A 57,671-nucleotide genomic window follows, 5' to 3' on the forward strand; every position below is an offset into this window, starting at 1 on the left:
AGACGCTTTCGATCGATCCGGTTATTAGCAAGTACCGCTATAAGATTAAAGGGAATAGCTATCAAGGAATCGAGAACTCCCTCGCGATATACGATAACCTTGCCTTTTTCGGGGACAATGGCGGCAGCTTGCAAGCCTTGAATCTGAAGACGAATACGCCGGAATGGACGCTTCCTCCGCTCGACGATACGGACGCTACGATCGTAATCGAGACGGAAGGCGGAGTGCCGTACCTATACACCGGAACCGAGGTGGATAAGCAGGGGAGATCGGGAAGCTCGTACATCCGGAAGATCAACGGATTGACGGGCAAGGTCGTCTGGCAGAATAAATACGCGAGCTTCTCGTTACTAGGTCCGCATCCTGTAAATGGAGGCTTATTGGCGACGCCGGTTATCGGCAAGAAAGAGATCGGCGAGCTCGTCGTCTTCACGATCGCGCGTTACGGAACATTCAGCGGCGGGTTAATGGTCGCCTTGAATAAGGAAACGGGACGAGAGGCGTGGAGACTGACGATGAAAAATTATGCTTGGTCGTCCCCTGTGGATGTCTACGATAATAACGGGAAAGCGTATCTGATCCAAGCCGATTCCGTTGGGTTGATATCCGTCATCTCGGCCGACAACGGGAAGGTGGTCGGAAGCCTGAACATCGGGACGAACATCGAATCATCGCCGGCAATCTATAACGATTACGCGGTCGTCGCTTCCCGCGGAGGCAAAATTTACGGCATCCGATTGCAATAAATTACTTGACGGCGACGTCTGCGATTCGCCAAGGAGACGAACGGTCGTCTCGCTTAAAGCTGAAGCTATAGGTAGCGTTACGTTCCGGTTTACCTATCTTATTCGACGCGATAGCCAATCGGATATCCGACTTCAAGCTTTCGTCGTATTCGTTATCTTCGAGCACCGAGGATTTCCCGGTTTTACGTAACGGTTTACGGATGCGGATGGATTCCAACGTTTCTAATTGACCAGCAAAATAAGACCACTTGTCCTCGGGTATCGTATCCCATACTTGTCTGAGCAGTAGCGAATCTCGCTGATACATGGCTTCGACGAAGCTCTCGGCTAGTACGACCGGCGATGCAGCCTCGATAAAAGCGCGCGTATTCCCCGAAGCTTTGTAGATCATTAATTGATGCGCCGTATCCGGGAAATCCGATTTGTGCGACGTGCTGCCGAGAAAATGAATGCAGAAATGCCCCGAGAAGCCGTTCTCCGGAATGCCGTCCCCGCCATGGGGCATGCCATTCATGGAGGCGGCTATTCTGCCTTGCCCGGAATGTACGATGATCGGCCTTCTTTTCCAGCTCCAACGGCCTCCGTAAATTCGTTTCATGATGGCCGTATCCTCTTTGGTTATCGGTTGGACGTCGGCATGGTCGCTGCCCGCTCTTCGCTGGACGCGGAAGGATAAGCCCGTCTCCAAATCCGTTACGGAGACGATACCTTTGCGAGGAACGATTCGTTCCGCGTCCTCCCATCGGATCAATCGGCCATAATGAGTTGCTCGCAAAGCATTGGCGTAACGTATCAGCTTAAACGTGGCTGCCGGTGGAAGAACGAGCTTCTGCATGGATTGCTCCTCCCACAAATAGCCCATTCGATCCATATGAAAGTACTTATCCTCGTGGCCTTCCTGCGTTAAAGCGACAACCATATCGGTTATATTCGGGACTTGGTTCGGTCCGAGACTCTCTTTCTTGGCACGAATAATCTCATGAATTAGAATGGCGTTGCGAAGCTCCAGTTGACTGAAGGAAACGGCATTAAGGCTGGAACGAACGGTTAAGACTAGTCTAGTCGTATCCGGAAGCTTCTTTGCACCCGCAGTTGGTCCGTATGGTAAGAGAAATCCGATCGAAAGGACAAGCGCGAGAATCATGTTAAGCGTTCGTTTTCGCGTCGATATTCGTTTCATTTCCTATTCCCTCCGTTCTTGATCCTTATTCTGGTCGAACGCTTGGGGATTTATGTAGGATAATCTCCCTTAGCCTGACGCACTTTATTTAGAGACGGTTCGCACAGTCATCTTAATGAACATCAGGTAAGGTCACTACGAGAATATCTCGCGCGGGAGGACTTTCGATTGGGTTTCCATTGGATCTTTGGCTTATTGATGGTACTTCAACAACACGAGCTGCCGGATCGGTTAAACATAACCCGGGAAGGAAATCCGATTATGAACGTTTCCCGATCGGAGATTCAATTTCCGATAGCCGGACTACCGATTATCGATGAGAATAAATTGGATAAGCTGTTGGATCGAGTGGCGAAACAGACCTATCAGGCTCCCGTAAACGCATCGTTGGACGGATCGGGAAGGATCGTTCCGGAACGGTTCGGATATCGGCTGGATAGCAAGGCGTTCGCCAAGAAGTTCTACGGCGATTCGGGGGAAAGTCCTTCCTCCGATCTCGAAGCGATAATGAAGCCGATCTATCCCAAAGTGGACAGCGAGCTACTGGCGACGGTAAGGGAGAAAATGATCGGCCAATACACGACCTACTTTAATTCGAACAATAAGAACCGTTCGCATAATATCTTGCTTGCTGCCAGAGCGATCAACAATCAATTCGTCTTTCCGGGAGAGACGTTCTCCTTTAACCAAACAGTCGGTATCCGATCGGCAGACCGAGGGTATTTGCGCGCGAAAATTATCGTAAGGGGAGAGGTGGCGGAAGGAATCGGAGGCGGGATATGCCAGATCTCTTCCACTTTGTTCAATGCGGTCGATCGCGCCGGACTTAAAATCGTTCAACGGTATTCCCACAGCCGGAGCGTGCCGTATGTGCCGCCTGGCCGTGACGCTACGGTAAGCTGGTACGGGCCGGACTTCGCTTTTCAGAATTCGTACAACCAACCCGTACTCATCCGCGCTAACGTATCCGGCGGTCAAACGACCATTTACATCTACTCCTCGGAATCGGTTAACGTCAAGGGCCGAGAGGTACCTGGCGCTTCTAAGCAATTGCCGAGGGAAATCGACGCGGAACGGAATGTCAACGGTGGCGGGATGTGATAAGATACGGGGATAGCGAATGTCGGACTTTAGAAACCTTTATAATCATTCGCGGAAATCCGGAAGCGAGGGATACGGATGGCCCGGGATATTCAAACGAACGAGTTGTTAGCGCTCAAGGAAATTGCGGAAATGCTGAATAAGACGAACGAGTTGAATCCTATGTTGAACGATGTGTTGAAGAAGTTGCTTGAGGTCACCGGCTTCACGACCGGGTGGATATTCCTGATAGACGATCGTCAAGGCAGCTCCTGCGCGGCATCTCAGAATTTGCCTCAGGCGTTGACAACCGGCAATTATGCGTTGATGAAAGGCGAAGAATGCGCATGCATCGAAAGCTATCGGCAGAATAAATTGGATCGAGCCGTCAACATTATCGAGTGCAAGAGAATCCAATACGCAATTATGAACGATTTCGGAGATACGGAAGGCATAACCCATCACGCTACGGTTCCGCTTCAATCCGGACAGGAACGATTCGGACTTCTGAACGTTGCGACGGCGGGGAAGGAGCGCTTCTCCGCCGATGAATTGGACTTGCTGCAAGCCGTTGCTCTTCAGATCGGCACGGCGATCAATAGAATTCGCCTCTATCAAGCCAAAGAACAGAGCGCGATCCTATATGCCAAGCTTGGCGACGTTATCCAACAATTCAATTCCATCATGGACGCGGAACAATTTCCGGTAAAAGCGGTGGAGATCATCGGGGATACGTTCGACTGGCCGCAAGTATCCTTGTTCATCAGCAAGAATTCCAAGTTGACCCTGCGATCCCAGTACAAGGATAAGCAAGTGGACAACCGGTGGCGGTCTCATGCGATTGAACACGAGGGACTGATTAGCGAGGCATTTCACGATGATCGCTTGGTTATCGACTCCTATCAAGGCATCGTCTCTAGCGATTTATTGGCTGAAGTAGGAATTCCGCCGTTCAGTTCGGCTGCTGCGATCCCGCTTCGCGCAAGGAATCATCCGATTGGCGTACTCCTCGTAAGCAGTCCCAAGCCAAGGCAATTCGAATGCTACAACGCGGATTTCATGCATTCTATCGCCGATCATTTTTCTCTTAGCTTGGAGAACATGCGGATTTACGAGCAGCGAAGCGACCTTGCTTTAATGGAAGAACGCAATCGAATGGCTCGCGATCTGCACGATTCCGTCATTCAGAAGGTTTTCTCTTTATCGTTCCTGGCGAAGGGCGCGGAAACCGTGCTTGCCGGGAAGGAACCGATCGTGCAACAGTCTCTGCAGGAAATTAGCCAGGTCTCGCAAGAAGTGTTGAAGGAAATGCGTGCGCTCATCTGGCAATTAAGGCCGGCGGGTCTTGAGAACGGATTGCTGCCGGCGCTACGGCAATACGGGCAGTCCATGGATTTAATCATCTTCGAGCAAGCCGAAGGCGTGAAGGAATTACCGAGAGCGATCGAGGAATCCTTCTGGCGCATCGGGCAGGAAGCCTTGAATAACGTGAGGAAGCATTCGGGTACGAACGTTGCTTACTTGCGATTAGCGATAGCATCAAATGGGGCAAGTCTGGAAATCAGCGATCGGGGCAAAGGATTCTCGGTGGAAAACGGCCATAACAAGCTGACTTTAGGGATGATGTCCATGCGAGAAAGAGCCGAAGCACTCGGAGGAGAGCTAACCGTTACGAGCGGCATCGGACTTGCGACCACGATTAAAGTATTCATTCCGGTGCAGGTCATCGAGGAAAAATGCGATGGGGAGAAAGAGAAGGAATGAAGATTAGAATATTGCTGGTGGACGATCACCAAATCGTATTAAAGGGCATTTCGTTCTTCCTAAGCATGCAGACGGATTTTGAATTGGTCGGAGAAGCCCATAACGGACAGGAAGCCGTGGAACTGGTCGGAGAACTGCAACCGGACATCGTATTAATGGATCTCAATATGCCGATTATGGACGGGATCGAGGCGAGCAAGCTAATCGGAGAACGTTATCCCGGCGTTAAAGTTCTCGTGCTGACGAGTTTCTCCGATCGCAGTCATATCGTTCCGGCTCTTCAAACGGGAGCCATCGGCTACATGCTGAAGGAAGTCGAGCCCGATCAATTAGTCGAGGCGATTCGCAGCGCTTATAAGGGAAACATACAATTACATCCCGACATCTCGAATACGATCGTCATGCAGCTAACGCCAAATGCCGCCGAAACGAAGGTTTTACCGAGTAGACAGGAGTTGGATGCGCTGACTCCGAGAGAGCTTGAAGTTTTGGAACAGCTCACTAAAGGTCATAGCAATAAAGAAATCGCCCAATCGTTAGTCATCGCCGAGAAAACGGTAAAGACGCACGTAAGCAGTATTCTGAGCAAATTAAGTCTATCCGATCGAACGCAAGCGGCTCTATTCGCGGTACATTTATTCCAGCCGAGCGAATAAGGGGAAAGTCGTCGCTCGTTCGTTGCCTTAGACTAAAGTCTTAAGACTAGTCCTCCGCCCTAGGGGGATTTTTTTATGCCCGGAAATCAGCCGAATTGCCGATGTTCGCAGCAAGAAAACTCTATATAGTATGGGTAGTTACTTTAAGTTACTAACTAATAAAAACTATATGGAGGTTTACCTTATGAGCACAGTACTTTTCGTAAAAGCAAACGATCGAGACATCGAGCAAGCCGTTAGCGTTAAACTATACCAAGCATTCTTGGATAGCTACAAAACGAGCCATCCTCAAGATACAGTTATCGAGCTGGACCTATTCAAAGAAACTCTTCCGTACATGAATGCGGATATGATCAACGGAAACTTCAAAGCCGCTCGCGGATTTGATCTTACGCCTGCCGAGCAAGCTGCGGTATCCGTGTCGAGCAAATATCTGGATCAATTCCTTGCGGCCGATAAAGTCGTATTCGGATTCCCGCTTTGGAACTTCACGATCCCGGCTCCGCTTCACACTTATTTGGACTACATCACTCAAGCAGGCAAGACTTTCACTTATACGGCCGAAGGTCCGGTCGGTCTCGTTCCGAACAAAAAAGTCGCTTTGCTTAACGCAAGAGGCGGCGTTTATTCCGAAGGCCCTGCCGCTGCCGCTGAAATGGCTCACAACTATATTCGCAACGTAATGAGTTTCTTCGGAGTAACTCAATTGGAGAACGTCATCGTTGAAGGTCATGCTCAAATGCAGGATCAAGCAGCTGAATTGATCTCCCAAGGAATCACGAAAGCGGAGAAAATCGCAGTAGGTTTCTAATACGAGTAACAAGCTTTATCAAAATGGTGGCGCAGGGACGATATGTCCTTGCGTCACCATTTTTTTTGATTTCCTCAGAAGGAATCAAAAACTCCGCCACCGCCGAATAACCTGTGTTCAAACCGGGTAATTCCTCGCTCAGTGACCCAATTCCGCCGAATAACCCGTTCAAACCGGGTAATTCCTCGCTCAGTGGCCCAATTCCGCCGAATAAACCGTCCAAACCGGGTAATTCCTTGCTCAGTGAACCAATTCCGCCGAATAACCCGTCCAAACCGAGTAATTCAACGAACACGATCTGAGCTCCGTGGAAAAGCCAATTTCGCCTTTGGAGTAACCTTCTTCAACGCATCGAGTGGCTGGAAATGTAACATACTACCATCGACGCAGCACACGAATGTCGGAGGTATATCCATGAACCTTTTCCAAGTTTTTAAGCAATCTTTCCGTTTTTTTATAAGCAAGCCGATGCTTATCGTCACTTTCGTCGGGGTGGCGTTCATTCCGACCCTCTATAGCGGTTTCTTGATCAGAGGAACATGGGATCCTTACGGCAAGCTGAACGAGCTTCCGGTCGCCGTCGTTAATCTGGACGAAGGAGCGGATATCGACGGGAAACCGATGAACGTTGGCCGGGATTTCGTAGCGGAATTAAAAAGTAATACGAGCTTTAATTGGAGCTTCGTCGGCGAGGAAGAAGCGAATCGGGGGATGAAAGGCAATCGCTATTACGCGTCGATCACGATTCCTCCGCAATTCTCGAAGGATGCGGCTTCTTTGGCGGGCGATCAACCTAAGCAAGCGGAGATTGTCTTCGAATCCAACAGCTATTATAACTTCGTAGCCGGACAGATTAGCGAGAACGCAACGCGGGAGCTCAAGGATAAGCTATCGCAAAATCTAACAGAAGCTTATTCGAGGAGCATCTATTCGCAATTCGGGACGTTGACGAGCGGATTAAGCGAAGCCGGCGCGGGAGCTGCCAAGCTGAACGCCGGAGCCTCCCGATTGGCCGAAGGAATCGGCAAAGTCCAAACGAACTTATCGGAATTATCGAGCGGCGCAAGCAAGTTGAATAGCGGCATGCGTCAATTGCAAGTCGGTGCCGATAAGCTGAAATCCGGCGCGTCCGAACTGGAAAGCGGAGCGACGGATTTGTCGGCGGGTGCCAGGAAGCTTAAAGCGGCCGGCTTAAAGCTGCTGGAAGGAGCGACGAAAGCAGAGCAAGGGTCGGTAGCATTGAGCTCCGGTTTGCAGGATGCCAAGGATGCAGCCGATCGGTTAACGGCAGGACTGCAGAATTCCGCTGAGGGGAGCGAACGGCTAAGGGACGGGCTTCAAGCTGCGTCCTCCGCGATCGGCGATTTAACCGCCGGTAGCGAGCAGGTTGCGGACGGACTGCGGCAAGTCATGGACGATAACGCAGACCTGAGAGCCGATCCCCGAATGCAGAAGCTTCTGGCGGCAAGCCAAGCGGTAGCAAATGGAACGAAGGAGCTATTAACCGGGAACAAGCAGCTCGAAGCGGGCAGCGCGACATTAGACGAAGCTCAGAAGCAATTGCTGGAAGGCTCACGCATGCTGAGCGAAGGCCATATGCAATTGCTTGGAGGAGCTAAGGAGCTGCGAACGGGGCAGAAGCAATTGAAGGACGGCTTAGAGCAGTATAATACCAACTTCGGCAAGCTCGTAGACGGTAGCGACAAGCTGGCGCAAGGCGCAAGCCGATTAAGCGCTGGAGCAAACGACCTTGGCGCCGGATTGGACAAGACGGCGGCTGGAACAAGCAAAGTGGCGAACGGAGCCAAGCAATTGGACGACGGAGTAACGGAGTTGAATGATGGCGCCATCGAGCTGGCGGACGGTACTCGCGAGTTAGCGGACAAATTAACGGAGGCGTCCGAGAAGACGTCCTCGATAAAGGCGGACGACGAAATCTTTCGGATGCTTGCCGCCCCGGTTACGATCAAGGCGAATAACGAGCGTAAAGTGACCATTTACGGGAATGGGATCGCACCGTATTTTATCTCGATGGCATTGTTCGCCGGCGCACTCGTCTTCACGACGATTATCTCCGCGCGAAATACGGTCGTGGACGGGGCGAAGGGCATTCCCGCTTTCGTCAGCAAAACCTTAACCTTCGGACTGATCAGCTTAGCCCAGTCGCTTATCGCGGTTACGATTCTCGTCTTTGTTTTAGGACTGGAAGTCCAGAGCGTTCCCTTGTTCTACGCCTATACCATTATCGTTGGGCTAACCTTCATGTTCATCGTGCAAGCGATCGTGACTTGGCTGGATTTGCCCGGCCGGTTCGTGGTGCTGATCCTCATGATATTCCAGTTGGCGTCGAGCGCGGGAACGTTCCCGCTGGAGTTGCTGCCCGATTGGGCTCAAGCGATGAATCCCTGGTTGCCGATGACCTATAGCATTCGTGGGTTCAGGGATGTCATTTCCAGCGGCGATTACGATCACATGTGGGTACAAGCCGGGCGTATGGCAATCTATCTCGTCTTGTTCTTGATCCTGACCTTTTTATATTTCCTGAAGAGGGAGAAGGGGCATGCGGAGGAGCAGACGATGCCGGTTAAGGTTTAAACGGCTTAACAGGCAGGTCGGTCTAGTCGTTCCAAATCGGTCCAGCCCATGAAATCACGCCTTCCGCGCGAGGTTTTTGGGTCTTTTGGCGTTACGTGGTATATTTTAGATAAAGGGAATGGAACGCGGACGCCTATATCTTATAATACCGCAGCCGGGAGGGTTCGATTTGAAGATAAGTGCGATCGTTACGGGAGCTACGGGAATGGTTGGCGAAGGGGTTCTGATAGAATGTCTCAAGCATCCCGACGTGGAACAGGTGTTGGTCATCGGACGAAAGTCTTGCGGAGTCGCGCATCCTAAGCTTAAGGAAATCGTACATACCGATTTATACGATTGGATGCCGATCGAAAGTCAATTGACGGGATACAATGCCTGCTACTTCTGCTTGGGAGTCTCGTCCGTCGGGAAGACCGAGGAAGCGTACGGAAGGGTGACCTACGATCTGACTATGCATGCCGCGACGCTGCTTTCCCGCTTGAATGCCGACATGGTGTTCTGTTACGTGACGGGAAGCGGTACGGATAGCTCGGAAAAGGGTAAAAGCATGTGGGCGCGCGTGAAAGGGAAAACCGAGAACGACCTGTTGAAGCTGCCGTTCCGCAGAGCGTTCATGTTCCGTCCGGGTTATATGCATCCGACGCCCGGAGCGCGCAATACGCAGAAATACTATCGCGCTTTATCTTGGTTATATCCCGTTTTTAAGCGTATCATGCCTAATTTCGTAATCAAGCTGAGCGAACTGGGGCTGGCGATGATTCATTCCGTTTCCATCGATTACCCGAAGTCGGTCCTGGAAGTCAAAGACATCGTACAATTGGCTAAAGCGCAGTAAAACATACATAGAAGTTCCGAAGGAGCGGATGGGAATGGACGGAAAGTTGTTTACTTTGGAGGAAGCGTCGGCGTTGCTGCCCAAGCTTCAAGAAGATTTAAGGCAGCTGCAGCAGCTCATCGAGCAGATGGAGCTTCTTAATCTCGAGCTGCAGAAAATCAAGGTCAGCCAGGAACGAATGAAAACCAATAGGACGGCCGGCAACGCCCATCAGGGACAAGATCCGTTCTTCGAAGTCGAGAGCAAGCTGGAGTTCATGCAGATCGAAGCTCAACTGCTGCTGAGTAATTTTACTCGTAACGGAGTGTTGCTCAAGATGATCAAACCCGGACTGATCGATTTTCCGTCCGTGCTCGACGGGGAGGACATACTCATCTGCTGGAAGGAAGGCGAAGAGCGGATCGGCCACTACCATGGCTGGCATGACGGATTCATGGGAAGAAAACCTCTGCCTGAAAATAATGAAGGAAATAGCCATTGACAATCGACAAATATAAATGCAATAATCGTCCTGTTGATTATTAACTAACTACAAACTCATTCGTATAGCCTCACGATTTCAGGGTGAGGGTTTCTACGGGAAGCCTTAACTTCCTAACTACGAATACTGGATCATTCCGTAAAGATGATTCCGTATTCCGGTTAGGAAGTTTTTTGTTTGTCTCTTGCCATGAACGGTTTGCGTTAGGAGAGATAGGGAGGACATCATAGATATGAAATATTTATTATCGGTTCTGCTTGGAGCCGTCTGCTACGGAATACTGTCCACGATCGTAGTTACCGCTTATGGAGAAGGGTATGGACTCGGGGAAGTCGTCGGCAGCCAACTGCTGGTCGGCTTCGTTCTGGCTTGGGGTCTCGTGCTCTTCACGAAAATACGGGAGAAGCGAAGGAGTAAATCGAGCGGAGGGAATCTTGAGAAAGCTCAACAACAGGCGAAGCTGACTTGGAAGCAACGGTTGTTCTTGATGGCTGCCGGAACTCCGACGGCCGTAACCGGACTTCTGTATTACCAATCGCTGAAGTATATCCCGAATTCCTTGGCTATTATTTTACTATTCCAATTCACTTGGATCGGAGTTCTTATTCACTCGGTAAGCAAGCGCAAGCGTCCGAACGGCATCGTATTCCTAACGCTTGCCGTCCTGTTCGGCGGGACGTTGCTGGCAGCGGGTATCATAGAACAGGGACTCGCTAAGTTTAACTGGATCGGCGTTGTACTCGGCCTGCTATCGGCAGTGAGTTATTCGTTGTTCATCTTATTGAGCGGAAAAGCCGTTCCGTCCGTTCATCCGGCTTATCGCAGCGGTTGGATGATCACGGGAGGCATGCTGCTCGTCTTCGCTCTGTTTCCGCCTCATTTTCTGTTCAACGGAATGTTAGGGGGAAACTTGCTCGTATTCGGGTTCTTGCTTGGATTGTTCGGAGCTTTCATTCCCCCGGTTCTCTTCGCGGTCGGCGTACCGCATATCGGAGAGGGAATGACCGGCATACTCGGAGCTTCGGAGCTTCCCGTCGCGGTCATGCTATCCTCCGTAGTTCTGCATGAGCACGTTAGCATGTTGCAGTGGATGGGAGTGGTGCTCGTGATGCTCGGAGTCGCGCTTCCGGAATTGTTCAAGCGCGTTAGGCGAGCCTCATCCAATTATGCGATGAAGAGCGCGTAAGGGTTAACTTATATTTGGATGATGATCGGAAGGATCATGGGCCTTCTTTTGGTCTTGGCGAATAGGAACCTTCCGATCGATTCCTTAATGCTTTGCTTGTAAGTGCTCCACTGGTTTATTTCTTCAAGCAATAGCTTCTGAACTTCGGATGTCGTAATCCGGTTTACTTCCTCGAGCAAACCCTCCGATTCGCGTACATACACGAATCCTCGCGAGATGATATCCGGTCCGGATATAATCTTGCTTTCCGCCTTGCTCAGCGTGACGACCACGATCAATATCCCGTCTTCGGACAAATGTTTTCGATCCCGTAGCACTACGTTTCCGACATCACCGATGCCTAGACCATCAACAAGGGTATTTCCCGTTTGGATTTTCCTAGCCAGACGAGCAGATTGATTCTGAATTTCGACGACGTCGCCGTTTTTCAGGATGAAAATATTGTCTTTCTCGACGCCTACGGCTTCCGCTAACAGCCGGTGCTGGTGTAGCATTCGGTATTCTCCGTGTATGGGAATGAAGTATTTGGGCTTCATCAAGGTGAGCATGAGCTTAAGCTCCTCTTGGCTGGCATGTCCGGACACATGCATTCCCGTTACCGTTCCCGAGCCATAGATGACCTTTGCCCCAAGCTCGTAGAAGTTATCGACGATCCGGGCGACGCTGCGTTCGTTCCCCGGAATGGGAGTAGCCGCGAGGATGACCGTGTCGCCTCGGTGGACTTCGATCTGCCTGTGGCTGGAGGCTGCTAGCCTGGATAACGCGGCCATGGGCTCGCCTTGACTGCCGGTGCATAGAACGACGATTCTATGCGGCTCGTAATCGTTGACCTCGGCCGGATCTATCAGCATCCCTTCCGGAATGTTCAAGTAACCGAGATTGGTCGCAATATTGACGACGTTGACCATACTTCTTCCGAGTAACGAAATTTTGCGGTCTGTTTTGTGGGTCGCATCTATGATTTGTTGCAGGCGATGGACGTTGGAAGCAAAGGTGGAAACGAATATTTTCTGCGTAGCCTTCGCGAAAGCTTCTTCGATATGCTCCCCGACTCGCCGCTCGGAGGGGGTGAAGCCGGGCCTTTCGGCGTTCGTGCTTTCGGATAAGAGCGCCAAAACGCCATTTTTGCCGAGATCGGCCATCTTATGTATGTCCGCATATTGGTTGTTCACCGGCGTCAGATCGAATTTGAAGTCCCCTGTATGCACGATTGTTCCTTCGGGCGTATGAAAGGCGATACCCAAGCAGTCCGGGATGCTGTGATTGGTGCTGAAGAAGCTCAGGGTCATAGAACCTAAAGAAATTCGCGAATCCGAATGAATGAGATGGGTTTTCGTGTCGCGGAGAAGGCCGTGCTCCTTCAATTTTCCTTCGATAAGCCCAAGCGTAAGTCGCGTACCGTATACCGGCATATTCAATTGCTTCAGAATATAGGGGATGCCCCCGATGTGGTCTTCATGTCCGTGCGTAACGACCAAGGCTTTCACCTTGTTTCGATTTTCAAGCAAATAGGTGATATCGGGTACGATCAAGTCGATGCCAAGCAGACTCTCGTCCGGGAACTTGGAGCCGCAATCGATGACGATGATTTCGTCTCCGTATTGCACTACGTACATATTTTTGCCGATTTCGTTCACGCCTCCGAGGGCGACGACGGACAGTTTGTTTGCCGGGATGCTCAAGGATTGAACCCTCCGTTTACTGTAGATAGGTCAAGTATCTCCTTGTTCAGCCTTTTCAAGTCGATGTTTTCGGCAGTCTAGATTCATGGGCATTCTTTCGTTATACTAGCTTAAAGGACATTTGGACAAAGGATGCGTGGGAGAGATGGCGGAACCGAAGCTGGAAGTAAAGTACTATCCTCCTCAAGGGGATTATTACACGTTTAATGACGAAGAGGAATACGCGGACAAGGGCAGAGGCTGGGGCTTGTTCGGCAAAGCGGCCAAGAAGCAATTCTTGTACAAGAATGCCACTTCGCAGCACCCGATTACGATCAAGGGCTACCAAGAATACAATAACGTTAACATACTGGTCGTGGAATTTGAGAACGGGAAGCTAACCTGCATCCACCCTTCGTATTTGAAGGAAATGCAAAGCGGCAGCTTTAGCCGTCTACCTGTCGGTGAAGATGTCGAAGCAGTAGAAGGCGAAGCACCGGTAGTAGGGGACGCGGATCTCGTTGGGACGGAGGAAACCCCGGCGAAGGCGAAAACGAAAGCGAAAGCGGCTTCTGGCGAGAAAACGGCAACGGGTAAACCGAAAGAGAAGAAAGAGAAGCTGGATTTGCCGGTCGATAAGGTGAAATTCACGGCTAAAGTGAAGGAATTCACGACCAAGCCGAATCCGTTCTCGGATAACGACGATGAAGTTATTCTGTTCGAGGAAGTCGTCGTGCTGGGCGAAATTCCGCTTGTGATCGGAGATGCTTGGTGCGGTTATAGTAATACATTGAAGGCGCTGGGACTCGAGGTCGGGAATAGCCTGGAGTTCGATGGGAAAGTCGTCGATAAAAAATTCAACAAAGAAATATTGTACAAACTCAACAATCCGTCTAAAATCGTCAAAAAAGACGCGTAAACAGGCTGAAGAGCAAAAAAAAGGGGCTGTCTCAAAAGTGAAAACTTTTTGAGCAGCCTTCTTCGTTTAAATGGTCGGAATGCGCGATGGTTCCGCCGGACACAATGACGGATTGCTCCGCGAGTACGTCCATTGCGTCTACGACAGAGGCGCGAACAGAGGGAGGGATCGGAAGACAGGACAATTCGGTGCATGCCAGCACCACTAGATCGCATTGGAGGGTATTGATCATGACTTCGATCACTTCGGTTAGCCCCTGCGGATTCAGGTCTCTATCGCGCTTGACCTGGTCGTAGATAATACCCGACACCTTCCGTTGGACCAAATCCGTCGGGAGTACAAGCTTCAACCGATATTTCTCGCATGCTTGGGCGTAGACGCCGCTTTGAACCGTGCCTTCGGTCGCTAACAATCCTACCCGTACGCCGGGTCCGCATCGCTCATACACCCGTCGTATCGTTTCTTGCACCATATGAATGATCGGAATGCGCGTCATGCGCTGCATCTCCTCATAATAATAATGAGAAGTATTGCATGGGATGGCGATATTGGCCACATCAGCCAATTCCAGAAGCTTGAAGTCTTGGCGAACTTCTTCAAGGAAGGCTCCGCCTTGGCCGCTTCGGACGGCGTCGGTCCGATCGGGTAAAGAAGCGTGATTAAGGACGACCATATCGAGGTGGTCTTGATCCCGCTTTGCCTTCGTGCGCTGAATAACTCGCTCCATGAATAAGGCGGTGGCTTGCGGGCCCATCCCGCCCAATATACCTAGACTTAGTGGCTTCATCGGCTTTCCTCTCTTCTGGATATAGTCGTTCTGCTCAGTCAGGCAGAACAGATCCTGGCTCCGAAGACACTTCGAAATATCGGTTGGATTTACGATGCTAAGATATCCGAGGATGTTCCGTAGCTTGTCCAATAAAAACTCATTGCTCAACCTGGCGGTTATCGTAAGTATTGAAAACAGATATATGCTTACCGAATAGCTAAAGAATAATCGAAGATTGTATCTATTCTTCTACAGGATGTATCGATGATGTAAACTTTCGGGGACGAAGGTGAACAAATAGGAGAAGAAGGAGAGCGAATAGGAGAAAAAGGAGAGCGAGAGCGAATAGGAGAACGTGTAGAAGATGAAGTAAATAGACATAAAAAAGGGGTTGTCTCCACCGGTTTTTATCGACCGATGGGACACCCCCTTGCTTAGACGACGCCTTGAGCTACCATAGCATCGGCAACGCGAATGAATCCCGCGATATTAGCTCCGACGACCAGATTGCCGGATTGACCGTATACTTCCGCGGCTCTTACGCTGTTCTGATAAATATTTTTCATAATCGCGTGAAGCTTGGCGTCGACTTCCTCGAACGTCCACGACAGTCTCATGCTGTTCTGGGACATTTCGAGCGCTGATACAGCAACTCCGCCGGCATTCGCGGCTTTTGCCGGTCCGAAGAGAACGTTGTTGTGCAAAAAAGCGTCGATTGCCTCCAAAGTGGAGGGCATATTCGCCCCTTCGCCAACGGCTTTGACTCCATTAGCAATTAACAACTTGGCCGACTCTTCGTCTATTTCGTTTTGCGTGGCGCAAGGTAGGGCGATATCGCACGGAATGGACCAGATGCCTGAGCAGCCTTCCGTATATGCGGCATGAGGGTGCTCGTTCACATACTCGCTGATCCGTTTGCGTTCGACTTCCTTGAGACGTTTGACCGTTTGCAGATTAATTCCGTTCGGGTCATATATGTAACCGTTCGAGTCGCTGCAAGCTACGACTTTTGCTCCCAATTGGTTGACTTTGTCCATCGCATAGATCGATACGTTGCCGGAACCCGAGACGACGACTTTGCTGCCTTGAAAGCTCAAACCCTTGGACTCCAGCATCTCGTTCACGAAGTACACGCAACCATAACCGGTCGCCTCCGTACGAGTGAGGCTTCCTCCGTATATGATGCCTTTTCCGGTAAGCACGCCGGCCTCATGACCGCCTCTTATCCGCTTGTATTGACCGAACATATAGCCGATCTCGCGAGCTCCTACTCCGATGTCGCCGGCGGGAACATCCTCGTCCGGACCGATATACTTGTACAATTCCGTCATGAAGCTTTGAGTGAATCTCATGATTTCATTGTCGGACCTGCCTTTAGGATCGAAGTCGGCTCCGCCTTTGCCGCCGCCGATCGGAAGTCCCGTCAAGGAATTCTTGAAGATCTGCTCGAAGCCGAGAAATTTGATGATGCTGGCGTTAACGGAAGGATGGAAGCGGAGACCGCCTTTGTAAGGGCCGATGGCGCTATTGAATTGAACGCGGAAGCCGCGGTTCACTTGAGGTTTGCCGCTATCGTCGACCCAAGGCACCCGGAACGAGACGACGCGTTCAGGCTCGACTATTCTCTCTAATATGCCATGATTCATATACTTCGGATGCTTGGCGAACACGGGTGTAAGGGAGTCCAAGATTTCTTTGATGGCTTGATGAAATTCGCTCTCGTGAGGATTACGTTTAATGACGGTTTCATACACGGATTGAACGTACTGCTTGGCGATTGAGGTAGTCTCTGCTGTGACTGTTGGCACTTTGTTCTAACACTCCTTAAAATTTATTTGCACTATTTGTAATAAACTATGCATTATTATACTAATTGTTTGTAGAATATGCACTAAAATTTGTGGTTTATAGCGAATGTTAATTTGCGCATTGCGATAAAAATTTGAATTTTAACCGCTTGACATTGACGCAGCGTAAAGGTGTACGATGATTTTGCGAGGGGGAGAACACATGGAATATACGGTCCAGAAGCTAGGTCTCATAGCGGGCATAAGTACCCGAACGCTCCGATACTACGATGTGATTGGCATTCTCAAGCCGGCGAGAATTAATTCATCGGGTTATCGGATTTACGGTCAACAGGAAGTCGATAAGCTGCAACAGATTTTGTTCTATCGGGAGCTGGGCGTGAGCCTGGACGAGATCAAAAATCTGATTAACGCGCCGCACTTCGATGCCGACCGGGCGTTAAGAGAGCATCGCGCCAGCCTCCTTGACAAAAGAAAGCAGCTAGACCTTCTGATCGAGAACGTTGATTTGACATTGGCTCAAAGAGAGGGGAAATCCGACATGACCGATAAGCAGAAATTCGAAGGCTTTAAGCAGAAAATGATCGACGACAACGAGGAAAAATACGGCGAAGAAATCCGGGCGAAGTATGGCTCGGAGCTAGTCGACAAGTCGAATCTCAAAATTAAAAACATGACGGAGAAGCAACACGCCGAAATCGAGCAATTAACCGCCGATGTCCATATTAAGCTTGCCGAGGCATTCGCTACCGGCGATCCTGCGGGAGAACTCGCGCAAGAAGCGGCGGACCTTCATCGACAATGGCTCAGCTTCTATTGGGACAGTTACAGCAAGGATGCCCATGCGGGAGTTGCCCAAATGTACGTGGACGACGAAAGATTCGCGGCCTATTACGACAAGGACCAACCGGGAGTCGCTCAATTTCTTCGCGACGCGGTTCTGATCTATACGGGATAAGGCGAAGAAGCGTAGGCGTACTTCGGAGTTAGCGGCCCGTGGTGCCGTTAAGACGACCGGAATGCCGGTCGAAGAGATTTTCGGCTGTTTCCCATCACGCTAACCTACGCAAACCCTACTTGATCCACCGGATTCCGCTAAGGAATTCAGGATTAAGTAGGGTTTTTCGCGTCTCTGCCCTGCCATAATCGCGATCTTCAGCAAAGCCACAACCTACTATACATCTGTCGATCATTGCAATTGACAACCCAAGTGTACTAATGACATAATACATTCATAGTGTATGAACTAGTTAGTACACACACTTGATGATAGCGAGGTTGCGGAATGAAAAATGGCGAGGTGTGGGAAGAGGTCGCGTTCAATAATCGGGATCCCGTGTACCTGCAAGTGGTGCGGCATTTCAAAGAGCGAATCGTGACGGGAAGGTTAGGACCGGGACAGGTTATCCCATCTAGAAGGGATCTTGGGGCTATGCTCAAAATCAATCCGAACACGGCTCAGCGAGCATATAAAGAGATGGAGGAACTGCGCTTGATCGTAACGGAAGGGAATTCGCCAAGCCGAATTACATCGGACGGGAAGATTCTACGTTCGATCAGATCGGAGTTGTTGGGAGAAGCGGTGGATCGCTTCGTATCGACGGCGAAAATCATTGACGTACCCATGAATGAGTTGTTGGAGCTGGTTAAAGCTAAATATTTGGAAGAGATAGAAAATCGGCCGAACGAGCTACAGGAGGGGAATCAATCATGATTGAAGTCGTTAACCTTCGTAAGAGTTATCGCCGACGCAACGTACTGAACGGCGTATCATTTACGGCGGAGAAGGGTCAGATTACTTGCTTGATCGGCATTAACGGCGCCGGAAAGTCTACCGTTCTAAGAGCGATCATGGGACTGACTCAGGTAAATTCCGGAACGGTACATATAGACGGAAGACCGATGTCCCGAGAGCTTTACGAGAAGGTGAGCTTCATTCCCGACCGCTTGACGATGCCGCTTGGCATGAAGATGGAGGAAGCGATGCAATTCATGGCGGACTTCTATCGAAGCTGGAATCCGGCGAGGGCTAAGGAACTTATTCAATTCTTCCAACTGAATGGGAACGAGAAAATCGGTCATCTCTCCAAAGGAACCGCGGCGAAATTCAACCTTGCGATCGGACTCGCGCAGGATTCGGAATACGTGCTAATGGACGAGCCGTTCTCGGGAATCGATATGTTTAGCCGGGAACAAATCGCGGACGTATTCTCGAGCGACTTACTAGACGGTCGCGGCGTATTATTGACGACACACGAGATCGCGGAGATGGAGCATCTCATCGATAAAGCGGTCATTATGAATAACGGCACGATTAGCCGGGAATTCGATTGCGAACAGATTCGCAGCGATGAAGGAAAGTCGATCGTCGACGTCATGCGGGAGGTGTACTTGGCTTGAGCCATTATTTGAAACTCGTACACATGGAAATCCATAGATTCCGTTATCCGTTGGCTGCCATGATGGGGCTAACGTTGGTCTGGCAAATGGTCACTCTTATCATTCACGTAAACGGGAAATTGGACAGGGCTGCCGACGCGCTCATTCATAATCTACTGGTAAACGGTGCAGCGTTGGAGAGGTTCTCTTTCGCGGATATGATACCGGGCATGCTCTATAGCCTTCCTATCCTTGCGTGTATTGCGGCGTTAAGCGTTTACGTTTTCCTCATCTGGTACAGGGATTGGTACGGGCGAGTCTCCTTTATCTACAGATTGCTCATGTTGCCTGCTTCCAGAAAACACGTGTACCTGGCTAAGCTAACCGCAATCGTTTTACTCGTGCTGGGGATGCTTTCCTTTCAACTATTATTGCTGCCCGTCGAACAATGGGTCTTTAAGCTAATAGTTCCTGCCGAGCATTTTGAAGCTTCTACTTTCGGAGACGTCGTCTCGGCGAATCTGGTTCTGGATGTTTTACTGCCGCGTAACTTCGATCGATTCGCTCTCTCGTATTTGTTGGGGATTGCTGCGGTTATCGTTATTTTTACGGCCATATTGCTAGAAAGAAGCTATCGGTTGGCCGGAATCTTATATGCCGTCGGTTATGCGTCGATATGCACGTTCGTGTTTTTATATACGATGTACCTGATGTGGACGGGTTCTTATTTGTACCCCGAGGAGATCATTGCCATCGAGTTCGCGATCGGGATTCTGATTACCGCCGTTTCCATATGGCTTGGTTTCCGGCTGTTGAAGAAGAAAATAACGGTATAAGGAGGGTAAACCCAGTGAAACGATATTTGTTATCGATCCTATTAGGAACGTTCATCTTGGCGGCGGTGGGGACCTATTACGTCCATGGCGCGTTGGTCGAATTGCCGCAATATAAGCTGGAAACGATCGAAGGGGATCCGAGCGAGATCGCGAATGTCGACTTTAGCGGAAATTATTGGGGAGGCAAAGGCTCGAAAGCCTTAATGGTATCGGAGCAAGGAACCCAGTATGAAATCGATAAATCCTTATTCGAGGAAAACGTCACGGACGCACGCTCTTGGATGTTCCGACAACCCGAATTTCGCAAACTGAAGGAGCAGCATCCTCATTTTATAAGGGGGAAGAACAAGATGGAGAGTTTCTACAAGGACGAGGAATGGCTGATTTACGCGGAGATTCTTCAGAAAAAGGAGGCCTCTCAGCGAATAACCTTTAAGATAGACATGGTCAACGAGAAAACGGGTAAAGTGACCCGGCATCGCACGAACGTGGACGTGGAGGTGGAGGATGCCTATCGCTTTTTCTATGTCGAGGATGTTCAAAGAATCGGAAATGAATTGCATGTGTTCGCTCGTCAGAATTCGGAATTTCATGTTTATGTATTCGACTTGTCCAGCGGGGAGTTGCTGCGGAACGAGACGATATCTCTTAATATCCCTCTAGCAGAAGGGGAGGAACTCAGCTTAGAATTCACCGCGAACGAAATTCGGTCTGGGTCCGGAGAGTATGTCGTGTTGCGGGCTCGCAAACAAAAGGCTTTTCAGGGACAAGATAGTTCCCGGCTTGAAGTGAGGGGAGAGAGTTATTACTCGTATTCCTATGCATCGGGACAACTTGTCGAGTTACCGAAGATGTTAGATGAAGGAACACCTGGAAAAAATGAATTCGGCGATTTCCTTAGGTTAAACGGTCAGGTCTTAACGGTCTTGAAAAATGATACGAACGCGATTACTTGGATGAGATATAATCTAAGGACCGGACAGGTGGAAAAGCAGAAGACCGTGGTTACCGCGGAGGATCTCGGAGTAGAGGTCATCACTTCTATTACGTTGAGCCAAGAGAGGATATTCGCGATGCTGCGCCATGAGGATACAGCGATGGTTGCCGTTCTCGACGCGAAAAGCGGGAATATCTTATATAAGGGCAAGACCGTCTTTGTCGGACCGTCTTCCAAAGCGGAAGAACAGTTGAAGAATTTGAGATTGCTGAACATCGAAGTTGGAGTCTGACGACGAGGGTGGGTTGGGGTTTCTGGGAGCTTCTTTTACCGATTGGACTAGTCAAAGTCGGAAAAAGCGACTATGGCGTGGTGGGTTTGAGGTTCGGTGCGAGTCAAAGTCGGAAAAAGCGACTATGCGGGGTGGGTTGGAGGTTCGGTGCGAGTCAAAGTCGGAAAAAGCGACTATGGCGGGCTGAGCTTGAGGTTTGGTGCGAGTCAAAGTCGGAAAAACCGACTATGGAGGGTGTCTTGGAGGTTTATTGCATTTGCGGGTGTCATAGCCACAACAAAAAACGCTTCTTTCCTTAGCAACCGGGAAAGAAGCGTTTATTATTGCGGGCGAATGCGATATACGCATTTCTTGTCGCCATTGGCTAGACAATCGGTACGGCTGACTTGCGCGTCCAGTAATGATTCGAAGAGGTTCAATTCGCAATTGCAGGCGTGATTGTACTTGTTCGCGACACGCGAAATCGGACAATTATGCTCGGTTAAGACGAATTCATCGCCGCTTTTCTCCCAAGTCGCCATGTAGCCGTTCTCGTTCTGAATGTCGGAGAGAACGGCTACTTTATGCTCCAGATCCTTGTTCGCCATCTTGCTCTCGTACCTCTGCATAAGCGTGGTTTTGCGAAGATCGAAGAGATGGTTGACCATGTTCTCTCCCGCTTCGCCCTCCAGTTCCGCCAGAAGGTCGAGCGCAACGGCATGATACTTCTTCGGGAAATAATCCTCGGCTTGGTCGGTCAGACGATAGACCGCGGCAGGTCTGCCCATCGGGAGGCGAACCGTCGTCGATACGATCAGGTTGTCCCGTTCCAAGATGGAGATATGGCGCCTGACGGCCATTCCCGTAATTCCCAATTGGTCGGTAAGCTCCTTGGTCGTGAGCTCTCCCGACGTTTTGAGCATTTGCATGATTTTGTTCCGGGTGGACAAGTCCATATCGTCTTTCAAAGCAAGACCTCCTTCCGAGGTACTCATATGCTTACAGGGTCGATCCGGAAGCAACGAGATCGTGTTCCTCGCACTCCGCGGAGCAGTATCCTTTTTTCTCCGTTTCGCACGGCTCGCAGCTCAGATGCTGAAGGTGGCAAGTATCGTCCGTGCAGTTCGCATACCGGTCGGTCGGCGTTCCGCAATGATGGCATTCGCCAACGAGGATATGCTCGTCGGTCTGGTTAATGCGGACGGATACGCGCTCGTCGAATACGTAACAATTGCCGTCGAAGCCTCTGCCTTGCACTTCGGGATCTTTGCCGTAAGTGACGATGCCCCCATCCAACTGATAGACGCTCTCGAAACCCTCGTTCTTCAGTACGGCGGTCAACATCTCGCAACGAATACCTCCGGTGCAATAGGTAAGGATTTTCTTGTCCTTGTGCTCGGCAAGATTGTCGCGAATCCATTCCGGGAATTCGCGGAAAGTCTCCAGCTCGGGCTTAACCGCGTTGCGGAAATGTCCGAGATCGTACTCGTAATTGCTTCGACCGTCGAGAATGAGAACATCGTCCCGTTGCAAGTATTCGTGGAATTCCTTGGGGCTCAGCCTCTCGCCGCCATCCGTGTGCGGATTCAGCTTCTTATCGTAACGCAAGGTAACTAGTTCTTTCTTGTATCTGACGAACAGTTTCTTGAAGGCGTGCCCCTCGGATTCGTCGATTTTGAAGAGAAGGTCGGCGAAGAGAGGGTTGGAGCGCATCGTCTCCATATAGCTCTCGGTTTGCTCGATCGTACCGGAGAGCGTACCGTTGATTCCTTCGTCGGCAATGAGAATGCGGCCTTTGACTCCAAGTTCCTTGCAATATTGGAGATGCTCCGCCGCGTAAGCTTCGGCGTCTTGGACGGGCACGTATTTGTAAAATAGCAATATGCGGTAATCTGTCGTCATGATCGAACACCTTTCTTGTCTGTAGTGCGGAATAAAGAATAGCGGAAGAGAAAGGGGAGCCTTATCTCTTCCGCTAAGCTGAGGGTCATATCGTAGCGGGTAAAGCATTTATTCCAATATTGTAGCGGTTCGGAATTACTTAGTCAACATTGATGTTTAGTATGTAGCGATTATTCGACGAATCGACCTGGATTATTTTCTGGATGAAAAACCAATCTAAGGGAAACTCTTACCGTATATCCTTTCCGTATCAGGAAGAGAGCGAGGGACCCAAATGGCGAAAAAACCAACGCAGAAGCCTCAGGACGAATCTCGGAGAAGGTTCCTTAAATATTCGGGTACCGCGATCGGCGGCGTAGTCGTTGGCGGCGTTATCGGAGGAATCATCGGTTCGAGCAATCAGAAGCGGGGAGAGGATGCGGAACCGGGAGAGACGAAGACTCCCGCGGCCGAATCGAACCGCGACTACAATCAAGCGCTAATGTTCTTCAATCAAGATCAGTTTATGATCACGGAAGCGGCTTCCGAGCGAATCTTCCCCGCGGACGAGAACGGGCCGGGAGCTAAGGAGCTTGGCGCGGCGTTCTTCATCGATCACCAGATGGCAAGCGCATACGGCATGAACGCGAGAGATTATATGATGCCTCCGTTCTATAAGGCGGAAGCTTCTCAAGGCTACCAGCTCTCCTTCAAGCGCAGAGAGCTTCTGGCGCTCGGACTCGACGCTCTGAACGAATACAGCTCCGATAAATACAAGAAGACGTTCACGAAGCTGGCGCCGGAGGAACAAGATGCGGTTCTATCCGATTTCGAGAAGGATAAGGTCAATCTGAAGGGAGTGCCTGCGTCCACCTTCTTCTCCTTGCTTCAAAGCCTGACGATCGAAGGTGTCTATGCAGATCCGCTATACGGAGGGAATAAGAACATGGCAGGTTGGAAAATGAGGAACTATCCCGGCAACCAGATGAGCTTCTACGACGACATCGAGAAGGAAGAGTTCATCAAGATGGAGCCGCTAAGCTTGCATGATCATCTCGAGCTAGGTTAAGGAGGATCTAAGAATGGCTACGAAGCTACCGAAAGCATCCGTCGTTATCGTGGGGATGGGGTGGGTAGGCGGAATTCTCGCCGCCGAGTTAACGAAAGCCGGCCATACCGTCGTCGGCCTGGAACGTGGGAAGAGCCGCGCTACGCAAGATTATTACCATGTGCATGACGAATTGAGATACGCGTCCAGATACGAATTAATGCAGGACCTCTCCAAGGAGACGATAACTTTCCGTAATACGGAGAAGATGAAGGCTTTGCCGATGCGCTCCTACGGTTCGTTCTTGCTCGGGGATGGACTTGGCGGAGCCGGCGTTCACTGGAACGGGCAGTATTACCGATTTCTGCCCTATGATTTCGAGATCTATAGCAAGACGGTTGAACGGTACGGTAAAAACAAAATTCCTAAGGATATGACGATACGGGACTGGGGAATCACCTACGATCAGCTTGAGCCGTATTTCGTCAAATACGAGCAGATGGCCGGCATTTCCGGGGATAAAACGCTCCCGCCCAACATCGGCGCGATGTCCGTTCCTTTTTCGACAGGACCGATGAAGAAGACGCCCGGCATGAAAATATTCGAGGAGTCGGCTACGAAGCTCGGTTACCATCCGTATATTATCCCTTCGGCCAACTTGTCCGATAACTACACGAATCCGGACGGAATCGAGCGCGCCTCCTGCCAATATTGCGGGTATTGCGAACGTTTCGGTTGCGAATACGGCGCCAAAGCGGATCCCGTCGTAACCGTGTTCCCGGTAGCGTTGAAGACAGGCAAGCTGGACTTGCGCACGCATGCCAACGTCACGGAAATCATGCATGACGGCAAGAAGGCATCCGGCGTTAGATACGTGAATACGCCGACCGGAGAAGAGTTCATTCAGCCTGCGGACGTGGTCATCTTGGCCGGTTACGTGTTCTCGAACGTACGGTTATTGCTTACGTCGAAGCTCGGGAAGCCCTATGATCCGAAGACGGATACGGGGGCGATCGGCCGCAACTATGCTTACCAGGTTAACGGAGCGAGCACCAGTGCTTTCTACGAGGATCGGGAGTTCAACCTGGCGATGGGTGCCGGAGCTCTCGGTAGCAACATAGACGACTTCAACGGGGATAATTTCGACCATAGCGACTTGAAGTTCCTTCACGGGGCGAATATTCGGTTTACCCAGACGGGATTACGTCCGATTCAATACCAACCGGTACCCTTGGGGACTCCTACGTGGGGCAAGGATTTCAAGCAAGCTTCGATCCATAACGCTAACCGCGTACTCGCCGTATCGGGACAAGGCGCGAGCATGCCTAACCGATATCACTATCTGGATCTGGATCCGGAGTACAAGGACGCTTTCGGGATGCCGCTGATCCGGATGACGTTCGATTTCGAAGAGCAGGACGTGGAGCTCGTGAAGTTCATCGCCCAGAAAACGAAGGAAATCGCGGATGGCATGGGAGCGACGAAAACGGAGATGCACGACACGATCAGGCAGTACAATATCGTGCCATACCAATCCACCCACAATACAGGCGGAACGATTATGGGCGACGATCCCAAGACATCGGTCGTGAATAATTACTTGCAGATGTGGGATGCCGAGAACGTGTTCGTATGCGGTGCATCGAATTTTGCCCATAATAGCGGCTATAACCCGACGGCGACCGTAGGCGCTCTGGCGTATCGGACCGCCGAAGGCATAGAGAAGTATTTACAGAAAGGCGGATCGCTCGTATGAGACGAACCGATGCAACGGCGGAACTGATCGATAAGGATCTCGTCGTCCATCTGTCCGAGCTTCGCAAGCGTCTCATCTATGTGGCTGCATGCTTCATCGCCGCGTTATGCGTAGGATTGTACGCATCCCCGATTATCCTGACCTACATTAAAGGTCACTTGGGTTCTATCGACGTGCAATGGAGCGTGTTCGCTCTATCCGACGGGCTCGTCGTCTACATGAAATGCGCGCTGCTCGTTGGCGTACTGCTAACGCTGCCGGTTCTTCTGTACCATCTATGGGCGTTCGCAAGACCTGGAATGACGGAATCGGAGGCGAAAGGCACACTGATGTACGTTCCGGTTTCGTTTCTATTGTTTGTATTCGGCGTAGGCTTCGGATACACCGTCGCGTTACCCATGATGATTCGATTCATGGTTAAGCTGAATCGGGGAATCGGCGCGACGGAGGTATACGGCATCCAGCATTACGTGTCGTTCCTGACTAGTTTCCTGCTGCCGATGGGAATCGCGTTCGAGATGCCGCTTGTCATGGTCTTCCTGACCCGAATCGGACTATTGACGCCGGGGAAGCTGAAGCAGGTTCGTAAATACGCTTACGTGGGCTTAGCCGTACTCGGTTCTGTGATTTCGCCTCCTGATTTCGTATCTCACCTGTCGGTCACCGTACCGCTGATTGCGCTTTTCGAGATAAGCGCGTTTATCTCCGTTCGTTATCATCGCAGAAGAGCCGTGATGGCTATGCGGTTGTCTTAAATTGCTTTTGCCAAACCAAATAAAAAGGAGGAAATGCCATGTTTAACAATATCGGCGTATCCGGGCTGGTCATCATCCTGGTCATCGCGCTTATCGTGTTCGGACCGGCCAAGCTGCCGCAATTGGGGCGCGCATTCGGAGACACGCTGAGGGAATTCCGTAATTCCACCAAGGGAATCGCGGACGACGAGCCCGAGGATAAGGTGACGATCGTGGAATTGGAGAAGGTGAAATAAGGGGCAACGGAGTGAAGTAGCATCAATCGTTTATTCGTGAAAACCAAGCTCAAGGGGCTTGGTTTTTTCGGTTTGCCGTCGGGTAGCGGGATTAAGCTGTTATTGTAACGCGTGGGATCGTACTCTATAATTTGAAGGGTGGGCGATGTCTGCCAAAGCGAGCGCAAACATATAAAGATCGGGGAGAGTAATGATGATTCTAGGAATAATAGGCGTATTATTAATTGTAGTATCGATCTTCATGTATCAGCTTGCCTTCAAACAAAATAAAGACAATCACAGCAAATTGAAGAAGGAACAGAAAGCCGCGCTCAAGCAGAAGAGCAGAACGACGCGAGCGTTAGCGCATAGCATGCTTGGAGTCGCCGTGATTCTCGTCATCGTTGCCCTGTTTCAGACTTTGGGAAGCAAATACGATATCGGTACGCTGAATTACGATACTCCTATAGAAGTAACGACGGACAAAGATTATGGCGGCGGACATTCGGAAATGCCGGTTGTATACGAGATGAAGCTTCCAACCTCGGGTACCCATAGTCCCCACGATCTTAAATTCGGATTCTACGAGGAGAAGCCTCCTACCGAGAAGTTGGTTCATAATCTGGAGCACGGAGATATTCTTATCTATTACCGTCCGGACGCTAGCCAGGAAATTATCGATTCGATCAAGTACTTGGTTCATTTCAAGAAAGCCGGGGCTGGCGTACTGTCCGCACCGAGCACGGATATTCCGGAAGGCAAAGAAGTCGTCGTGAACGCATGGACCAAAACGATGGAGCTTTCCAAGTACGACGAGAAGAAAATAGGCGCATTTATTTATCAGAATATCAACAAAGGGCCGGAGCAAATTCCGGCGAACATTCGCCGCGGCGGCGGTACAATGTAAGGTAGCTTAAGGACCGTAAGCAATCATACTTGCCAATATGGTTAGCCATTCATTGTAGTCCGGGAGGCATAATCAATTGGACAAAGGCTCGAAAATTAACGGTTACATTCTAATGTTCGTCGTATTCGGCGGTTTTCTTATTTTCGGATTTTCCGAGAACGTCAAGGGTCCCGCAATTCCCCGAATGCAATTCGATTTCCAACTGGACGAATCGCAGCTCGGCGTACTTCTCGCTCTGAATTCCCTCGGCTATCTCGTCGCGTGTTCGTTTACTGGTCTGTTATCCAGAAAGATCGGCATTAAATGGACCGGTATTCTTGCTTTCGGGTCAATGGCTATATCCGGAATTTTGATGTATTTGTCAACGAACTACGCTACCTTGTCGGCTTCCTATTTTCTCATGTACATCGGTAACGGAATGCTGGAGATCGGGCTTGCGATTATGGCTGCGCGGATCTTCACGAGGAATACGGGGACGATGATGAATCTGTCCCATTTCTTCTATGGCTTAAGCTCCATGGTCGCACCGATCATCGCGGCGTCCATGATGGGGTGGAATGTCATGGGCGGAGAGCTCGGTTGGCGCGGGATGTACCTGATCATGCTGTCCCTGTCGATTCTGCCGATTATTCCATCGTTGTTAGGCAGGTTTCCCCAAGAAGAGCATAGTCAGGAGGAACGGATATCGCTTGGAAGTCTCGTTCGCGATCCCGTCGCATGGCTGATCGTGGCGATTCTCTCCTTCGGAGTCGTATCCGAGCTCGCCGTCGGTAGCTGGTTGGTTAACTTCTTGGAGAAAGCCTATGGCTGGGAAGTGGATAAGGCAGCCGGCATGCTGTCCGCGTTCTTCCTGTTCTTCATGCTCGCGAGACTATTCCTTGGGCCGATTACGGATAAGATCGGATACACGTTGTCCATTATGATCTTCTCCGCTTTCTCCGGAATATGCAGCTTGGCAGCCATCTTCATCGGAGAAAAAGGCGCGATCCTCTTCGCGATTGCGGGAGCCGGTATCGCTCCGATCTACCCGACGGTGATGGCGTTAATCGCCAAGCGATATCCGAAGGGGACGGATACGGCTATTACCTTCACCGTAACGCTTATGGGTATCGCCAGCGTCATCGGGAATCTGTTGATCGGATTTATTATCGATGGCGTGCGCCGGTTGTTCTCAAGTGAAGGTGGAGGCGACGCTGCAGTCGGGAACGCTTCAATCATCGGCTTGCAGGCCGGATATGGCTTCATCGCATTGATGGCGCTTCTGTGCTCGGTGTGCTGTGCGATCTTGCTGGCTTTTCTCCGGAAACAACGTAGAGAAATGATCGAACTGCAGAGCAACTAATTCTCTTTTGGGGAGTAGTTGCTTTTTTTTTCTATTGTAATGGAGCGTTTGAACACTGGGTAGCTGATGTAGCTAAATTTCTCGACAGTTTGAATATCTGGTATATACTGGATTTAGCGATCAATATCTATGGAGGTGTAGACATGCATCTGGAAAACGAAAAGAACGTAATCACCGTCGTTAACTCGGATATCACAGGTTCTAGCTTTAAGAATGTGAGAGCGGAGCAAGTCTCTATTGAATGTGCCAATTTAACAGGTATAACGTTAAACGACGTCAACCTAACCAGTATGACTATTTCCGATGCCAATCTTAGCGATCTTGCAATCGATGGTGCGCAATGGGGCGGTGCTCAATTTAAGAATATCGGTTTCGCGGATAAGGATCAGCCAGAGCCGGAACTCCAAGAACGAAATCCATTGCAATTCACTCACTGTTCATTAAGAGAAGGTATATTTACGAATTGCGATTTAAGCAATGTGAAGTTGGAGAATTGCAATATTTCCGGGTTAATGATCAATGGAATGAAAATCGAAGAATTGATTAAGCAACACACATCTTCAAAATAAGGGGTTTGTGGAAGTTAGTTCTCTTTTTAGGGTAGTTATACGATGATCGGGCAAGAAGGGAAATTAGGCTTTATCTATGATGATAGCGAATTACTCCGGTTTTACCCAAATAAAAACCAAAATATATGTGGCACTTTCGTATTAGGAGATGAATGAATGAAAACTCATGATATTTTGAAATCTATTAGGATGATTGGTATCAAGAAAGAGTGTCTTTTCAAAGATTTTCCAACTGCTATACCTGATGCTAAATCTAAACTTTATGCGGCAATTCCCTCAAATGCTAATGATATTGAGTTAATTTCATACAAAATGACAGAAGAGGAGATACACCCAGATAGAGCAGAAATATTTTATTTTGGAATAATGGTTGGTGATTCTTCTGTGTCACACGATGAATTGGAGCTAATAATTATAGAAAACCAATCTTTCGTGATAACAACTCACAAAGGAGTAATAAGTGACATCTGGAAAAGTTATAACGAAATTAATGAGTACATGAAAGAAAATTCTCTTGAAGAAGATAAGACCTCATTTGTTGTTGAACTATATGATAGTAGGTTTAATCCAGGATCTGATGAAAGTGAAATGGAAATTTACATACCAGTAAAGAATAAATTTAGAATGGAAAGATAAGAGCTATCGAGGGGAGATAGATGTCGTGAATACAAGAACGTTATCGAAAATCCCTGAAAAAATAAAAATTGGAACATTCATCCATTAACTTTCGTCTTTATCTTTGAGGTGAGAGATATGAAGAAAAGAACAAACATGTTTCTATTGTTATTAAGTATGCTGCTTTTATTTTTTGTTGGTTGTGCACGAGATGGAAGTAAACTAGAAGAAGCTGGTACTCAGAGTGACACTCCCGAGGAAACTATGTTTGAAGTAGGAATCGATGAACTTCCTGATATCCACGTAAACCAAAAGTTTGAGATTTCGGGCTTCATAAAGAATAATTCGAATATCTCGTGGGAGATTTCACATGGTTCTGGAATGTTTACATACGAAATCTTCGATAAGGAAGGAAAGGCTGTTAAACAAGAACAAAACATACTTTTTAGAAATGATATTGGATATGCACTTAAAATGGAATCGAATGGAATTTATAGGAATAATGGATTAGACCAAAGAAGTAAAGAATTCTATGAATTCGTTATTAAAAAACCTGGGAAATACACAGTAAAATCAAAGGCGGAATTTCGAATCAAAAATGAAAACAAAGGAATACAAGAACTAATCATCACAAGTAAAGATTATGAACTCCTCGTGAAATAGGATTTATGGATGTGATTTTGCATAACCAGTCAGATCTATTCTCTATAAATATTTATTGGAGGATTTTTCCATGGAATACGTTATTTTATGTATAGTCTTGATTTCTGCTAACATCATGTATTGTTAGGAATCATAATGATTAAGATGGCCAGCAAGAGGGAACTTCCTACCTCTAATTACACTCCATTTGATAACATAACAGGGCACTCATCGGTAGAGTTCCACGAAGAGAAAGAAGAACATGAAGATGAGGATGATCAGGGTGACGATAAGGATAAGTTTCGATATAAGTTGAAATAAGTCCGAGAAAAGGAAAACAAAGTAAGCTTGGTTCATACACTTATAAAAAGGCGGTGTATGAAATGCAACTTGATAATTTTAAAGATGAGTTGGATTTGTTTCCGGTCTCTAACGATGCAAAGGAATTATTGCTTGAATTAAGAAGTAGAAAAGTTCGACTGAATAAATTAATTATTTATTTTTTGGTTTCCCTATTCTTAGAAATAATTGTTCTCGTTAAATTCAAATTTAGTTTTTACTTACTTTTTCAGACTATGTTAAGTAACCCTATTTTCAGTTATATATTTATCCTTTCAACAGCAGTTTTAATTTATTGTTTAATTGAAATGTCAAAAGTATCAAAAAATCTAGAATTATTAAGATTAGAAACGATAGATAAAATAGAGAGATTTTGTACGGATTGGACGATTACCGAGAAATCTCAATTACGAGACCAGCTTTCAAATTTTATTAAGACCTCAATCAATGTAAACATAAGGTTCAAGACTTGATGTCTTATTAATTGCTTGAAAAAGGAGTGTAGATCCGATGACATTAACCCAAATATCTAATTATTTATTTCTGGGATCGCTTGCTCTTCTAATCATTACATTATTCGTGAAAGGGATAGGGAGACGAGGAATGACAGGTTATAGTGCCGATCCCTATTCTGGATCAACAACTGACTTGCAATTCGAGAATGATCATAGAAAGGTAATTCAAGGACAAGACAAACTAATAAAGAACATTTTTAAGTCCTATTTTATTTGGATATCCATAATTGGAATTGCTACTTCGATCGTAATAACTTTATGAACCTTCAGCTATTCAATTACCAGCGAGAGGTGTTGTAATGTGCAAATAGAAACCCAAAGATTAATCATTCGCGATTTTAATAATGAAGATTGGATAGATGTACATAAATACGCATCCCGCCATGACGTAGCAGAATTTATGATCTGGGGGCCGAATAGCGAAGACGAAACGAAAGCTTATATTGAGCAGCAGATCATGAAGCAACAATCCGCCGAACGAACGGATTTTGAATTTGGAGTAATCTTAAAAGAGACTAACGCTTTAATAGGAGGTTGCGGCATCTATATTAAGGATCGCAATGCCGAAATAGGATATTGCTTTAATCCTGAATATTGGGGGAGCGGATATGCTACAGAAGCTTCGAAGGCCATGTTAAAGCTCGGATTCAACAATTTCAATGTTCATAGAGTGTTTGCGACATGTCGTCCTGGAAATATCCCCTCCGCGAATGTATTGAAAAGAATCGGCATGAAACAAGAAGGTCATCTAAGGGAACATATGTATCACAAGGGAAGATATCATGATTCCTTATTATTCTCTATTCTTGATCATGACTAGTGACGACTTTCGATTGCGGAGAGGTCGTCTTTTTTTATTTTGTCTGCGCTTACATGGAGGTCGGCATATTGCCAGTGCTAATATTTGTTAATATAATGTTATTGTAATGTGATATTAAGCTACATATACTTCGAGAAACACATTCAGTAATGGGCAAATCTGTCGTGGAATCACTCGTTTTATTGTTTTAAGTAATAAAACAATACATGATACGGGAGGTATTTATTTGAAGAAAAGAATTATGCCGCTGACAGTAAGTATTGCCATGTTCCTCGGGTCCCTTTCCTCTGTCGCTGTTGCCGCTCCAGCTACGACCTTCGAGATAGAAGAGGCGACCGTAGCGGACATGCAAGCCGCAATGAAGTCGGGCGAACTTAGCTCGCTTGAGCTTGTATCGATGTATTTGGAACGCATCGCTGCTTACGATAAAGAAGGACCGAAATTGAACTCCGTTCTTGAAATCAATCCGGATGCATTAGCCATAGCTGAAGCGCTAGACGTTGAACGGAAATTAAAAGGACCTCGCGGACCGCTTCACGGCATCCCCGTGTTGTTGAAAGACAACATCGATACCGGCGATAAGCTTCATACGAGCGCAGGTTCTTTATCTCTGGCCGATTCCTATGCCCTCGACGATTCATTCGTTGCCAAGAAACTGCGAGAAGCAGGAGCGATTATTCTTGGAAAGGCAAATATGACGGAGTTCGCGAATTACAAGACGAGGGGAATGCCCGGCGGATACAGCTCTCGCGGGGGTCAGGTTCTGAATCCTTATAAACCGGGCGTCTTCGGAACCGGAGGATCAAGCTCCGGGTCGGGTGTATCCGTTTCATCGAATTTAACCGCATTGGCCATCGGAACCGAGACTTCGGGTTCCATTCTAAGTCCGGCGTACAACAATTCGGTTGTGGGCATTAAACCGACAGTCGGTCTGATTAGCAGGGATGGAATCGTACCTCTAGCCCACAGCCAGGACACGGCCGGCCCGATTACCCGTACCGTTGCGGATGCGGCCGTGCTATTGGGTGCTCTGACTGGAGTGGACGATAAAGATCCGATTACCGGTACCAGCGTTAAGAAATCCTATACGGACTACACGCCGTTCTTAAAGGTTGACGGCCTTAAAGGCGCGCGAATCGGAATTCCGAGAGATTTCTATTATACAAGCGGGATAACGGACGAAGAAAAAGTTATTTTCGATAAAGTAGTAGAAGACTTAAAAGCACAAGGCGCGATTATCGTCGATAATGCGGATATCCCATCCGCGGTAGAGTTGTCACAGTTCAATTCGTCGGTCTTCAAATATGAGTTCAAGGTGGATATGAATGCTTACTTGAGCGGGTTGAAGGCTGATTTCCCGCTTAAAACTTTGTCGGATATCATAAAGTTCGATAATACGGATTTCGGTGCGAACCTCAAATATGGAAATGTACTTCTGACTGAAGCAGATGCAACAAGCGGAACTTTGACCGATGCCCAATATATCCGCGATCGTCTTAAAGATTTACGCTTGTCCCGTACCGAGGGTATTGATTTTACAATGAAATTCTACAAGTTGGATGCACTGTTGTTTCCTAATACACGGAATGCGGGGATCTCGGCTAAAGCCGGGTATCCATCGATCACGGTTCCGGCAGGCTATACGAAGGAAGGGAAACCGGTTGCGGTCACGTTCGGCGGAATGGCATATAGCGAGCCGACTTTGATCAAAGTGGCCTATTCGTTCGAGCAAGCCACTCATTATCGCGTACCACCCGTATTGAAATAATCTAAGCTAAGAATTTGGCAACGATAAAAGCGACCCGCTTGCGGGTCGCTTTTATCTATTACCCCGTTTGGAGCACGGTCTGCATAGGCTTTCGTTTAGCGGCTGTAGCCGCGAACTGAACGATGACCATCAAGAGCACGATGGCCGTCATTCCAACGACGGCGGAGGCAAAGCTGTCTGTGGCATCGTGAATTTTACCAAACAGGATAGGGCCGGAAGCGCCGATGACGTATCCGACGGATTGAACCATGGCCGACCAAGAAGTAGCTTCTTGCGCGCTCGTCGTTGCGTCGATCGGAAGAAGAAGGTTTAAGGGAAACGATCCGCCCGCGCCGATTCCGATAAACAAAGCGGCAACCGCGGGTTCGACCTTCAGCATCAACAGAAGGAGGCCGATGAGCTGCAGAGTAGAGCAAGCGACCAACCACAACCGGCGAGACGGGAACCTTTGGAGCAGGAGCGGCACCAGCAGGCTTACCGGAATTTGAATGACGACGAATAAAGTCAAAGAAGTCGCCGAGTAGCTTTTCGAAAATCCCATGTCTTGAATGATCTGAGGCAACCAAGCGGTATAGGAGTAGAACAGCATTCCCATTAACCCGAAGGACAGCATCAGGATCCAAGCTTTGCCGTTCCCCCAAGGCAGCTTGGCGCCGGTTGCTCCCGCCGCGGTGGGATTCGGGCTTGCGTCGTTCGGACGAACGATCTGCCACCAGAGAATGGCGGCAACGACGGCGATGATTGCCCAAAAGGCCAGAGAGTATTGCCAAGAATCGAAACTGCGCTGTAAAAGCGCGGACAACCCCGAGCTAAGCGCGGCCCCTAAAGTAAGGGCGACTGTATATAAGGAAATCATAGAAGGAACTTGTTTCGGAAAATTTTTCTTAATAAAACCTGTGAGAAGCGGCCCGATGAGGGCGATTCCGATCCCCGCGATCAAAGCAGTGACGAGTAAGTAGAAAACGGAATTCGAAAACACGCGAATGGCGGTACCGACCGCGATAATCATCAGAGCTACTCCGATTACCTTCTCGATTCCCCACTTTCTTCCGGCTTTAACGGCGATCGGAGAGAAGAGTCCCATGCAGAGAACGGGAATGGAGGTGAGAAGACTGGCGACTGACCCGCTCATTCCAAGATCCGTCCGAATGTTGTCCAATAAGGGGGCGATAGAATTGATTGCCGGTCGTGAATTCAAGGCGGCGATAAATAGAGCTAACGCAATAAGGAACTGCTTTTTCATGAGGGATTGCTCGCCTTCTTATTATAATTAATTCTTGTCCATATATAGCGGTTGTCGGTTGATTAAGCTTACTTGAAGAATATTCATTTATCAATTATATTGAATTTATAATTATCATTTGTAATAAAAATGATTAAAAGTGAATTTTCGGCGGGAGAGGAGCGTGTCAGTTTGGAGCTTAGGCAACTGGAGTATTTCATGGCGGTGTGCAAGGAGCTGCATTTTACGAAGGCGGCGGAAAAAATAGGGATTTCCCAGCCTAATTTGAGCTTGTCGATCAAAGCGTTAGAAGAAGAGATCGGAATGCCGTTGTTCGATCGAATCGGCAAACGCATCGCGCTGACCGATGCGGGTTCTATTCTGAAGAAGCACGCCCGGATGATGCTGCAGAATCTCAGTAACGCTCGTCAAGAAATGGACGATATTTATCGGAAAGGCGGGATCCTGAGCGTTGGTGCTTTGCCGTCAGAACTGGATTATCGCCTCACCCCGATGTTTATTCGTTTCATCCAACGATATCCGGATATCCGACTTAAGGTCGTCTCCGATGTCGACGTGGCCGGGTTGGTGTTGAACTCGGAAGTGGATATCGGGATAGCCGTGAAGCCCCTGTTCGATCCGCGGCTGGTCATTCGTCCCTTAGCTCGAGAGGAGTATGGGATAGTCGTTTCCAAAAAGCATGAGCTGGCGCAGGCCAAATCGATTGCTTTGGCAGACCTGCGGACGCTGCCCATCATCCAGTATCCCAAAGGGTCCTGGGGAAGGGATTTCTTGGATAGTTGGTGCCGGCAGCACGGGTTCAACCTGAACGTAATCGTCGAGAATAGCTCGAATCCGTCGCTGTTTCATTTCGTCAAGGCCAATATCGGCGTGGGAATCGTCGCGAATTCGCTTTTGAAATCCATCGACAATCTTGACCTTCTCTTTCTCCCGATCAGCGACTATCCGCCTGTAAGGGAGATGGGCATCATTTATCGCTCTGACAGATACCTCAATCACGCGGCGCGCACCTTTATCGACTATGCGGATGAGCAACTGAAGGATCATTGACCGCGGGATAACGGTTACAAATAAGACGTTGTACTCGTATGGTTTTGCGCTATTCTAGTGCAAAAAGCCGGCCATGTTGGCCGGCTTTTGTAAATTGGTGCGTTAAATGCAGTGTCTTAAATAGCTTGTAAGGTTGGCCTGATCGTGATTTCGTTCACTCCGACCTCGTCAGGCTCCCGAATGGCGTATGCAATGGCTCTTGCGACGCTGTCAGGGGAAATGGTCATGCCGCTGTTCTTGGTAATCATGTCCTTGTATTCCGAAGGAAGGCCGCCAATCGCCGAATCGGTCGCAGTCATGCCCGGGGATAACGGACCCGGACGAGACGATTGAGTCGTTGAGGTCTGTTTTCGAATATTTTGAAAACCATTATTTATTCTTTTCATCAGAGTATCGATCAAGAAATGATCATTCATTTTATGGCCTCGGCCTTCGTCGGTACGGTGGAATGGTGGGTTCTTAACGAAATGCCGCACTCACCGCAAGCAATGGCCGAGCAACAAGCGGAATTGTTTAAGAGGAATAATATTTTTTAGTCGCCAGATTACTTATTACTTAGATGTTTACTAAATCCCCCAGAGCTCTTAGTCTTTATATTCACCTTCGTATGGAACGCGAGCTTTGGATATATCGTCTCCCATGCCGTCCAATCGTTTTCCTTGTTATGAAGCGCGATTCATGAAGTGCCTACGGTCTCTGCACGCGGAACCGCCCATGAACATACACTACTCCGTAAGGCATGAGCCTATATGGATAGAAGGGCAGGAATAACGTATGGCAGTTTCCTATATGGATTACACAGCTCCCAACGTGCAGTTTACGTACGATCTAAAGAACAACAACTTATTCACGAAGGATTCGCGCAATTTCATCAATGCGCTCGGAATTGCTCAACTCAATACACTCGGCAACGTATCGCTACTGGATATCTACCTTAGCACGGGCAACGTCGTCGAACCCCATACTCATCAAAACGCTTCCGAGCTTGTCTATTGTATCTCCGGCGCAGCCGTCGTCTCGCTAATTAATCCATTCAGTAAAAAGTTAATGAACTTTCCGATTCAGCCAGGCCAAGTGGCAAACGTCCCCCAAGGATGGTGGCATTACGAGATCGCTACGGTTGACAACACGCATCTGCTTGCGATATTCGACGCGCCGGTACCGGAATTTATCGCGGGCTCGGATATGCTCCGTTTGACGCCGGCCAGTGTTTTTGCCCATACTTATTGTTTGGATGAAGCAACATGGAAAGCAGCGGTCGCCCCTATCAAGCAAACGGTCGTCATCGGACCTCCTGTCGGCTGCAAGCCCGGCCAAGCAAATAGAACGGTAAATGCGCCATCCCATTCCCAACATCCTGTTACCCATTATCAGAATCAGCAGCCTTACGGACAATGGGAGCAGCCGGCTAACGGATATCCGCAATTTCCCGCTCCCGTCATCGGAAACGGTTGGGGTTGAGGGATTTCAACGGGAAAGACGGTCCTACAATTGAACGATCAAGAGCGCATCGCCGTGTAACGATGCGCTCTTGATCGTTCAGCTAAAGAGGGGTTGCGTGAGAGAAACGAAGGTAATAGACGGCATAGAACGAATAAATAGTTGATAAAGAACCTTGCATGTCGAGAGGAGAGAGAGACACGTTTGAAGGTAAATGAACCTGCTGGTTTTTGGATCCGATTCGGCGCAATTATACTGGATGCGCTCATCATCGCCGTACCGCTGACCATCATTTCGGTGCTTTTCACCGGTGGATTGGCAATAGATAAATATGTCTCAAATACATTGTCGTTTCTATACTCTTTGCTTACTCCGATCTTATGGAATGGTTATACGATCGGTAAACGGATATGCGGTATTCGTATCGCGAGGGTCGACGACGGAACGCCGCCGGGTCTGGGGACGATGCTGCTGCGTAATGTAGTTGCCGGCATCTTATATGCCGTCACCTTAGGAATTGCCATAATTGCGAGCGCAATTATGATCGGGGTCCGAGAGGACAAAAGGTCGCTTCACGACTTTATTGCGGGTACGGAAGTCATACGGGATTAAAACCGTAAAGTACATATTCAACAAGGCTGCCGCAGGTTTAATCGGCAGCCTTGCTTCTTTAGCGGACAGCTTTATATTAGTCGAGGGACGAGATAAAGTGCGATACATCAGCGAAAATGATGAATGATATACAAATTCTGAGATCAGGTAGGTAAAATAGACTGAATTAATAATTTGTAAAATATAGAACTTTTTCTGTGTTAAAGCGTCTAGTTATGTAGAAACAATTAGGAGTCTTTACATAAATGTGGATACTGCATTCCTAAGAGGTGTACTCAATGAGCAAAATCATGACAGAAAAAGCCCAGAAAAGTGAATTGAGCAATCGTAGACACTTCAGCTTTAGGCTGAATGTCTTTTTCTTTGTTACCTTTTCTCTTTTTTCCCTATTAATCGTTCGTTTGGCTTATTTGCAATTCGTAGAGGGGGAAACCCTGCGAGCGAAGGAACACGAGAACGGTTCAAAAAGGATTCCAATTCCCCCCATCCGGGGTAACATTTACGATTCGGCTGGCAATGCGATCGCCTATTCGATTTCCACGCAATCGCTTTACTATACGCTAGATTTGAAGATGAAAGCGGATGAGGGAATGGCGTTGGCTGCCAGAATAGTAGACATATTCAATAAACTCGGCAATAAGTCAAAGAAGCCACTCACGGTACTAGGAGTGTTCGAAGACATGGATTTAAAAGGCAGGGTCAACTCCGCTTTTCAACCTCGAAGAATCAAGTCAGGACTTACGCAAGAAGAAATCGCGTATTTCTCGGAGCATCGGGACGAGTTTGAAGGAATTGAAGTCGTGGAGGAGAGTATCCGCCAATACAGCAACGACAAACTCGCGGTCCAATTAGTCGGTTACTTGAAGAAGCTAAGCGGCGCAGTGGGCAATATTGATAAATACAAAGGCATTAACAACGAAGAGATTGATGAAACGCTTAAGTACCTGACAACGGAACAAGTCGGCGCCGATGGACTTGAGCTCATGTACCAGGACGAATTAAGAGGCCGCAACGGCTTCAAGGAATATCCGATTAACAAAGACAGCCAAATCATTGGCCCGATGAAGCTGACCAAGCCGATTAAAGGCGATAATCTTTATTTGACTATCAACAACCAAGTTCAGCTAATAGCGCAACAAGCTATCACGGATCAGATTCGAGAGATTCGTACCGCGCCGAATGAATTCCAAAAAGACTCTCATCCGATAACAGGTTATGCCGTTGCCATGGAGGTCAAGACAGGGAAGGTAGTCGCCATGGCCAGCATGCCGGATTACGATCCCTCCTTGTGGCAGGGCGGAATTAGCGAGAAGGATTGGGAGTCTGTTCAATACTTCATGAGTAATGGAACGATCAGGGACGTACAGCCTCCCTATGCGGATGACAAGGAACGCAGTATTCATCCTTCCTCATTCGTAAACTTAGGGTCAACTCAGAAACCGCTAACCGTATTAGTTGGACTAAGCGAGAAACTCATTACGCCGAATTCGACTTTCCTAGATCCAGGATATTTTGCCTTCGGGAGTAAAGGGTATGAGACAGAAGTTAGTAATGCTAGCCGAGCGATGAACGGATTATTGACGCCGACAATGGCCATTGCCAAGTCATCGAATGCCTTCATGGCGAAAATGATCGGTAATGCGCTTTATTTACGGGATGGTCCTAAAGGCGTCGATATCTGGGATGGTTACATGAAGCAGTTTGGTCTTGGCGTCATTACGGGAAGCGGATTGCCTAACGAATCCAAAGGAAAAACGAATTACTATGAGGAGATAAAATCAGGGAGTTCGCAATCCGCCCTGGTTTATGCTTCCTTCGGTCAACAGGCTAAGTATTCTACGCTGCAGCTCGCTCAATACGCGGCTACGCTCGCTAGCCATGGCAAGAGAATGAAGCCGCAGTTCGTTAATGAGATCAAGGATACCGACGGAAACCTTGTTCAACCCTATAAAAGCGAGGTTCTGAATACAATCCGCTTTCCCGATTCCTATTGGAAAACGATTGAAGACGGGATGGCGCTTGTTAATGTACAAGGCTTTGACGATTTCGACTATCATTTCTATCGGAAAACAGGAACGTCTCAACAGGATGTTGGAAGTCGCAAGAAAGTGGAGAATGCGGTATTCATCGCTTATGCACCTGCGGAAGATCCGGTCTTGGCCGTCGCGGTCGTTGTACCGGATGGCGGTTATGGCGGATATGCCGCAGCTCCGATCGCCCGGAAGATCTTCGATGCTTATGATTCCGAGATTGGCCTTATGGGAACACCTCGCAAATAACGAGAAAACCCAATTGGGGAGATGATATTTACTTGTGACACTGTTCTATTATATAGCTTCAAATCGTGAGCTTCCGATAGGTTCTTTCGGACAGAAGAAAACAGTGATGACGCTTAATCATTACGTTACGCATGTGAATCCTGTGGCGAAGGATCATCCCTCTATGCAAATACTGCTGGCGAAGTATCCAGAGGGCGATAAGCGTATGGAGATATACGAGACGGAAGAGGATGCAGCCGGTTTGTATATAATCGGACCAATTCATATTCAAGACTCCTCGAATATATTCCGTAACCCATTGGTGTACCAAGTGAATTCAGAAGGCGGTTCCTTCCAGATTAATAACGAAATGAAACGCTCTCTCCCCACATACTATCAGACCAGTAAGAAATGCTTGTCAGAGCTATTCGCTTACCTGGGTCGTAATGTAGAAATAGGCGAAGAATTAGAGCTCTATTGCTGTTGGGCGCATGGAAAGGAACGATTTTTGGAAGCACCCAATAAAGAGCTTAATCTCGCGCTTGAGCTATCGACATTTCGCTTCGATGATGAGTTCGAGTGGAAAGAACGTCAGTATATAAGCATCAAAAAGTGAGCAGAAGAAGTAGTCGAGCGGAATTGACCAAATGGCATAGCATGTGACTTCAGAGCAAAGAAGTGGTGACAGAGTGGCATTTTTAACTAACAAGCTTCTATTCATTGCCTTTTTTATTCTAATTATTCATTGCATTGAGACCCTTGCGTATGCCGTTCGTCTGTCGGGTGCAAGAGTGAAATTAATTGCTTCTTCTCTTTCGCTGTTTAGCATGATGGTAATCGTCTCAAGGATGGCGAACATGATGCAGCAACCTTTTACGGGAAGTTTGATTGATACTGCAGGACCACTAAATACTTTACAAATAGTTGAAAACCAATACAGATTTTTAATAGGAGCTTCGACAGTAGGAACAGTGTTCGGAATGATATTGTTACCGACGTTTACGGCATTGTTTTCTCGGACAATCATCTTATTGGCAAATGAGCGAGGTTCTGTGCTCTCGGTGATCAAGAGGAGTTTTTCGTTGTCATTCTTGAAACAAGGGAGCAAGCATATCCACCTGCCCAAAATATCCTATTTAAGAGGTATTGGTCTGAAGACAATACCAATGCGGTTATTCGTTATCAATATAATCGTTACAGCTATTTACACCATTGGAGTCTTATCGGCGTTATATGCATCGCTCTTAGCGCCTAATAGAGCTGGGGCTACCATAATGGCATCAGGTTTAATAAACGGCATTGCAACCATACTTCTTGCTCTTTTTATTGATCCAAAGATATCGGTATTAGCAGATGATGTCGTTAATGGTAAGGGAAGTTATCTAAAGCTTAAAAGTATCTCTGTATTCATGATAACGGGCAGACTTATCGGCACGATTGCGGCACAACTGCTATTTATACCTGGAGCCACATACATTGCTTGGCTTACGAAGTTTATTGTGTGAGTCCAGGTCCAGTAGATCGTAGAGATAGAGGTTCGCAAAAGGCCATCCGCTAAGGATGGCCTTTCTCATTCAATCTCTTTTGCGGGATGGAAAAAACGTCAGTTTTTCACAATATTTTTCAATAGACGCGAGCAGGAATACTTAAAAATCATTAATGTTAGAAATGTTGACATAGAAAATGGGGCTAGCTATACTCTAATAATCGCTGTTTTACTTACCTTCCGGTAAGTAAAATTCTGCGACTTGATTTCACAACAAGAAGGAGCTTACGAAACGATGAGTAATCAAAGCAAAGCAGGTATGATGTATCGGAATCTCAATAAAAAAATACCCAGGAATGCTCCATGACCGCAATTCCTGAGAAGATCAAGCAAAACATGATTTATGCAATTTCACAACTGGCCAATTTCAGCCCCCGTATCGTTTTGGGACGAACGCCGCAGGCAATCCGAATCGAATCCGACCTCGCTCATCCTCTGTACAACCGCGTCGTTACCTATCAAGGGGCGCTGTCCGGCAACGCATTGGACGAATTAGGGAAGTTGGCGGATGATTACCGTGCACGCAAGGTCCCATTCACTTGGCTGACCTGGCCTCAGGACGACGATGTCGCCGATTTGGAGCAGGCGCTGGAGGCAATCGGGCTTATAAAGGTCGAAGATATGTCCGGCATGTCGCTTTCCTTGACCGACTGGACGTACGTTGCGCCCGCGATTCCAGGCTTCGTCATCAAACAGATTCGAGCTCCATCGGAAATGAAATGGTTCAAGGATATTCCGTCCGTGTTTGGTTTGGACGGAGAGGCGGGAGATGTCTTCGTGCAGATCTGTGAAGCTGCCGCTTTCGGCGAGAATGCTGTATTCCGGCATTATGTCGGCTTCCTAGACGGCAAGCCCGCCGCAGCAGTGACTGCTATCCAAGACGGGGAGACGATAGGCATCTACAACGTGGCCACTCTGGAAGCCTATAGACGTAGAGGTCTCGGAAGCGCAATGACCGCGCATGCCGTGCGCGAAGGACAGGCTGCCGGCGGACGAATCGCCGTTCTGCAGGCGAGCAAGATGGGAAATGGCGTGTATCAGTCGATCGGATTCAGCGACGATATCGCGATCGGTGTCTACTTGGGGTAACTTAAAATATAATGCTGCAAAATGCTATTGTACGAAACAGGCATCGATGCGCAGACATTTGGAGGATAAGAAGATGAAAATAGGTCTCAAAAAGAAAGCGGCATCGTTAATGGTGGCCGCCGTTGTCACAACCTGTCTGCCGGCGGTCGTATCCGCAAGCGAAGGGGAACTCACGATCTCTATTAATGGAACGAAATTGGTATCGTCCGCCAATCATGTTGCAGACGGCCGGGTCTACATAGATCTGAAGAAATTCTCTGCTTTTACTGGATTTACTTTCTCTTACGACAACAAGAAGCATTCCGCAATCATAAATGGAAAAGAAGTTAAGGCTGTGGAAACGAAGGGCATACCGACGGTGGCCATAAAAGACTTGGCGAACGCAGTAGACGTGAATAGTCTCTCTTGGAATGGAAAAACCAAAACGGCGCAGCTTTCCTTCGCATCCAAACTGGTCGTATACGGAGATATTGTTTCCGAGTTGGCTGGTTGCGTGCTGCAGAACCGCTTCACCGTCGGTGACGGCATCGTGTTCCGCATGAAAGCAACTAACCCGGTTACGGGCAAGCTTGCCGAAGATGCGAAACTGCAGGTTCATCTGGCCACAGGCGAAGTGCTTGACATGCAACTGGGGCAACACCCGCCTGAGTTACCTGGCGGCGAGAAATTCTGGAGCGCGAATTACAAAGTAACGGATAAAACGCCGAAGGGAACTCTCGGCTACTATATTACCGCGCAATCGGCTTCCATGAAAGGGGAATACAAGCCGTTCCAAGTTATGCCTTCTCTCATTACAATCGTTGACACCGAGCCCTCGGAAACTGGGAAATCGACCCAATAACACCACAACTATGAACAACAGACGAAAGAGGTTAAATTCATTGCATCCGATGTTACGAATAGTTAAACCTAACACGATCCTAAGTTTGTTACTTCTGCTTTCTACCGTCTTTTTCGCGTTGCCTGCTTCTGCAGAAAAAAAAGTTGCGTCCGCAACCCCTACCGTTACGATCGAGGAAAACAACAGCACGGTAGGGGCTGTCGTTCATTTCTCTTCTAATGGTCTGGAACCAAACAAGCCGGTCAAGCTGCAGTGGGAAACAGAGCAAGGTAGTTATAACATACAAGGTATTTATAGCTTAATCGGCCCGTCCTACAAGCTAGAAGAGCAAACGATGACGATGGGCACGACCGACAGTATGGGCAAATGGAATGGAAGCTTTGTCGTACCGAAAGGCTTCGGAGGCGACCATACGATTTACGTAAGACAGAACAACGAAAAAGTCGCCCAAACGAATGTCTTCGTTGCTCCGACCTTCCGCTTGTTCCCGGAGTCGGGTCCTATCGGAACGGAAATCACGGTGCAGGCCGAGGGTATCAGCTACGCGACCATGGAGAGTAACTGGCAGTTATCCTACGATAACAAGATGACGGGACTAATCTCCGCCGTGTCCACGAACGGAAGCGCGACCGCGAAAATACGAGCCGCAGGTCCAGTAGGCAAGCATTCGATCACCATCTGGCATGGTTACTTAGGAATGCCTTATATAAACTATACGGAAGCTCCGAACTCCTATCTACCGGTGCCAAGCTTTGCGTTTACGGTTACGGATGAAGCTCCGATCGTCCGTAATGAAGTAGAAGCGCAACCGAATGCCGCCGGGGGAGGCGTGCAGATGCCGAAGTTAACGAACAAAACAGGCGTCAACGCGACATTGAGCCGGTCCGTCGGACAAGTCGGGGATTCGGTGACGTTAAAGGCTAGCGGTTTGCCTGCAGGCAAACAAGCGGATTTGGTCTGGCATACGATGGAGGGCAGCCGGATTACGGGTATGGGTTTCGCGGAGAAAAAGAGTTCGCTCGGAACGGCTCGCACGGACAGCAACGGCAGTCTGAGCTATGAATTTCCTATCCCGGACGATCTAGGAGGCGTGCCGCACCGGATTGAACTGAGGGTTGGAGACATCTCGTATGCGGAGGTATACCTGTCGATATCGCCATCGATCACCAAAATCACGCCATCCTCCGGGCCGGCGGGGACCGAAATTACAATCCAGATCAAAGGCGTCGGTTGGACGGAATACGACAACGCGTATTATTTGGATTACGATAATGCCTATCTGGGATACATGTGCGGATTTAACAGCCAAGGAACCGTAACGTTTACGGTTCCGGCTACCGGCGAGCCCGGTTATCATATCCTCGATCTCTATCCGGGCATTTACCGAGGCAAGCAGGCAAATCCGGACGTTTACGTCGCACCGCAGTTAACCTACGGCGCAGATCATCCGGGTTCGGCGATACCCGCTATTCGAATGGGCTTCACGATTACCGAGAGACCGTGAAAAATGAACCGTGCCCCTTTTAGTGAACATCTGAAAACCTCATGGTTGGATCAATGCCATTGAAAGGGGTACGATAACTACGAAATGAAAATGGAGGTTACATAAATAGTTACAATCAGAATAGCCTCACATGCAGATACCCAACAAATTAGAGAGGTCGCCTTCGAGACTTGGACAGCGGCTTATCGAGAAAGCCTTTCAATTGACTTTATTAATAATTATCTCAATAAGGCATTTTCAATTTCAAAAATACGTCAGTTAATTGACGGCGATATAGTCTTAGGGAAGTCATCGTTTCTTGTAGCTGAAGAATCTAACCAAATAATAGGATATGCGCAATTAATCCAACTAAGTGAAGCTAAATATGACTTATATCGAATTTATATAAAACCGGGATCGCAAAAACAAGGAATCGGCACAAAGTTTTTAAGTGAATTTATTAAAATCATGAAATCCGAGGACGCTTTAACTGTAACTGTAAAAAAAGACAATGTAATAGGAAGAGCATTCTATTCAAAGAATGGCTTTAAGGAAGTTGAAGAGAGTACGTTAACGCTTGAAGGAAAGCAATTGGCCATTATTAAATACGAATTAATTATTAAATAATCCGGCAAAACGAAAGGGGGTGAAAAGCGAAAATGATAAATAAAAAGGAAGCAATCTTGGAGAACATGATCCAAACGTTTGAACGGTTGAGCAGTAACAGTCCTTACGCGAATTTTTCCCGTTACGATAACTGCGCAAGAATCGAATCCGAATTGCCGTTAACGATTTTCAATCGCGTATTTGATTATAAAGCACCTAATGACGATAAGATCGATGCTACCAGGCAAGTGAAATCCATAATCGATTCGTATCAAGATCGTGGCGTAAAATGCGTCTGGCATACCTATTCCCATACACAGGACGAAGATCTTAACGATACACTGATATCTAACGGGTTCAAATCGGGCGGTACCATGTCCGGCATGGCGGTTGATCTTGGAGAGAAAGAGATTAACCGATCTAATGTGCCAGGATTGAGAATCGTGACCGTTCATACGGATGAAGAACTTGAGATGTTCAAACGGGTGTTCGTGGCAGAATACGGTCTTCCGGACGAATTAGCCAATGCGTTTACCGAAGCTTTTGCATATGATCCGGAAGGACAAATGCAGTATTTTCTGGCCTATTTGAATGAAGTGCCGGTAGGAACGGCCATGACGTTCAGCACAGGCGAAGTGACAGGCATTTACACGGTTGCGACATTGAAGGAATTCCGTACAAAAGGTATCGGTGGCGCGCTTGTTGGTCATGCTTTACTCGACATGCAAGCCGCGGGAGCAAAGTTAGCCATTTTACAGTCTAGTTCCATGGGACAGACCATTTACCGCAAACATGGGTTTGAGGAAGAACTGACGATTAATTTATTCGTGTGACGTAACAGGAAGAGATGGACGCATCGCCAATATCGTCGGCAAGGCCGATGTTTTAGTAGCTTTCGTCTGGGCACGATTAAACTGACGCTTGTGACGGCTGTATTGAACTTATCAAGCGCTACAGCAGTCTCCGGAGACTGGAACGTTTCTCTCTTTCTTGTGTCAGAAAAGACGGCTATGGCCATACGGTCACTTTCATTTAGCAATGCTGTCTGGGGAATGCTTGACGTTAGAAGAAGGACTTGCTGTGCTTGAAGCCGATAATGACCAACTCCTTCCGGCGTACATTGCAGCCTCTTTCTCTGTATGCTGCAAATTCGCTTTTCGTAGGCGATTATTTAATCACTGCTGGCCAAGAGGTGTCGGGTCGATCATCAAATTATTGAAGACTTAGGCTTCGAAATTGAGCTGAACGCGTTATAAATGCCGTCAAAAATATGAACTGTGTAAGCAGTAATTCTACTTGAAAAGAGGTAAAATCATGTCAAACATCCAAGAGCAGATCAAGAAAAATATGTATTTCAGCATGGAACAAGTGAGTATTTTAAATCCCCGCATGGTCATGGAACAAACTCCAAGGGTGCTCCGGTACGAATCTGATCTTCTTACCATTCCTTTGGGTAACCAGGTTATAAGTTATCAAGGAGCATTGTCCGCAGATGGAGTTAACGACATTCATAAGCTTATAGATCGTTACCAGTCAAAGAAGTTGCCATTCTCTTGGTTGATCTGGTCTCACGACGTCGGTGCGGAGGATTTAAAACCTGTTTTAGAGGCAAGAGGCATGCAAAAGGTAGACGAATTGGCCGGAATGTCCCTTTCGTTGAACAATTGGAAGTATAACGCACCGTCTATTTCCGGATTTGAAATCAAACCTATTCGTACTAAAGCTGAAATGGATTGGTTTAGGCAAGTCGTGCCGACCTCGTTTGGGTTCAACGAAGAAGACGGAAAAGCCTTTGCTGATATAACCGAATCTGCGGCATTCAGTGAAAATACCGTCTTCCAGCATTACATTGGTTTTATGGATGGCCAGCCCGCCACAGGGGTAACTGCTCTAACTGACGGGGAGAACATCGGAATCTATAACTTTGCTACATTGGAAGCTTACCGGAGAAGAGGCCTTGGAAGTGCCACAATAGCCCATGCTCTGCGCGAAGCCCAAGCTGCTGGGAAAAAACATGCCTTCCTACAAGTGAGCAAGATAGGGGAAAGTATATATAAGGCAATCGGTTTCAGCGATGAGGTCACAATAGAGGTTTATTGTGGTGAATAACGCTGTTTATATGGCTTGACATCTTGTAAGGCCTTGTAAAAGGTCATACAAACCTTTGGAAAATGATTTTGTTGCATATAAGTGGGGCACAACATAGCGTTGTGCCTCTTCCTTATATATCTGGAAGTCCTAGTGCAATACCCGGGACAAGCGTGTTCGCCCCCCGAAATCCCCCCCTTTTAACCACTCGTGTTAATACCTCTGATTGTTGAACAAAAAGGTATGATTTTTAACCTCCCCTTGGCTGGCACGTAGTGTAAGTTGGGATTACCCGGATTTCGCAGTGATTCCGGTGGTCTACGACGAAACGGAAGAAGGAGGAGATTGATGGTAGCAAATCTGTAGAGTATGAATGGCTATCAACGGTACTAGAGCTTGGAGATTCGGTCTGCAAAAGGGTAGAAACGTACCCTTAAGTTAATCCATTACGTTTATAGCAGTCCATCGTGATTCTAAGCAGCAAACTATTAAATGTGTTACATGGAATAGTACTAATCACAAGGCGTTTGAAGCATGGCGAATGATGATAGATATTCCTAGTCTCGTAGAGGTTGCATTGGGCCCTAAAAACTTTTTTGGCGCATTACAGCGAATCAGACCGTTGATATATCAACATTTATAGAGGGAGGAAAATAAATAATGCAAAAGACACTGCACAAACTCGTATCTCTGTCCATGGCGCTGGCCATGTGCTTGTCCCTGTTCGTCTTCAGCGTCCCGGCCGCGGCTGATGAAGCGTCGCCCAGTCTGCGCCCGATGGAGTATCTAACGCGCGGCTTGGTCGCTGCCCAGGTCCCAGGCGGCATTTTCTTGAGCTGGCGCTTCCTGGGAGACGAGCCCGATGGCCTCTCCTGGAACGTCTATCGCAAAGACGGAGACGCGGACTTTGTGAAGATCACTACCATCGCACCCAGGGATGTACAGCCCGAGAGCAATTACGAGACAAACCCTGGCATTGTGAAAGAAAGCGTTACCCCGTCTAATTACACCGACCCGAATGGCCTCGTATCTTCCATCTATGAGGTGGCGCCGGTCATCAACGACGTTGAAGGGGCGAGGCAGGGCATGTCCGTACCCATGCTGTCGGCCTTGGCGGGAAGCTCGGGGCAGGCAAACAGAGGCGCCGTGAACTATATCCCGTTGAAGCCGGCTCCGGCCCCCGTACCGCTCGCCCACTTCACATACCGCGGCTACAGGTTCGGCCCGGGCACCAATCTGTCCGCGGCAAACATGGTTATCCCCGATACGGGCGGCCAGAACTGGTACGTCGTCGACATGGATTTGCTCAAGGCTTTCCGCGAGCCCCATGACAACGAGACCCCGGTCAGCGCTGCCGATCTGAGCGAATGGGTCGACAAGCTCAACGGGTACAACCGTGAAACCTGGCAGCCGACCAACTCCCTCGGGAACGACGGCATGATAAGCGATGCCCTATTTACCGAGCTTGAGGCCAAGTTCATCAAGTATCTCGAGGAGCTGGACAGCGGTACCAAGCTCCCTTACGCGAAGACCGGCACCGGCGAGATCTATACGTCGCCAAGCGCCGCCTACTCCACCCATGACATGACTGTGGGTGATTTTGACGGCGATGGCGAATACGAGATCGTCGTCAAGTGGCGCAGTACCCAGCAAGACCCCATGTATTCCGAACCTATATTCGGCGGCAGTAATACCACAACCGCGCCAGAGTATATAGACGTGTACAAGCAGGACGGGACTTTGCTGTTCCGCGTCGATATGGGCTATAACGTAAGAGCGGGCAATGACCACGAGACCACCCTGTTCGCCGGAGACTTTGACGGTGACGGCAAGTCGGAGCTCATGCTCAAGACCGCCCTCGGCACCCGTATCGGCAATTGGGACGAAGAGTCGCAGTCCGTCGTATATCCGGACACCCTCAACACCGTCGTGGGCGGCGAGGACGGCTTGAACTCCACCTTGGACAAGTTCAAGGAATACTTTGCCGCCGGCAACGAAGAAGCCCTTGGCACCTACTGGTCTCTCCTTAACAGCTTCACCATCTCTTACCGTAGCCCGACAGCAGGAGGCGGCAACGACGGAGTCAATGATCCGACTGTTAAAAGGTGGATTAAGACATACCACGTCGGTCCGATCGGCCCCGCCAAAGACGACCAGGAGTTTTTCTCGGCCTTTAAGTGGAACGCCGAAGCCGGCAAGGGCGTGCTCGTAGACAGTGCCCAATATCCGTTCACTTACGAGGGCAGCGTCGACGGAGAGAACTGGGCCATGACGCCCGCAACCCAGCGAGGCAATTTCTCTTATCTGGCATTCCCCGGCCCCGGCGCCGGCAGTTCGTCCAGTGATTACAAAGCTCAGATAATGGCTGAGAAAGAAGCCTACTGGCTTGAGCATCCTTGGAAGGCCGCTTCATGGGGCGACGCGCAAGGCAACCGCGCCAATCGCTACGTCGGCGTCGTGGCAGTGCTTGACGACGTCAACAACTTCGCCGTCTCCCAGCGCGGCTACTACGCAAGGACGACTCTCGCCGCCTTCAACATCGTGGACGGCAACGTCAATCTTCAGGCCAGCTTCGACTCGGCCGACCCGCAGTATTGGGCCCTGGGCGGCACCGCGTACGACTATCAGAACCGCGGTAATCATTTTACTACGTCAGCCGACCTCGACGGAGACGGCTGGGATGAGATCGTGTTGAAAGCCATGGTTCTCGGCTTGAACGCCGACAAGACCAAGATTCTACCCAAAGTAATCAACGGCGACATCATGCCCACAATCGAGGGGCAGAACAGCATTCCACCGGTGGCCGGCAGCTTTGAGTTCGCCACGGACGAGGTCCGGAACAACCCACTTAACGTGTGGGCGCCGCTTCGCCATGGCGATCGCAGCGCGCTGCTTCCGATCGACAAGGACAACAGCATCAGAACGTGGTCCGGCAACGAGGAGCACCTTCTGGACGACATACGCAACGGCAGACATTACGGCTGGATACCCGGTCCGGAAGCCCACGACCCGATGAAGGGCAAACGGCTGAACGAGCAGGGCGAGATCGTCTATGAAAACTCGCTGATCTACGGCGTATACGCCGGTAGCGATGCCGAAGGAGCGGTGGCCGGCAACTTCTCTAACCGCTGGCCCGGCGCGCAGGGACACTCTCAGAATGGAGCCAGGAGCATGATAACCGGCGAGCTTCTGAACGGCAGCAATAACCTGAATAGCGGCCAAAACGCCATCTGGTTCGGTGGCGGTCTGACGGCCATGGCCGTCAGCAACGCGACCATCAGCACGGTTAACGACTTGACCTTCGCGACTTCTTCATATCTCGCGACCGGCCTTACGTCGACCGGCAATAAGAGCACTCCTACACTCAAGGCCGACATGTACGGAGACTGGCGCGAGGAGCTCATTCTCCGGGCCACCAATAACCGCCTGGCCATCGTAACGACCCTGTCGCCTACGGAGTACGGTATCCGTACGCTGATGCACGACCCGATGTACCGCAATGGCGTGGCGAACAAGAACACCGGCTACGACCAGATGGGATTCGCAAGCTTCTATCTTGGCGACGAGGCTAAACTGCCCTCCAAGAGGACCGACATCGCTGTCCCGACGAAGGCCCCCGATGCCCTGAGTAAGATCAAACTGACGGGACCGGCCAGGGTACACCCCGGCGAAACGTTCGAGCTGATCTACAGCGGGAATGATCTGGAGTCCGGAATAATAGCGCAGGATCTGACTTTCGAGTTCGATCCGACGTTGCTGGATTTGGTATCCGATCCTGTCACTATGGCCGATGGACAATTCGTCGTCGTCGATCACAAACAGGTGGGCGGCAAGCTGCGCGTGCTTGGTGTTCATCTTGGCGAAAAACAGACAGATCCGAACGGGGACCTGTTGAAGTTTAGCCTGAAGGCGAAGCCGGAAACGGAAGGGAATACGTCGATCCTGCTCAGTAATCTGGTTACGGCGGATGCAGACGGCGTTGAGACGACGCTCACAGGAGCAAGCCACAGCCTAAGAATTCAGCAGCAGGCGGTGGTAGATAAGGCGGCTCTGAATGCGTTGATTGCGGACGCTCAAGCGAAGCATGACCAGTCGACAGAGGGAAGCGCAGTCGGTAATTATCCGGCAGGCTCGAAGGCGACGCTGCAGGCGGCGATCGATCAGGCCAAGGCGGTTGCGAATAATCCGGCAGCCGATCAGGCGACTGTGGATCATGCGGCAGCACAGCTGCAGACGGCGTTGCAGACGTTCCTAAATTCGGTAATCAAGCCGATCGTCGGGGACTTCAACAATGACAACAAGATTAGCGTAGGCGACCTAGCGATGACGGTTAAAGCCTACGGCAAGACGTCCGCGGATTCCGACTGGAGCGCGTGGCAGCAGTTCGATCTGAACGGCGACGGCACGGTAGACATTCAGGATCTGGTCATTATTGCTACCCGCATTACGAATTGGCAATAGGTATGAGGAGGGAACGGTCTACCCTGCCGTCCCTCCAAAAGTAGAAAAGTACTTGGGGAGAAAGCCATAAACGGATAATGAAGATTCTGCTTTTAACAGCTGCCATGGGATTCCCCTGGCAGCTTTTGCTATATATAATCAATCATCCTTTTAGATTATCGCAGTGGAACTATGGTCGAGCTGATAGCCTATCTGGTGAAAATGTGAGGATAGAGGAACCATTTCCGTTAATAACTGTTTTAACTATATATAGAGGACGAATGTACGAAGCTACTCTGAACAGAACGAGGTGAACCCCTAATCAAAGCCGCGCGGTTACTTTATCTAATAACTAGCTAGTTGAAGATCCTAAAGTAGAATTTGTATTAATCAAACAAGCGGGTACTTTGCCCAAAGTAATGGGGAGGGGATATAAGTATGTTTAAACTTATAATAGGTGTGGGGGTATATTTTTTTGTTGCGACGCTGCTTTTGGCGTATTACATTGTAGGGGTTAGTTTTATAAAGTCCATACAGATGGCATCACTTATTACAATAATACATATTCTAATTCGTTTTATAGATAGACTCTACAAAAGGTAAACTAATTACTGAATTTGAACCATCCGGGGGCAGTAAAGGGGATCTTTGGTGGCGGAAGAGTAGGACGATTTCGCAATCGGTTCCTTGAATATGTTATCGAACGATTAGAGCTTTGCGTAGATGTAACCAAAGGAGTAAATGCGGGATTGAGCAAGGATCTAATAATAAGTTTTCTTGGAACGGCGATCGTAGGGATCGTTGAGTCTTGGTTTACCAAGGGATTATCAGAACCGGTCGATGTTGTGGCTAAACAAATGGGGCTTTTGTTAGATAGGAATCTATAGTTGACTTAAAAAAGAACCCAATATGCGCATAAAAAAACTCCGTGCTACGCGGAGTTTAATGGATATGTGCTGCTCGCCATCCTTAGATATGATTAAGAAAATCAGAATCGGTAAAGTGGCCTTGAACTTATCGCCATTTAATCAATTAAGTGGCAAAGGATCGGATATACCACAGTGCGGCATCCAGTCCCGTTGCAAGCGGCGTTACTTCTTTCCGCAGCCGTGAGAGTAAAAGACCGCCCTGAAGCGCGGTAAGTAAGGCTAACGCCAAGCCTGCGGGATCGGCTTCCGAACGCAGCACCCCACGCGCGTGCATGTCATGCAGTCCCCTGGAAATTTCTCCTTCCCAATGCGCAAACCAAGATACGAGCTCGGAACGGGCTTCTTCCTCGCTTTCCGCAATTTCACCGACTAAAGAATCGATGGAACAGCCGTTTTTGAATTGCCGCCCCATCTGAATTTCTATGATGAGATCTCTCCACGCCTGTAACGCTTTAAAGCTGTCAAGATTTCCTAAATAGGGCTGTTGAGCTTCAAAAACAGCTTCGGCCTGGTGCGCGATGACGGCTCGTACTAGCTCTTTTTTGTCATGGAAATAATGGTATAGCTGGGAAGCGCCAACCTTCGCCTGACGCTGGACATCCTCCATAGATGTCCGACCGATGCCTTGTTCGGCCATTAAGTCCGCTGCCGCTTCGATAATTCGTGCCCGTGTAGCCTGTCCTTTGAGGGTGAGCCTCAGTTTATAGGAGGTTTGATCGTTATCGTTCGTATTTTTCATGTCGTCATTATATCAAAAATGAAGTTGACAATCCAGAACTCAAACTATAGTATTGAACCATTCGATACAAAAAAATGTAGTAAACAATACAAAATAATGTATTGAATAATTCAAAAGTGAAAAGAGGTAGTGACACATGAATTCGGATCAACAGACAACCGTCGCTCTTATTACGGGAGGGACAAGCGGAATTGGGCGAACGACGGCCAAAGCGCTTGCCGGGCTTGGCATTCACGTCATTGTTGCTGGACGCCAAGTTGAACGGGGAGAACAAACGGCAATCGAAATTCGCGCCAATGGCGGTAAGGCCGATTTTATCGAGGCAGATCTGAAAGACGAAGCGAGCGCGCGTTCGCTTGCGAGAAGAGCGGTCGAGCTAGGCGGAGGCTCGATCGACATTCTGATCAATAATGCGGGGATCGGCTCATTTGGCCCAACCGACGCGTCAACGGAGGCGCAATTCGATCTTGTGTTCGGAGTGAATACCAAAGTTCCTTATTTTCTTGTAGCGGAGCTTGCTCCATTAATGGCTGAACGCGGCAAAGGAGCGATCGTCAACGTCTCGACCATGGTATCCGATCTGGGGACCTCCTTTTTTAGCTTGTACGGAGCGAGCAAGGCAGCCTTGAATCTGCTTACGAAGTCATGGGCGGCCGAGTACGGCCCTCGCGGGGTTCGCGTCAATGCGGTCAGCCCGGGTCCGACGCGTACCGAAGGCGCGTCTCAAATGGGAGAGTTCCTCGATCAATTGGCAGCGCAAGCGCCCGCCGGTCGAGTTGCCTCCCCGGACGAAATCGCGGCAGCCATCGTGTTTCTGGCTACGGATCGTTCCAGCTTTATTCATGGAGCAATTATTCCTGTCGATGGAGGCCGTACAGCCGTTTAAACGGCTTACCAAGAACGTGATAAATCATCTTCGCTTCTTTCCTAAAGAGCAAGCCGGACCCCATCGCGCCTCGGGTGTCCGGCTTGCTCTTTTCAAGAATTCCTATTGTTAGGCTCGCACAAAGCAATTGAAAGAAAATTTGACCCTGTTAACAAAGTAAACTTGGTCCGTTGAACAAAATGAAATACGTTATGCCCGTGATACAATTTCACTAACCTAACGAATGGAGAGTGGATATATGAAGAAGAATAATGAAGGAATGCTGCAAAAGCCGGTAGAATCGGGATTCGACGCGGCGTCGACCGCGAGCGACGTTATAAAAGGCATTGACCTTACCGGTAAAACGGCCATTGTCACCGGGGGCTATGCCGGCATCGGCTTAGAAACGACCAAAACCTTCGCTGTAGCGGGAGCGACCGTCGTCGTACCCGCCAGAGATATGGACAAAGCGCAAAAAAACTTAGCGGGAGTCCCTCGCGTGGAAATCTTGCCCATGGATTTGACGGACCCGGCTTCAATCGATGCATTCGCAGAACGATTTCTGGCTTCAGGCAGAGCGTTGCATTTGCTCATCAACAATGCGGGGATCATGTGGGTTCCTCTTCAGCGCGACGCTCGCGGATACGAATCGCAGCTGTCCGCCAATCATTTGGGACACTTTCATTTGACGGCGCGGCTGTGGCCTGCCCTGAAGAAAGCCGAAGGAGCAAGAGTTGTTAACGTCTCTTCTTGGGGACATCATTTTTCATCTATCATGTTTGAAGACCCGAGCTTCGAGCATCGCGAGTTCGATACGCTTCAAGGCTATGGACAATCCAAAACAGCAAATATTTTGTTTGCTCTTGAATTGGACAACCGCGGCATGAGCCATGGCGTGCGGGCCTTTTCCCTGCATCCCGGCGCCATTATCGATACGGACTTGAAGCGGTTGCTCTCGACCGAAGATCTGATCGCGCAGGGGCTTCTGGACCCGGAAGGTAACGCCGTTTATAATGCCCAGATGGGTCTAAAAACAATCCCGCAAGGCGCGTCAACAACCGTATGGTGCGCAACCAGTCCGTTGCTCGACGATCTCGGCGGCGTGTACTGCGAAGACAACGAAGTAGCCGTGCTGGATCCCCGTACGGAACCGGCGACGCCGGCGGATCTTTTTACAACGATCTTTCCGCCGTTTAACGGTGTTACGGCGTATGCTCTCGATCCGGTAACGGCCGGCAAGCTATGGACATTAAGCGAACGGCTTACGGGCGTCACGTTCGATCTCCAGCCGACCGTCTAATCATCCGTCGATTGAACTTTAACGAAGAATGCCGCGGCCGCATTACATCAAGATCTTGATGCAACGAGGCCGCGGCAAGGCGACAAACGCTGTTAGCCGGGACTGTTATCCGGAGTAAAGGGGAAGAGATGCCATATGTCTGCGCTAGAGCAGAAAATGAAGGCTGAAATCATCTGGGCGTGCATGGACGACAGCTATTATAAAGAAGAAGCCGTGCTGGAGCATCATTGCATTGTACGGCTTTTCTCCGGTGAAATGAAGGTTGTTCAAGCCGAAAACAGCTATATTATCGAAGCGGGAGAAACATTCCTGCTCCCCCGGCGTCAATTGGCTACGCTGATCAAATACCCGAAAGACGGTCATCCCTACCGGGCCATCATGCTGGTTCTGAGCGCCGAACGATTAAAGGATTATTATATCCGCCACCCCTTTAACGTGACCAAGGCTGGTTCGCTTTCGCAGAAGATTAAGAAATATGACGCGAATGAGCCTTTTCTGGACAGTTTTTTTGCCTCCCTGTTACCGTATCTCCAAATGGAAGGTCAACTGCCGGAAACCATGATTTCCTTAAAACTCGAAGAAGCGATCACCATCCTGCGCTCCATTGACCCGGATACCGATCATGTTCTGTCAAACTTCGATGAACCGGGCAAAATCAATCTTGCCGAGTTTATGGAGAAGAACTATATGTTCAACATCACGTTAAATCAATTCAGCTATCTCACCGCCCGCAGCTTGAGCACGTTCAAGCGTGATTTCAAAAAATCGTTCCAGTCGACGCCGCAAAAGTGGCTGACACAAAAACGGCTCGAATTAGCCCATTACCAGCTTGCCGAAAAAAATAAAAAGCCGATCGAGATCTACGACGAAGTCGGATTTGAAGATTTATCGCATTTTTCCTATGCTTTCAAAAAGCATTTCGGATATACCCCTTCCGAGCTGATTCGCCAAAAGGTTCACACCGATTCAAAAGAAGAATAGCGGGAGGACATCGTAATGGAGTATACAAGATTGGGAAATACCGGTTTGGAAGTTTCGCGAATTTGCCTGGGCTGC

General features: G+C 48.8%; 55 protein-coding genes, 3 pseudogenes and 1 riboswitch (2 of these 59 cut by a window edge). Of the genes and pseudogenes, 48 read left to right on the plus strand and 10 right to left on the minus strand.

Annotated features, from left to right (window positions below; genetic code table 11):
* On the plus strand, positions 1-746 hold the 3' portion of the coding sequence (locus DFP95_RS03880; protein ID WP_115991215.1) for an outer membrane protein assembly factor BamB family protein. It extends 745 nt beyond the left edge of the window; 746 of the gene's 1,491 nt are visible here — the last part of the coding sequence; its start codon lies beyond the left edge, outside the window; its stop codon occupies positions 744-746.
* 1 nt (position 747) lies between these two features.
* On the opposite strand, the gene DFP95_RS03885 is transcribed toward DFP95_RS03880, so the two are convergent.
* Complete coding sequence (locus DFP95_RS03885; RefSeq protein WP_115991216.1) at positions 748-1,926, minus strand: hypothetical protein; 1,179 nt, start codon at positions 1,924-1,926, stop codon at positions 748-750.
* A 198-nt stretch (positions 1,927-2,124) separates the two neighbouring features.
* Here DFP95_RS03885 and DFP95_RS03890 point away from each other — a divergent pair, with 198 nt between their 5' ends.
* The 5 genes and pseudogenes from DFP95_RS03890 to DFP95_RS03905 all read left to right on the plus strand — a co-directional run bounded on the left by DFP95_RS03890 (position 2,125) and on the right by DFP95_RS03905 (position 6,237).
* The gene (locus tag DFP95_RS03890) at positions 2,125-3,027 is read left to right on the plus strand and encodes a VanW family protein (protein ID WP_425453234.1); all 903 of its coding nucleotides are present in this window, start codon (positions 2,125-2,127) and stop codon (positions 3,025-3,027) included.
* Positions 3,028-3,105: 78 nt separating this feature from the next.
* On the plus strand, positions 3,106-4,770 hold the full coding sequence (locus DFP95_RS03895; RefSeq protein ID WP_115991218.1) for a GAF domain-containing sensor histidine kinase: 1,665 nt from the start codon (positions 3,106-3,108) through the stop codon (positions 4,768-4,770).
* Positions 4,767-5,160, plus strand: a pseudogene (locus DFP95_RS29755) (response regulator); the annotation flags it as partial. The gene DFP95_RS03895 and the pseudogene DFP95_RS29755, both read left to right, overlap by 4 nt.
* 68 nt (positions 5,161-5,228) lie before the next feature.
* Positions 5,229-5,426 (plus strand): annotated as a pseudogene (locus tag DFP95_RS29760) (LuxR C-terminal-related transcriptional regulator); the annotation flags it as partial.
* Positions 5,427-5,610: 184 nt separating this feature from the next.
* A complete protein-coding gene (locus DFP95_RS03905; protein ID WP_115991220.1) occupies positions 5,611-6,237 on the plus strand; it encodes an FMN-dependent NADH-azoreductase in 627 nt (208 codons plus the stop codon).
* Here DFP95_RS03905 and DFP95_RS28615 read toward each other — a convergent pair.
* Positions 6,203-6,532 carry a hypothetical protein gene (locus tag DFP95_RS28615; RefSeq protein WP_147304126.1) on the minus strand — a complete coding sequence of 110 codons (330 nt, stop codon included), beginning with the start codon at positions 6,530-6,532 and terminating at the stop codon, positions 6,203-6,205. The genes DFP95_RS03905 and DFP95_RS28615 overlap by 35 nt on opposite strands.
* Positions 6,533-6,651: 119 nt before the next feature.
* Here DFP95_RS28615 and DFP95_RS03910 point away from each other — a divergent pair, with 119 nt between their 5' ends.
* The 4 genes from DFP95_RS03910 (at position 6,652) to DFP95_RS03925 (ending at position 11,334) form a co-directional block, all read left to right on the plus strand.
* Positions 6,652-8,832: a YhgE/Pip domain-containing protein gene (locus DFP95_RS03910; protein ID WP_115991221.1), complete on the plus strand. Its 2,181-nt coding sequence runs from the start codon at positions 6,652-6,654 to the stop codon at positions 8,830-8,832.
* A gap of 169 nt (positions 8,833-9,001) precedes the next feature.
* Positions 9,002-9,667: an NAD-dependent epimerase/dehydratase family protein gene (locus DFP95_RS03915; protein ID WP_115991222.1), complete on the plus strand. Its 666-nt coding sequence runs from the start codon at positions 9,002-9,004 to the stop codon at positions 9,665-9,667.
* Between the two features lie 34 nt (positions 9,668-9,701).
* Positions 9,702-10,148 (plus strand): DUF2203 domain-containing protein, encoded by a 447-nt coding sequence (locus DFP95_RS03920; RefSeq protein ID WP_115991223.1) that lies wholly within the window; start codon positions 9,702-9,704, stop codon positions 10,146-10,148.
* Between the two features lie 40 nt (positions 10,149-10,188).
* Positions 10,189-10,288, plus strand: a riboswitch (purine riboswitch).
* A gap of 92 nt (positions 10,289-10,380) precedes the next feature.
* The gene (locus DFP95_RS03925; protein ID WP_115991224.1) at positions 10,381-11,334 is read left to right on the plus strand and encodes an EamA family transporter; all 954 of its coding nucleotides are present in this window, start codon (positions 10,381-10,383) and stop codon (positions 11,332-11,334) included.
* Positions 11,335-11,342: 8 nt separating this feature from the next.
* Here DFP95_RS03925 and DFP95_RS03930 read toward each other — a convergent pair whose 3' ends face one another.
* Positions 11,343-13,016 (minus strand): ribonuclease J, encoded by a 1,674-nt coding sequence (locus DFP95_RS03930; protein ID WP_115991225.1) that lies wholly within the window; start codon positions 13,014-13,016, stop codon positions 11,343-11,345.
* 145 nt (positions 13,017-13,161) lie between these two features.
* Between DFP95_RS03930 and DFP95_RS03935 the strand changes: the two genes are divergently transcribed.
* On the plus strand, positions 13,162-13,914 hold the full coding sequence (locus tag DFP95_RS03935) for a hypothetical protein (protein WP_115991226.1): 753 nt from the start codon (positions 13,162-13,164) through the stop codon (positions 13,912-13,914).
* A 31-nt stretch (positions 13,915-13,945) separates the two neighbouring features.
* On the opposite strand, the gene cuyB is transcribed toward DFP95_RS03935, so the two are convergent.
* Positions 13,946-14,701 (minus strand): cysteate racemase, encoded by a 756-nt coding sequence (cuyB, locus tag DFP95_RS03940; protein ID WP_115991227.1) that lies wholly within the window; start codon positions 14,699-14,701, stop codon positions 13,946-13,948.
* A 416-nt stretch (positions 14,702-15,117) separates the two neighbouring features.
* Positions 15,118-16,491, minus strand: coding sequence for an NADP-specific glutamate dehydrogenase (gene gdhA / locus DFP95_RS03945; protein ID WP_115991228.1), 1,374 nt, complete (start codon positions 16,489-16,491; stop codon positions 15,118-15,120).
* A 202-nt stretch (positions 16,492-16,693) separates the two neighbouring features.
* On the opposite strand from gdhA, the gene DFP95_RS03950 reads away from it, so the two are divergent.
* The 5 genes from DFP95_RS03950 to DFP95_RS03970 all read left to right on the plus strand — a co-directional run bounded on the left by DFP95_RS03950 (position 16,694) and on the right by DFP95_RS03970 (position 20,935).
* Entirely contained in the window at positions 16,694-17,449 is a 756-nt protein-coding gene (locus DFP95_RS03950; RefSeq protein WP_115991229.1) for a MerR family transcriptional regulator, read from the plus strand.
* A 327-nt stretch (positions 17,450-17,776) separates the two neighbouring features.
* Complete coding sequence (locus DFP95_RS03955; RefSeq protein ID WP_115991230.1) at positions 17,777-18,205, plus strand: GntR family transcriptional regulator; 429 nt, start codon at positions 17,777-17,779, stop codon at positions 18,203-18,205.
* On the plus strand, positions 18,202-18,891 hold the full coding sequence (locus DFP95_RS03960; RefSeq protein WP_115991231.1) for an ABC transporter ATP-binding protein: 690 nt from the start codon (positions 18,202-18,204) through the stop codon (positions 18,889-18,891). The genes DFP95_RS03955 and DFP95_RS03960 overlap by 4 nt, the downstream gene beginning before the upstream one ends.
* Positions 18,888-19,706: a hypothetical protein gene (locus tag DFP95_RS03965; protein ID WP_115991232.1), complete on the plus strand. Its 819-nt coding sequence runs from the start codon at positions 18,888-18,890 to the stop codon at positions 19,704-19,706. The genes DFP95_RS03960 and DFP95_RS03965 overlap by 4 nt, the downstream gene beginning before the upstream one ends.
* A 14-nt stretch (positions 19,707-19,720) precedes the next feature.
* Positions 19,721-20,935: a hypothetical protein gene (locus DFP95_RS03970; protein ID WP_115991233.1), complete on the plus strand. Its 1,215-nt coding sequence runs from the start codon at positions 19,721-19,723 to the stop codon at positions 20,933-20,935.
* Positions 20,936-21,255: 320 nt separating this feature from the next.
* On the opposite strand, the gene DFP95_RS03975 is transcribed toward DFP95_RS03970, so the two are convergent.
* Together DFP95_RS03975 and trhO are read right to left on the minus strand one after the other, a co-directional pair.
* Positions 21,256-21,882, minus strand: coding sequence for a helix-turn-helix transcriptional regulator (locus DFP95_RS03975; RefSeq protein ID WP_115991234.1), 627 nt, complete (start codon positions 21,880-21,882; stop codon positions 21,256-21,258).
* 31 nt (positions 21,883-21,913) lie between these two features.
* Positions 21,914-22,816 carry an oxygen-dependent tRNA uridine(34) hydroxylase TrhO gene (trhO, locus tag DFP95_RS03980; protein WP_115991235.1) on the minus strand — a complete coding sequence of 301 codons (903 nt, stop codon included), beginning with the start codon at positions 22,814-22,816 and terminating at the stop codon, positions 21,914-21,916.
* 274 nt (positions 22,817-23,090) lie between these two features.
* Between trhO and DFP95_RS03985 the strand changes: the two genes are divergently transcribed.
* The 12 genes from DFP95_RS03985 (at position 23,091) to DFP95_RS04050 (ending at position 34,086) form a co-directional block, all read left to right on the plus strand.
* Positions 23,091-23,864 (plus strand): gluconate 2-dehydrogenase subunit 3 family protein, encoded by a 774-nt coding sequence (locus DFP95_RS03985; protein ID WP_115991236.1) that lies wholly within the window; start codon positions 23,091-23,093, stop codon positions 23,862-23,864.
* Positions 23,865-23,877: 13 nt separating this feature from the next.
* A complete protein-coding gene (locus DFP95_RS03990; protein ID WP_115991237.1) occupies positions 23,878-25,599 on the plus strand; it encodes a GMC family oxidoreductase in 1,722 nt (573 codons plus the stop codon).
* Positions 25,596-26,354, plus strand: a complete 759-nt coding sequence (gene tatC, locus DFP95_RS03995) for a twin-arginine translocase subunit TatC (RefSeq protein ID WP_181907228.1) — start codon at positions 25,596-25,598, stop codon at positions 26,352-26,354. Before DFP95_RS03990 ends, tatC begins: the two co-directional genes overlap by 4 nt.
* A gap of 38 nt (positions 26,355-26,392) precedes the next feature.
* Positions 26,393-26,590, plus strand: a complete 198-nt coding sequence (locus DFP95_RS04000; RefSeq protein WP_115991238.1) for a twin-arginine translocase TatA/TatE family subunit — start codon at positions 26,393-26,395, stop codon at positions 26,588-26,590.
* 193 nt (positions 26,591-26,783) lie between these two features.
* Positions 26,784-27,476 (plus strand): DUF3105 domain-containing protein, encoded by a 693-nt coding sequence (locus DFP95_RS04005; RefSeq protein ID WP_181907229.1) that lies wholly within the window; start codon positions 26,784-26,786, stop codon positions 27,474-27,476.
* 112 nt (positions 27,477-27,588) lie between these two features.
* On the plus strand, positions 27,589-28,818 hold the full coding sequence (locus DFP95_RS04010) for an MFS transporter (protein WP_115991368.1): 1,230 nt from the start codon (positions 27,589-27,591) through the stop codon (positions 28,816-28,818).
* Positions 28,819-28,961: 143 nt separating this feature from the next.
* Positions 28,962-29,387: a pentapeptide repeat-containing protein gene (locus tag DFP95_RS04015; RefSeq protein ID WP_115991240.1), complete on the plus strand. Its 426-nt coding sequence runs from the start codon at positions 28,962-28,964 to the stop codon at positions 29,385-29,387.
* A gap of 156 nt (positions 29,388-29,543) precedes the next feature.
* A complete protein-coding gene (locus DFP95_RS04020) occupies positions 29,544-30,023 on the plus strand; it encodes a GyrI-like domain-containing protein (RefSeq protein WP_115991241.1) in 480 nt (159 codons plus the stop codon).
* 117 nt (positions 30,024-30,140) lie between these two features.
* Positions 30,141-30,665 (plus strand): hypothetical protein, encoded by a 525-nt coding sequence (locus DFP95_RS04025; protein WP_115991242.1) that lies wholly within the window; start codon positions 30,141-30,143, stop codon positions 30,663-30,665.
* Between the two features lie 120 nt (positions 30,666-30,785).
* Complete coding sequence (locus tag DFP95_RS04030; protein ID WP_425453226.1) at positions 30,786-30,965, plus strand: DUF3951 domain-containing protein; 180 nt, start codon at positions 30,786-30,788, stop codon at positions 30,963-30,965.
* An 834-nt stretch (positions 30,966-31,799) separates the two neighbouring features.
* Positions 31,800-32,318 (plus strand): GNAT family N-acetyltransferase, encoded by a 519-nt coding sequence (locus DFP95_RS04045; protein WP_115991246.1) that lies wholly within the window; start codon positions 31,800-31,802, stop codon positions 32,316-32,318.
* 265 nt (positions 32,319-32,583) lie between these two features.
* Positions 32,584-34,086, plus strand: coding sequence for an amidase family protein (locus DFP95_RS04050; protein ID WP_115991369.1), 1,503 nt, complete (start codon positions 32,584-32,586; stop codon positions 34,084-34,086).
* A 58-nt stretch (positions 34,087-34,144) separates the two neighbouring features.
* On the opposite strand, the gene DFP95_RS04055 is transcribed toward DFP95_RS04050, so the two are convergent.
* Positions 34,145-35,329: an MFS transporter gene (locus DFP95_RS04055; RefSeq protein ID WP_115991247.1), complete on the minus strand. Its 1,185-nt coding sequence runs from the start codon at positions 35,327-35,329 to the stop codon at positions 34,145-34,147.
* Between the two features lie 171 nt (positions 35,330-35,500).
* Here DFP95_RS04055 and DFP95_RS04060 point away from each other — a divergent pair, with 171 nt between their 5' ends.
* Entirely contained in the window at positions 35,501-36,379 is an 879-nt protein-coding gene (locus tag DFP95_RS04060; protein WP_115991248.1) for a LysR family transcriptional regulator, read from the plus strand.
* A 116-nt stretch (positions 36,380-36,495) separates the two neighbouring features.
* Here the strand turns inward: DFP95_RS04060 and DFP95_RS28620 are convergent, their stop codons facing one another.
* Positions 36,496-36,795, minus strand: a complete 300-nt coding sequence (locus DFP95_RS28620; RefSeq protein ID WP_147304127.1) for an SDR family oxidoreductase — start codon at positions 36,793-36,795, stop codon at positions 36,496-36,498.
* Positions 36,796-36,798: 3 nt separating this feature from the next.
* Between DFP95_RS28620 and DFP95_RS04065 the strand changes: the two genes are divergently transcribed.
* From DFP95_RS04065 to DFP95_RS29770, 15 genes and pseudogenes are all read left to right on the plus strand, one after another.
* The gene (locus tag DFP95_RS04065; protein WP_245987355.1) at positions 36,799-36,915 is read left to right on the plus strand and encodes a TetR-like C-terminal domain-containing protein; all 117 of its coding nucleotides are present in this window, start codon (positions 36,799-36,801) and stop codon (positions 36,913-36,915) included.
* A gap of 238 nt (positions 36,916-37,153) precedes the next feature.
* Positions 37,154-37,840 carry a cupin domain-containing protein gene (locus tag DFP95_RS04070; protein WP_115991250.1) on the plus strand — a complete coding sequence of 229 codons (687 nt, stop codon included), beginning with the start codon at positions 37,154-37,156 and terminating at the stop codon, positions 37,838-37,840.
* Between the two features lie 183 nt (positions 37,841-38,023).
* A complete protein-coding gene (locus DFP95_RS04075; RefSeq protein ID WP_115991251.1) occupies positions 38,024-38,431 on the plus strand; it encodes an RDD family protein in 408 nt (135 codons plus the stop codon).
* A 278-nt stretch (positions 38,432-38,709) separates the two neighbouring features.
* Entirely contained in the window at positions 38,710-40,710 is a 2,001-nt protein-coding gene (locus tag DFP95_RS04080; RefSeq protein WP_115991252.1) for a peptidoglycan D,D-transpeptidase FtsI family protein, read from the plus strand.
* Positions 40,711-40,744: 34 nt separating this feature from the next.
* Entirely contained in the window at positions 40,745-41,305 is a 561-nt protein-coding gene (locus DFP95_RS04085; RefSeq protein ID WP_115991253.1) for a hypothetical protein, read from the plus strand.
* Between the two features lie 73 nt (positions 41,306-41,378).
* Entirely contained in the window at positions 41,379-42,194 is an 816-nt protein-coding gene (locus DFP95_RS04090; protein ID WP_115991254.1) for a lipid II flippase Amj family protein, read from the plus strand.
* A 377-nt stretch (positions 42,195-42,571) separates the two neighbouring features.
* A complete protein-coding gene (locus DFP95_RS04095; protein WP_181907231.1) occupies positions 42,572-43,324 on the plus strand; it encodes a GNAT family N-acetyltransferase in 753 nt (250 codons plus the stop codon).
* Positions 43,325-43,397: 73 nt separating this feature from the next.
* Positions 43,398-44,165, plus strand: a complete 768-nt coding sequence (locus DFP95_RS04100) for a hypothetical protein (RefSeq protein ID WP_115991256.1) — start codon at positions 43,398-43,400, stop codon at positions 44,163-44,165.
* Between the two features lie 40 nt (positions 44,166-44,205).
* Complete coding sequence (locus tag DFP95_RS04105) at positions 44,206-45,669, plus strand: hypothetical protein (RefSeq protein WP_115991257.1); 1,464 nt, start codon at positions 44,206-44,208, stop codon at positions 45,667-45,669.
* Between the two features lie 120 nt (positions 45,670-45,789).
* On the plus strand, positions 45,790-46,275 hold the full coding sequence (locus tag DFP95_RS29765) for a GNAT family N-acetyltransferase (protein WP_425453235.1): 486 nt from the start codon (positions 45,790-45,792) through the stop codon (positions 46,273-46,275).
* A 32-nt stretch (positions 46,276-46,307) separates the two neighbouring features.
* On the plus strand, positions 46,308-47,087 hold the full coding sequence (locus DFP95_RS04115) for a GNAT family N-acetyltransferase (protein ID WP_115991259.1): 780 nt from the start codon (positions 46,308-46,310) through the stop codon (positions 47,085-47,087).
* Between the two features lie 281 nt (positions 47,088-47,368).
* Positions 47,369-47,510: pseudogene (locus DFP95_RS29220) on the plus strand (biotin synthase BioB); the annotation flags it as partial.
* A gap of 58 nt (positions 47,511-47,568) precedes the next feature.
* Positions 47,569-48,363, plus strand: a complete 795-nt coding sequence (locus tag DFP95_RS04125) for a GNAT family N-acetyltransferase (RefSeq protein WP_115991260.1) — start codon at positions 47,569-47,571, stop codon at positions 48,361-48,363.
* A gap of 639 nt (positions 48,364-49,002) precedes the next feature.
* Positions 49,003-52,803: a rhamnogalacturonan lyase family protein gene (locus tag DFP95_RS04130; RefSeq protein WP_115991261.1), complete on the plus strand. Its 3,801-nt coding sequence runs from the start codon at positions 49,003-49,005 to the stop codon at positions 52,801-52,803.
* Between the two features lie 596 nt (positions 52,804-53,399).
* Positions 53,400-53,669 (plus strand): TetR-like C-terminal domain-containing protein, encoded by a 270-nt coding sequence (locus tag DFP95_RS29770; RefSeq protein ID WP_181907232.1) that lies wholly within the window; start codon positions 53,400-53,402, stop codon positions 53,667-53,669.
* Between the two features lie 145 nt (positions 53,670-53,814).
* Here DFP95_RS29770 and DFP95_RS04140 read toward each other — a convergent pair whose 3' ends face one another.
* A complete protein-coding gene (locus DFP95_RS04140) occupies positions 53,815-54,450 on the minus strand; it encodes a TetR/AcrR family transcriptional regulator (RefSeq protein ID WP_115991263.1) in 636 nt (211 codons plus the stop codon).
* Between the two features lie 136 nt (positions 54,451-54,586).
* On the opposite strand from DFP95_RS04140, the gene DFP95_RS04145 reads away from it, so the two are divergent.
* The 4 genes from DFP95_RS04145 to DFP95_RS04160 all read left to right on the plus strand — a co-directional run.
* Positions 54,587-55,336 (plus strand): SDR family NAD(P)-dependent oxidoreductase, encoded by a 750-nt coding sequence (locus tag DFP95_RS04145; RefSeq protein ID WP_115991264.1) that lies wholly within the window; start codon positions 54,587-54,589, stop codon positions 55,334-55,336.
* A 238-nt stretch (positions 55,337-55,574) separates the two neighbouring features.
* Positions 55,575-56,615: an SDR family NAD(P)-dependent oxidoreductase gene (locus tag DFP95_RS04150; RefSeq protein WP_115991265.1), complete on the plus strand. Its 1,041-nt coding sequence runs from the start codon at positions 55,575-55,577 to the stop codon at positions 56,613-56,615.
* A gap of 135 nt (positions 56,616-56,750) precedes the next feature.
* Entirely contained in the window at positions 56,751-57,596 is an 846-nt protein-coding gene (locus DFP95_RS04155) for a helix-turn-helix domain-containing protein (protein ID WP_115991266.1), read from the plus strand.
* 15 nt (positions 57,597-57,611) lie between these two features.
* Positions 57,612-57,671: the 5' portion of an aldo/keto reductase gene (locus tag DFP95_RS04160; RefSeq protein WP_115991267.1), read on the plus strand. Its footprint extends 948 nt past the window's final position; the window shows 60 of its 1,008 coding nt (coding positions 1-60); the start codon lies at positions 57,612-57,614; its stop codon lies off the right edge, out of view.

Source organism: Cohnella lupini, from assembly GCF_003386205.1.
Classification (GTDB): Bacteria; Bacillota; Bacilli; order Paenibacillales; family Paenibacillaceae; genus Cohnella; species Cohnella lupini.

Bases quoted from the DNA above. Each gene is read 5' to 3' on its own strand.
- DFP95_RS04150 (WP_115991265.1), top strand. From the start codon at position 55,575: ATGAAGAAGAATAATGAAGGAATGCTGCAAAAGCCGGTAGAATCGGGA.
- DFP95_RS03955 (WP_115991230.1), top strand. From the start codon at position 17,777: ATGAAAAATGGCGAGGTGTGGGAAGAGGTCGCGTTCAATAATCGGGAT.
- DFP95_RS04145 (WP_115991264.1), top strand. From the start codon at position 54,587: ATGAATTCGGATCAACAGACAACCGTCGCTCTTATTACGGGAGGGACA.
- DFP95_RS04065 (WP_245987355.1), top strand. From the start codon at position 36,799: ATGGCCTCGGCCTTCGTCGGTACGGTGGAATGGTGGGTTCTTAACGAA.
- DFP95_RS03905 (WP_115991220.1), top strand. From the start codon at position 5,611: ATGAGCACAGTACTTTTCGTAAAAGCAAACGATCGAGACATCGAGCAA.
- DFP95_RS04100 (WP_115991256.1), top strand. From the start codon at position 43,398: ATGAAAATAGGTCTCAAAAAGAAAGCGGCATCGTTAATGGTGGCCGCC.
- DFP95_RS04010 (WP_115991368.1), top strand. From the start codon at position 27,589: ATGTTCGTCGTATTCGGCGGTTTTCTTATTTTCGGATTTTCCGAGAAC.
- DFP95_RS03925 (WP_115991224.1), top strand. From the start codon at position 10,381: ATGAAATATTTATTATCGGTTCTGCTTGGAGCCGTCTGCTACGGAATA.
- DFP95_RS04080 (WP_115991252.1), top strand. From the start codon at position 38,710: ATGAGCAAAATCATGACAGAAAAAGCCCAGAAAAGTGAATTGAGCAAT.
- DFP95_RS04095 (WP_181907231.1), top strand. From the start codon at position 42,572: ATGATTTATGCAATTTCACAACTGGCCAATTTCAGCCCCCGTATCGTT.
- trhO (WP_115991235.1), bottom strand. From the start codon at position 22,816: ATGACGACAGATTACCGCATATTGCTATTTTACAAATACGTGCCCGTC.
- DFP95_RS03935 (WP_115991226.1), top strand. From the start codon at position 13,162: ATGGCGGAACCGAAGCTGGAAGTAAAGTACTATCCTCCTCAAGGGGAT.
- cuyB (WP_115991227.1), bottom strand. From the start codon at position 14,701: ATGAAGCCACTAAGTCTAGGTATATTGGGCGGGATGGGCCCGCAAGCC.
- DFP95_RS04155 (WP_115991266.1), top strand. From the start codon at position 56,751: ATGTCTGCGCTAGAGCAGAAAATGAAGGCTGAAATCATCTGGGCGTGC.
- DFP95_RS04070 (WP_115991250.1), top strand. From the start codon at position 37,154: ATGGCAGTTTCCTATATGGATTACACAGCTCCCAACGTGCAGTTTACG.
- tatC (WP_181907228.1), top strand. From the start codon at position 25,596: ATGAGACGAACCGATGCAACGGCGGAACTGATCGATAAGGATCTCGTC.
- DFP95_RS04115 (WP_115991259.1), top strand. From the start codon at position 46,308: ATGATAAATAAAAAGGAAGCAATCTTGGAGAACATGATCCAAACGTTT.
- DFP95_RS04025 (WP_115991242.1), top strand. From the start codon at position 30,141: ATGAAGAAAAGAACAAACATGTTTCTATTGTTATTAAGTATGCTGCTT.
- DFP95_RS03885 (WP_115991216.1), bottom strand. From the start codon at position 1,926: ATGAAACGAATATCGACGCGAAAACGAACGCTTAACATGATTCTCGCG.
- DFP95_RS03985 (WP_115991236.1), top strand. From the start codon at position 23,091: ATGGCGAAAAAACCAACGCAGAAGCCTCAGGACGAATCTCGGAGAAGG.
- DFP95_RS03920 (WP_115991223.1), top strand. From the start codon at position 9,702: ATGGACGGAAAGTTGTTTACTTTGGAGGAAGCGTCGGCGTTGCTGCCC.
- DFP95_RS03950 (WP_115991229.1), top strand. From the start codon at position 16,694: ATGGAATATACGGTCCAGAAGCTAGGTCTCATAGCGGGCATAAGTACC.
- DFP95_RS03960 (WP_115991231.1), top strand. From the start codon at position 18,202: ATGATTGAAGTCGTTAACCTTCGTAAGAGTTATCGCCGACGCAACGTA.
- DFP95_RS03990 (WP_115991237.1), top strand. From the start codon at position 23,878: ATGGCTACGAAGCTACCGAAAGCATCCGTCGTTATCGTGGGGATGGGG.
- DFP95_RS04015 (WP_115991240.1), top strand. From the start codon at position 28,962: ATGCATCTGGAAAACGAAAAGAACGTAATCACCGTCGTTAACTCGGAT.
- DFP95_RS04020 (WP_115991241.1), top strand. From the start codon at position 29,544: ATGAAAACTCATGATATTTTGAAATCTATTAGGATGATTGGTATCAAG.
- DFP95_RS04005 (WP_181907229.1), top strand. From the start codon at position 26,784: ATGATTCTAGGAATAATAGGCGTATTATTAATTGTAGTATCGATCTTC.
- DFP95_RS03910 (WP_115991221.1), top strand. From the start codon at position 6,652: ATGAACCTTTTCCAAGTTTTTAAGCAATCTTTCCGTTTTTTTATAAGC.
- DFP95_RS04140 (WP_115991263.1), bottom strand. From the start codon at position 54,450: ATGAAAAATACGAACGATAACGATCAAACCTCCTATAAACTGAGGCTC.
- DFP95_RS04000 (WP_115991238.1), top strand. From the start codon at position 26,393: ATGTTTAACAATATCGGCGTATCCGGGCTGGTCATCATCCTGGTCATC.
- DFP95_RS04125 (WP_115991260.1), top strand. From the start codon at position 47,569: ATGTCAAACATCCAAGAGCAGATCAAGAAAAATATGTATTTCAGCATG.
- DFP95_RS03890 (WP_425453234.1), top strand. From the start codon at position 2,125: ATGGTACTTCAACAACACGAGCTGCCGGATCGGTTAAACATAACCCGG.
- DFP95_RS28620 (WP_147304127.1), bottom strand. From the start codon at position 36,795: ATGAATGATCATTTCTTGATCGATACTCTGATGAAAAGAATAAATAAT.
- DFP95_RS03895 (WP_115991218.1), top strand. From the start codon at position 3,106: ATGGCCCGGGATATTCAAACGAACGAGTTGTTAGCGCTCAAGGAAATT.
- DFP95_RS04055 (WP_115991247.1), bottom strand. From the start codon at position 35,329: ATGAAAAAGCAGTTCCTTATTGCGTTAGCTCTATTTATCGCCGCCTTG.
- DFP95_RS04130 (WP_115991261.1), top strand. From the start codon at position 49,003: ATGCAAAAGACACTGCACAAACTCGTATCTCTGTCCATGGCGCTGGCC.
- DFP95_RS04050 (WP_115991369.1), top strand. From the start codon at position 32,584: ATGTTCCTCGGGTCCCTTTCCTCTGTCGCTGTTGCCGCTCCAGCTACG.